50 protein-coding genes, 1 pseudogene and 1 riboswitch (2 of these 52 running past the window's edge) are annotated in these 57,210 nt (G+C 72.3%); of the genes and pseudogenes, 30 read left to right on the plus strand and 21 right to left on the minus strand.

Annotation, left to right across the window (positions count from 1 at the left end; all coding sequences use genetic code 11):
- Nucleotides 1-134: the end of a radical SAM family heme chaperone HemW gene (hemW, locus tag ACLQ2X_RS15665; protein WP_425681750.1), read on the plus strand. 1,090 nt of this gene lie to the left of the window's left edge; 134 of the gene's 1,224 nt are visible here — the last part of the coding sequence; its start codon lies off the left edge, out of view; it ends in the stop codon at nt 132-134.
- Between the two features lie 39 nt (nt 135-173).
- Here hemW and ACLQ2X_RS15670 read toward each other — a convergent pair whose 3' ends face one another.
- A complete protein-coding gene (locus tag ACLQ2X_RS15670) occupies nt 174-863 on the minus strand; it encodes a DUF4870 domain-containing protein (protein ID WP_425681751.1) in 690 nt (229 codons plus the stop codon).
- Between the two features lie 232 nt (nt 864-1,095).
- Between ACLQ2X_RS15670 and hrcA the strand changes: the two genes are divergently transcribed.
- The 3 genes from hrcA (at nt 1,096) to ACLQ2X_RS15685 (ending at nt 4,067) form a co-directional block, all read left to right on the plus strand.
- Nucleotides 1,096-2,118, plus strand: a complete 1,023-nt coding sequence (gene hrcA / locus ACLQ2X_RS15675) for a heat-inducible transcriptional repressor HrcA (RefSeq protein ID WP_425681752.1) — start codon at nt 1,096-1,098, stop codon at nt 2,116-2,118.
- 73 nt (nt 2,119-2,191) lie between these two features.
- Complete coding sequence (gene dnaJ / locus ACLQ2X_RS15680; protein ID WP_425681956.1) at nt 2,192-3,331, plus strand: molecular chaperone DnaJ; 1,140 nt, start codon at nt 2,192-2,194, stop codon at nt 3,329-3,331.
- 1 nt (nt 3,332) lies between these two features.
- On the plus strand, nt 3,333-4,067 hold the full coding sequence (locus ACLQ2X_RS15685; RefSeq protein WP_425681753.1) for a 16S rRNA (uracil(1498)-N(3))-methyltransferase: 735 nt from the start codon (nt 3,333-3,335) through the stop codon (nt 4,065-4,067).
- A 121-nt stretch (nt 4,068-4,188) separates the two neighbouring features.
- On the opposite strand, the gene ACLQ2X_RS15690 is transcribed toward ACLQ2X_RS15685, so the two are convergent.
- A complete protein-coding gene (locus ACLQ2X_RS15690) occupies nt 4,189-4,950 on the minus strand; it encodes an SDR family NAD(P)-dependent oxidoreductase (protein WP_425681754.1) in 762 nt (253 codons plus the stop codon).
- Between the two features lie 93 nt (nt 4,951-5,043).
- On the opposite strand from ACLQ2X_RS15690, the gene ACLQ2X_RS15695 reads away from it, so the two are divergent.
- The 8 genes from ACLQ2X_RS15695 (at nt 5,044) to ACLQ2X_RS15730 (ending at nt 12,458) form a co-directional block, all read left to right on the plus strand.
- Nucleotides 5,044-5,394 carry a histidine triad nucleotide-binding protein gene (locus ACLQ2X_RS15695; RefSeq protein WP_425681755.1) on the plus strand — a complete coding sequence of 117 codons (351 nt, stop codon included), beginning with the start codon at nt 5,044-5,046 and terminating at the stop codon, nt 5,392-5,394.
- A complete protein-coding gene (locus ACLQ2X_RS15700) occupies nt 5,391-6,767 on the plus strand; it encodes a serine hydrolase domain-containing protein (RefSeq protein WP_425681756.1) in 1,377 nt (458 codons plus the stop codon). Before ACLQ2X_RS15695 ends, ACLQ2X_RS15700 begins: the two co-directional genes overlap by 4 nt.
- A gap of 134 nt (nt 6,768-6,901) precedes the next feature.
- Nucleotides 6,902-7,960, plus strand: a complete 1,059-nt coding sequence (locus ACLQ2X_RS15705) for a PhoH family protein (RefSeq protein ID WP_425681757.1) — start codon at nt 6,902-6,904, stop codon at nt 7,958-7,960.
- A 38-nt stretch (nt 7,961-7,998) separates the two neighbouring features.
- A complete protein-coding gene (gene ybeY, locus ACLQ2X_RS15710; protein WP_425681758.1) occupies nt 7,999-8,472 on the plus strand; it encodes an rRNA maturation RNase YbeY in 474 nt (157 codons plus the stop codon).
- Entirely contained in the window at nt 8,448-9,857 is a 1,410-nt protein-coding gene (locus ACLQ2X_RS15715; RefSeq protein WP_425681957.1) for a hemolysin family protein, read from the plus strand. Before ybeY ends, ACLQ2X_RS15715 begins: the two co-directional genes overlap by 25 nt.
- The gene (locus tag ACLQ2X_RS15720) at nt 9,850-10,236 is read left to right on the plus strand and encodes a cytidine deaminase (RefSeq protein WP_425681759.1); all 387 of its coding nucleotides are present in this window, start codon (nt 9,850-9,852) and stop codon (nt 10,234-10,236) included. Before ACLQ2X_RS15715 ends, ACLQ2X_RS15720 begins: the two co-directional genes overlap by 8 nt.
- The gene (gene era, locus ACLQ2X_RS15725; RefSeq protein ID WP_425681760.1) at nt 10,233-11,129 is read left to right on the plus strand and encodes a GTPase Era; all 897 of its coding nucleotides are present in this window, start codon (nt 10,233-10,235) and stop codon (nt 11,127-11,129) included. Before ACLQ2X_RS15720 ends, era begins: the two co-directional genes overlap by 4 nt.
- Before the next feature lie 141 nt (nt 11,130-11,270).
- Nucleotides 11,271-12,458 (plus strand): acyltransferase family protein, encoded by a 1,188-nt coding sequence (locus tag ACLQ2X_RS15730; RefSeq protein ID WP_425681761.1) that lies wholly within the window; start codon nt 11,271-11,273, stop codon nt 12,456-12,458.
- Nucleotides 12,459-12,504: 46 nt separating this feature from the next.
- On the opposite strand, the gene ACLQ2X_RS15735 is transcribed toward ACLQ2X_RS15730, so the two are convergent.
- The gene (locus ACLQ2X_RS15735) at nt 12,505-13,302 is read right to left on the minus strand and encodes a DUF4097 family beta strand repeat-containing protein (RefSeq protein WP_425681762.1); all 798 of its coding nucleotides are present in this window, start codon (nt 13,300-13,302) and stop codon (nt 12,505-12,507) included.
- Between the two features lie 102 nt (nt 13,303-13,404).
- Between ACLQ2X_RS15735 and recO the strand changes: the two genes are divergently transcribed.
- The 3 genes from recO to ACLQ2X_RS15750 all read left to right on the plus strand — a co-directional run bounded on the left by recO (nt 13,405) and on the right by ACLQ2X_RS15750 (nt 15,344).
- The gene (gene recO, locus ACLQ2X_RS15740) at nt 13,405-14,280 is read left to right on the plus strand and encodes a DNA repair protein RecO (RefSeq protein ID WP_425681763.1); all 876 of its coding nucleotides are present in this window, start codon (nt 13,405-13,407) and stop codon (nt 14,278-14,280) included.
- A 32-nt stretch (nt 14,281-14,312) separates the two neighbouring features.
- Nucleotides 14,313-15,089 (plus strand): isoprenyl transferase, encoded by a 777-nt coding sequence (locus ACLQ2X_RS15745; protein ID WP_425681958.1) that lies wholly within the window; start codon nt 14,313-14,315, stop codon nt 15,087-15,089.
- 69 nt (nt 15,090-15,158) lie between these two features.
- The gene (locus ACLQ2X_RS15750) at nt 15,159-15,344 is read left to right on the plus strand and encodes a hypothetical protein (RefSeq protein WP_425681764.1); all 186 of its coding nucleotides are present in this window, start codon (nt 15,159-15,161) and stop codon (nt 15,342-15,344) included.
- A gap of 92 nt (nt 15,345-15,436) precedes the next feature.
- Here the strand turns inward: ACLQ2X_RS15750 and gndA are convergent, their stop codons facing one another.
- A complete protein-coding gene (gene gndA / locus ACLQ2X_RS15755; RefSeq protein ID WP_425681765.1) occupies nt 15,437-16,879 on the minus strand; it encodes an NADP-dependent phosphogluconate dehydrogenase in 1,443 nt (480 codons plus the stop codon).
- A gap of 361 nt (nt 16,880-17,240) precedes the next feature.
- Here gndA and ACLQ2X_RS15760 point away from each other — a divergent pair, with 361 nt between their 5' ends.
- Nucleotides 17,241-17,549, plus strand: a complete 309-nt coding sequence (locus ACLQ2X_RS15760; protein WP_425681766.1) for a hypothetical protein — start codon at nt 17,241-17,243, stop codon at nt 17,547-17,549.
- A gap of 107 nt (nt 17,550-17,656) precedes the next feature.
- Here ACLQ2X_RS15760 and ACLQ2X_RS15765 read toward each other — a convergent pair whose 3' ends face one another.
- The 8 genes from ACLQ2X_RS15765 to ACLQ2X_RS15800 all read right to left on the minus strand — a co-directional run bounded on the left by ACLQ2X_RS15765 (nt 17,657) and on the right by ACLQ2X_RS15800 (nt 24,585).
- Nucleotides 17,657-17,878: a hypothetical protein gene (locus ACLQ2X_RS15765; RefSeq protein ID WP_425681767.1), complete on the minus strand. Its 222-nt coding sequence runs from the start codon at nt 17,876-17,878 to the stop codon at nt 17,657-17,659.
- A gap of 71 nt (nt 17,879-17,949) precedes the next feature.
- Nucleotides 17,950-18,477, minus strand: coding sequence for a S26 family signal peptidase (locus tag ACLQ2X_RS15770; protein ID WP_425681768.1), 528 nt, complete (start codon nt 18,475-18,477; stop codon nt 17,950-17,952).
- Nucleotides 18,474-20,390 carry an ABC transporter ATP-binding protein gene (locus ACLQ2X_RS15775; RefSeq protein ID WP_425681769.1) on the minus strand — a complete coding sequence of 639 codons (1,917 nt, stop codon included), beginning with the start codon at nt 20,388-20,390 and terminating at the stop codon, nt 18,474-18,476. Before ACLQ2X_RS15775 ends, ACLQ2X_RS15770 begins: the two co-directional genes overlap by 4 nt.
- A complete protein-coding gene (locus ACLQ2X_RS15780) occupies nt 20,387-20,938 on the minus strand; it encodes a TlpA disulfide reductase family protein (RefSeq protein WP_425681770.1) in 552 nt (183 codons plus the stop codon). Before ACLQ2X_RS15780 ends, ACLQ2X_RS15775 begins: the two co-directional genes overlap by 4 nt.
- Before the next feature lie 35 nt (nt 20,939-20,973).
- Nucleotides 20,974-21,579 (minus strand): MauE/DoxX family redox-associated membrane protein, encoded by a 606-nt coding sequence (locus ACLQ2X_RS15785; protein ID WP_425681771.1) that lies wholly within the window; start codon nt 21,577-21,579, stop codon nt 20,974-20,976.
- A 76-nt stretch (nt 21,580-21,655) separates the two neighbouring features.
- Nucleotides 21,656-22,456, minus strand: a complete 801-nt coding sequence (locus ACLQ2X_RS15790; protein WP_425681772.1) for an energy-coupling factor transporter transmembrane component T family protein — start codon at nt 22,454-22,456, stop codon at nt 21,656-21,658.
- Nucleotides 22,453-23,886, minus strand: a complete 1,434-nt coding sequence (locus tag ACLQ2X_RS15795) for an ABC transporter ATP-binding protein (protein WP_425681773.1) — start codon at nt 23,884-23,886, stop codon at nt 22,453-22,455. The genes ACLQ2X_RS15790 and ACLQ2X_RS15795 overlap by 4 nt, the downstream gene beginning before the upstream one ends.
- 108 nt (nt 23,887-23,994) lie before the next feature.
- Nucleotides 23,995-24,585 carry an ECF transporter S component gene (locus ACLQ2X_RS15800; RefSeq protein ID WP_425681774.1) on the minus strand — a complete coding sequence of 197 codons (591 nt, stop codon included), beginning with the start codon at nt 24,583-24,585 and terminating at the stop codon, nt 23,995-23,997.
- A 73-nt stretch (nt 24,586-24,658) separates the two neighbouring features.
- Nucleotides 24,659-24,765, minus strand: a riboswitch (TPP riboswitch).
- Nucleotides 24,766-24,841: 76 nt separating this feature from the next.
- On the opposite strand from ACLQ2X_RS15800, the gene ACLQ2X_RS15805 reads away from it, so the two are divergent.
- From ACLQ2X_RS15805 to ACLQ2X_RS15820, 4 genes are all read left to right on the plus strand, one after another.
- Nucleotides 24,842-25,678: an alpha/beta fold hydrolase gene (locus tag ACLQ2X_RS15805; protein WP_425681775.1), complete on the plus strand. Its 837-nt coding sequence runs from the start codon at nt 24,842-24,844 to the stop codon at nt 25,676-25,678.
- Nucleotides 25,675-26,424, plus strand: a complete 750-nt coding sequence (locus ACLQ2X_RS15810; RefSeq protein ID WP_425681776.1) for a sugar isomerase domain-containing protein — start codon at nt 25,675-25,677, stop codon at nt 26,422-26,424. Before ACLQ2X_RS15805 ends, ACLQ2X_RS15810 begins: the two co-directional genes overlap by 4 nt.
- 89 nt (nt 26,425-26,513) lie before the next feature.
- Complete coding sequence (locus ACLQ2X_RS15815; protein ID WP_425681777.1) at nt 26,514-27,017, plus strand: DUF6328 family protein; 504 nt, start codon at nt 26,514-26,516, stop codon at nt 27,015-27,017.
- Between the two features lie 99 nt (nt 27,018-27,116).
- Entirely contained in the window at nt 27,117-29,090 is a 1,974-nt protein-coding gene (locus ACLQ2X_RS15820) for an acyl-CoA dehydrogenase family protein (RefSeq protein ID WP_425681778.1), read from the plus strand.
- Between the two features lie 63 nt (nt 29,091-29,153).
- Here ACLQ2X_RS15820 and ACLQ2X_RS15825 read toward each other — a convergent pair whose 3' ends face one another.
- From ACLQ2X_RS15825 to ACLQ2X_RS15850, 6 genes are all read right to left on the minus strand, one after another.
- Nucleotides 29,154-29,759, minus strand: coding sequence for a hypothetical protein (locus ACLQ2X_RS15825; RefSeq protein WP_425681779.1), 606 nt, complete (start codon nt 29,757-29,759; stop codon nt 29,154-29,156).
- Nucleotides 29,760-29,813: 54 nt separating this feature from the next.
- Nucleotides 29,814-30,116: an ArsR/SmtB family transcription factor gene (locus ACLQ2X_RS15830; RefSeq protein ID WP_425681780.1), complete on the minus strand. Its 303-nt coding sequence runs from the start codon at nt 30,114-30,116 to the stop codon at nt 29,814-29,816.
- A gap of 43 nt (nt 30,117-30,159) precedes the next feature.
- Complete coding sequence (locus ACLQ2X_RS15835; RefSeq protein WP_425681781.1) at nt 30,160-31,035, minus strand: metal ABC transporter permease; 876 nt, start codon at nt 31,033-31,035, stop codon at nt 30,160-30,162.
- Nucleotides 31,035-31,799, minus strand: a complete 765-nt coding sequence (locus tag ACLQ2X_RS15840; protein WP_425681782.1) for a metal ABC transporter ATP-binding protein — start codon at nt 31,797-31,799, stop codon at nt 31,035-31,037. Before ACLQ2X_RS15840 ends, ACLQ2X_RS15835 begins: the two co-directional genes overlap by 1 nt.
- Nucleotides 31,796-32,743: a metal ABC transporter substrate-binding protein gene (locus tag ACLQ2X_RS15845; protein ID WP_425681783.1), complete on the minus strand. Its 948-nt coding sequence runs from the start codon at nt 32,741-32,743 to the stop codon at nt 31,796-31,798. Before ACLQ2X_RS15845 ends, ACLQ2X_RS15840 begins: the two co-directional genes overlap by 4 nt.
- A 75-nt stretch (nt 32,744-32,818) precedes the next feature.
- A complete protein-coding gene (locus tag ACLQ2X_RS15850; protein ID WP_425681784.1) occupies nt 32,819-33,082 on the minus strand; it encodes a DUF6703 family protein in 264 nt (87 codons plus the stop codon).
- 27 nt (nt 33,083-33,109) lie between these two features.
- On the opposite strand from ACLQ2X_RS15850, the gene ACLQ2X_RS15855 reads away from it, so the two are divergent.
- The 3 genes from ACLQ2X_RS15855 (at nt 33,110) to ACLQ2X_RS15865 (ending at nt 35,515) form a co-directional block, all read left to right on the plus strand.
- Entirely contained in the window at nt 33,110-33,451 is a 342-nt protein-coding gene (locus ACLQ2X_RS15855; RefSeq protein ID WP_425681785.1) for an antibiotic biosynthesis monooxygenase, read from the plus strand.
- A 25-nt stretch (nt 33,452-33,476) separates the two neighbouring features.
- On the plus strand, nt 33,477-34,022 hold the full coding sequence (locus tag ACLQ2X_RS15860; RefSeq protein ID WP_425681786.1) for a hypothetical protein: 546 nt from the start codon (nt 33,477-33,479) through the stop codon (nt 34,020-34,022).
- A 113-nt stretch (nt 34,023-34,135) separates the two neighbouring features.
- Nucleotides 34,136-35,515, plus strand: a complete 1,380-nt coding sequence (locus tag ACLQ2X_RS15865) for a glycine--tRNA ligase (RefSeq protein WP_425681787.1) — start codon at nt 34,136-34,138, stop codon at nt 35,513-35,515.
- Nucleotides 35,516-36,439: 924 nt separating this feature from the next.
- Here ACLQ2X_RS15865 and ACLQ2X_RS15870 read toward each other — a convergent pair.
- A pseudogene (locus ACLQ2X_RS15870) lies at nt 36,440-36,538 on the minus strand (hypothetical protein); the annotation flags it as partial.
- Between the two features lie 179 nt (nt 36,539-36,717).
- Between ACLQ2X_RS15870 and dusB the strand changes: the two are divergent.
- From dusB to ACLQ2X_RS15890, 4 genes are all read left to right on the plus strand, one after another.
- The gene (dusB, locus tag ACLQ2X_RS15875; RefSeq protein ID WP_425681788.1) at nt 36,718-37,869 is read left to right on the plus strand and encodes a tRNA dihydrouridine synthase DusB; all 1,152 of its coding nucleotides are present in this window, start codon (nt 36,718-36,720) and stop codon (nt 37,867-37,869) included.
- Nucleotides 37,870-38,121: 252 nt separating this feature from the next.
- A complete protein-coding gene (locus tag ACLQ2X_RS15880) occupies nt 38,122-42,114 on the plus strand; it encodes a LamG-like jellyroll fold domain-containing protein (RefSeq protein WP_425681789.1) in 3,993 nt (1,330 codons plus the stop codon).
- A gap of 255 nt (nt 42,115-42,369) precedes the next feature.
- Nucleotides 42,370-48,882, plus strand: coding sequence for a polymorphic toxin-type HINT domain-containing protein (locus ACLQ2X_RS15885; protein WP_425681790.1), 6,513 nt, complete (start codon nt 42,370-42,372; stop codon nt 48,880-48,882).
- Between the two features lie 5 nt (nt 48,883-48,887).
- Complete coding sequence (locus ACLQ2X_RS15890) at nt 48,888-50,024, plus strand: Clp protease N-terminal domain-containing protein (RefSeq protein WP_425681791.1); 1,137 nt, start codon at nt 48,888-48,890, stop codon at nt 50,022-50,024.
- 55 nt (nt 50,025-50,079) lie between these two features.
- Here the strand turns inward: ACLQ2X_RS15890 and ACLQ2X_RS15895 are convergent, their stop codons facing one another.
- Together ACLQ2X_RS15895 and ACLQ2X_RS15900 are read right to left on the minus strand one after the other, a co-directional pair.
- A complete protein-coding gene (locus tag ACLQ2X_RS15895; RefSeq protein WP_425681792.1) occupies nt 50,080-50,730 on the minus strand; it encodes a C39 family peptidase in 651 nt (216 codons plus the stop codon).
- Nucleotides 50,731-51,127: 397 nt separating this feature from the next.
- Complete coding sequence (locus ACLQ2X_RS15900) at nt 51,128-52,963, minus strand: family 20 glycosylhydrolase (protein ID WP_425681793.1); 1,836 nt, start codon at nt 52,961-52,963, stop codon at nt 51,128-51,130.
- 309 nt (nt 52,964-53,272) lie between these two features.
- Here ACLQ2X_RS15900 and ppdK point away from each other — a divergent pair, with 309 nt between their 5' ends.
- The 3 genes from ppdK to ACLQ2X_RS15915 form a co-directional block, all read left to right on the plus strand.
- On the plus strand, nt 53,273-56,008 hold the full coding sequence (gene ppdK, locus ACLQ2X_RS15905; protein ID WP_425681794.1) for a pyruvate, phosphate dikinase: 2,736 nt from the start codon (nt 53,273-53,275) through the stop codon (nt 56,006-56,008).
- Nucleotides 56,009-56,128: 120 nt separating this feature from the next.
- Nucleotides 56,129-56,476, plus strand: coding sequence for a VOC family protein (locus ACLQ2X_RS15910; RefSeq protein ID WP_425681795.1), 348 nt, complete (start codon nt 56,129-56,131; stop codon nt 56,474-56,476).
- Nucleotides 56,466-57,210, plus strand: the 5' portion of a protein-coding gene (locus tag ACLQ2X_RS15915; protein ID WP_425681796.1) for a deoxyguanosinetriphosphate triphosphohydrolase. The gene runs 491 nt beyond the window's last position; 745 of the gene's 1,236 nt are visible here — the first part of the coding sequence; it begins with the start codon at nt 56,466-56,468; its stop codon lies off the right edge, out of view. Before ACLQ2X_RS15910 ends, ACLQ2X_RS15915 begins: the two co-directional genes overlap by 11 nt.

Consider the following 57,210-nt stretch of genomic DNA (forward strand, 5'->3'; position numbering starts at 1 on the left):
CGGGCCGGGCGGGTGCGGGCCGGGCCCTCGCCGGTGGGCTGCTCGATGCGGACGCGTACGCGTCCGGTCGGGTGGCGCTCACGTTGCGTGGCCGGCTGCTGGCCGACGCGGTCGTGCGTGACCTGTTGCCGTGACCGGCGACGGTCGGCCGACGGATCGGCCGACCGGCCGCGTCACTTCACCAGGTTCAGGCTCATCGGGTAGCGGTAGAGCACACCCTCGTTGGCCTTCACCCCGCCGACGATGCCGAAGATCAGCGGCACGAGCCAGATCAGCATCGGGATGAAGAACAGGATCCCGCAGGTGACAAGCGTGGCCACCCAGCCGATCGCGCCGGCGATGACCCAGGTGATCTGGAAGTTCAGCGCGGCGACGGCGTGCGCGCGCACCGTCGGTGACTGTTGCCCGCGGGTCATCATCGCGATCAGCGGTGCGACCCAGCCGAGCAGGCCGCCACCGATGACGATGCCGGCGGCCCCGCCGAAGTGCGCGATCAGGGCCCAGGTCTTCTCGTCGTTGTTGGCGTAACCGGCCGGTCCCGCGCCGGGGTAGCCGGCGCCGTAACCCGGCGGAGGGTAACCGCCCGGCGGAGGGTAGCCACCCGGCGGAGGGTAGCCGCCCGGCGGGGGGTAGCCGCCCGGCGGGGGATAGCCGCCCGGCGGCGGGTAGTCGCCCGCGGGAGGCTGTCCGCCCGGGGGCGGATAGGCGCCGGGCGGGGGATAGCCGCCCGCGTCCGCTGCACCGGACAGTGGTGCGGTGGGTGTCTCGTCGACGGGTGACGAGCCGTACGGCGCCGCCGGTGAGGTCGGGTCGGGCGCAGGGCCCGGGTCCCCCGCTCCGGGCGGACGAGGAGGTTCAGTCATGGACGCCACGGTAGGTCCACCGGGCAACCCGCACCAGAGCGACACAGACTGAGGAAGAGCAGTTGTCCGGCCAGGTGGTGGCCGGTCGTGCGGCGTACCGCCCGAGGGCCCCTCAGGCGATCATCGCGCTGGAGGGGGTGCCGACGTAGACTGGCACTCGTTACAGTCGAGTGCCAGGCACCCGGCAGACGTCACGCGCGGGCCGTCCAGGTGCGTCAGGGAGGTGGGGGAGATGGGTCTCGACGACCGCAAGCTCGCCGTGCTGCGCGCGATCGTCGAGGACTACGTCGCCACCCAGGAGCCGGTGGGGAGCAAGGCCCTCGTCGAGCGGCACCAGCTCGGTGTCTCACCGGCGACCGTGCGCAACGACATGGCGGTGCTGGAGGAGGAGGGCTACATCCGGCAGCCGCACACCAGCGCCGGCCGGGTGCCCACCGACCGGGGCTACCGGCTCTTCGTCGACCGGCTGTCCCGGGTCAAACCGCTCAGCCCGGCCGAACGCCGGGCGATCGAGCGTTTCCTGGTCGGCGCGGTCGACCTCGACGACGTGGTGCACCGCACCGTCCGGCTGCTGGCCCAGCTCACCCGCCAGGTGGCCGTGGTGCAATATCCGAGCCTGGCCCGATCCAAGGTGCGCCACCTGGAACTGGTGCCGATCTCCACCACCCGGCTGATGGTCGTCATGATCGCCGACACCGGCCGGGTCGAGCAGCGGCTCGTCGAGCTGCCCGCCCCGATCTCCGCCGAGGACGTGACCGACCTGCGCCGACTGGCCAACGAGAAGCTGGTGGGCAGCCAGCTCGCCGAGACCCCGCCGCTGGTGCAGGCACTTGTCGAAGAGTCGTCGGCACGACTGCGCCCGGCCATGACCACGCTGTCCACCGTGCTGCTGGAGACCCTGGTGGAACGGCACGAGGAACGCCTCGCGCTGGCCGGGCAGGCCAACCTCACCCGGGGTGGCCTGCTCGACTTCCAGGGTTCGCTGCGACCCATCCTGGAGGCCCTTGAGGAGGAGGTCGTGCTGCTCAAGCTGATCGGGGAGACCGAACCAAGCACCACCCGGGTGCTCATCGGCGACGAGAACGAGTTCGACAACCTGCGGGCCGCCTCGGTGGTCAGCACCGGCTACGGCCCGGGCAGCACGATCGTCGGCGGGCTCGGCGTGCTCGGGCCCACCCGGATGGACTACCCCGGCAACATCGCCACGGTCCGGGCCGTGGCACGCTACGTGGGCGAACTGCTGGCCCAGAACTGACCAGTCAGGGCCGCCGGCCGGCTGCGGCCGACGACCGGAGCGACGCGAGACGAACATGAGGACACCGAACGCAGTGGCCAGGGACTACTACGGCATTCTCGGCGTGAGCCGGGACGCCTCCGACGACGAGATCAAGCGCGCCTACCGCAAGCTGGCGCGGCAGTTCCACCCGGACGTCAATCCGGACCCGGAGGCCCAGGAGAAGTTCAAGGACATCAACGCCGCGTACGAGGTCCTCTCGGACGACCGGAAACGGCAGATCGTCGACCTGGGCGGGGATCCGTTGGCCCCGGGCGGCGGGGGCGGCCCCGGCGGTCCGGGTGGCGCCGGCCCGTTCGTCGGCTTCCAGGACATCATGGACGCGTTCTTCGGCGGCGCGGCGGGCGGCAGCCGGGGTCCCCGGCCCCGCACCCGGGCCGGCGCCGACGCGATCCTGCGCCTGGAACTCGACCTCCACGAGACCGCGTTCGGCGTCGAAGCCCCGATCACCGTCGACACGGCCGTGCTCTGCACCACCTGCTCCGGCGCCGGCACCGCCGCCGGTACCCACCTGGCCACCTGCGAGGCGTGCGGCGGGCGGGGCGAGGTCCAGTCGGTGCAGCGCACCTTCCTCGGCCAGGTGGTCTCCGCCCGACCCTGCACGGTCTGCCAGGGCTACGGCACCACCATTCCGCACCCCTGCCCGACCTGCGCCGGTGACGGCCGGGTGCGCACCCGGCGCTCGCTCACCGTCAAGATCCCGGCCGGGGTCGAGGACGGCATGCGGATCCGCCTGGCCCAGCAGGGCGAGGTGGGCCCGGGCGGCGGCACCGCCGGCGACCTCTACGTCGAGATCCACGAGCGGCCGCACGACGTCTACTCCCGCAAGGGCGACGACCTGCACTGCCGGGTCACCGTGCCGATGACCGCCGCCGCGCTCGGCACCCGGCTGACCATCAAGACGCTGGACAGCGAGGAGACCGTCGACGTGAAGGCCGGCACCCAGCCCGGCAGCACGCTGCGGCTGCGCGCCCGGGGGGTACCGCACCTGCGCGGCACCGGGCGCGGGGACCTCTACGTCCACCTGGACGTGCGTACCCCGACCAAGCTCGACGCCGATCAGGAGCGGATGCTGCGCGACTTCGCCAAGACCCGTGGCGAGGAGGTCGCCGAGCTGACCAAGCAGGGCGGCTTCTTCTCCCGGATGCGGGACGCCTTCAACGGGCACGCCTGAGGTGTCGGCGCCGCTGTTCCTGGTCGACGCGCTGCCCACCGGCGACACGCTGACGCTTGACGGCCCGGAGGGCCACCACGCGGCCACCGTGCAGCGGCTGCGCGTCGGCGAGGAGCTGCTGCTCGCCGACGGTCGGGGCGGCACCGCCACCGCGACGGTCACCGCCGTCGGCCGCGGCACGCTCGACCTGCGGGTCACCGCCCGGGGGTACGCCGACGCGCCGGTGCCCCGCCTGGTCGTGGTGCAGGGCATCGCCAAGGGCGACCGGGGTGAACTGGCCGTGCAGGCGATGACCGAGGTCGGCGTGGACGAGATCGTGCCGTGGGCGGCGTCCCGCTCGGTGGTGCAGTGGCGCGGCGACCGGGGCGTACGGGCCCGCCAGAAGTGGGTGGCGACGGCCCGGGAGGCCGCCAAGCAGGCCCGCCGGCCGTGGCTGCCGGTGGTGGCCGGCGCCCCGGCCGAGTCCACGGTCGACGTGGCCCGGCGGATCTCCGGCGCGGCCGGCGCGTTCGTGCTGCACGAGGGCGCGCGGGAACGGCTGACCACTGTCGAGCTGCCGTCGGTCGGCGAGATCGTCCTGGTGGTCGGCCCGGAGGGCGGCATCGCCGACGCCGAGCTGGCCGCCTTCGCCGAGGCCGGCGCCCGGACGGTCCGCCTCGGCCCCTCGGTGCTGCGCACCTCCACCGCGGGCGTGGCCGCCCTGACCGTCCTGGCCACCCGCCTGACCCATTGGTAACCCGCCCCACCCCACCCCGCGCTCCCCGCCGATCTTGCAGTTGGCGCCCCTTCACCGTCCCCTTTGCGCGATTTGCCGGGCCGGAACCTGCACGATCGACGAGGTGGGGGGTAGGCCGGGGTCAGGTGCGCAGATAGGAGGCGCCGTTGAGGTCGACGATCGTGCCGGAGGCCCACTCGGCCTCGGGACTGGCCAGCCAGTGCACCGCCGCCGCGATCTCCTCCGGCCGGGCCACCCGGTGGAACGGCGACTGGGCGCGTACCGCCTCGCCCCGCTCGCTCTTCAGGTGCTCGTTCGTCATGTCGGTCTCCACGAACCCGGGCGCCACGCACGCCACCCCGATCCGGTACGGCGCCAGGGCCACCGCCAGCGACTGCGCCATCGCGTTCATGCCGGCCTTGCTGGCCCCGTACGCCGGATTGCCCGGCTCGCCGCGGAACGCGCCCCGGGAGGAGACGTTGACGATGCGACCCCCACGCTGCCGCATGTGCTGCGCGGCGCACCAGGCGGCGTTCGCGGCACCGACCAGGTTGGTGTCCAGCACCGCCCGCCACTGGGCCCGCCACTGCTCGTAGCTGCTGTCGAAGACCGGGTGCGGCGGATCCGCCGGCCCGAACACGCCCGCGTTGTTGACAAGCACGTCCAGCCCGTCGAGCAGGCGGGCCGCCTCGTCCACCATGAGGCGTACCGCGTCCGGATCGGCCAGGTCGGCGCGGACCACCACGTGCCCCTGGCCGGGCAGTTCGGCGCGCAGCCCCTCGGCCAGCCCGGCCGAGTCCCGGTGGTGGATCGCCACCCGGTCACCGCCGGCCGCGAAGGCCCGCGCCACCGCCCGCCCGATGCCCCGCGAGGCCCCCGTCACCAGCACCGCCCGTCCCGTCATGCCGGCCATCCTGCCGCACCCTGCCGGGATGTTCAGAAGGGCCCCTTCCCATACTGGAGGCGTTAAGAAGGGGCCCCTCCTTACACTGCTGCGATGGGAGTCGACTGCTTGTTCTGCCGGATCGTCGCCGGGGAGATCCCGGCCACCATCGTCCGCGAAACCCCCACCACCCTGGCCTTCCGGGACATCGACCCGAAGGCGCCCACCCACATCCTGGTGATCCCCAAGGAGCACTACGTGGACGTGGCCACGTTGGCCCAGGGCACCCCCGAACTCGCCGGGGAGGTGCTGCAGACCGCCGCCCTGGTGGCCGAGGAGGAGGGTCTGACTGTGGACGGCTTCCGACTGATGTTCAACACCGGCCCGTACGGCGGCCAGGAGGTCTTCCACGTGCATGCCCACCTGCTCGGTGGCGCGCCGCTCGGCCCGATGCTGTGCCGGTGACCGAGGTCTCCGACCGGCTCGACCGGATGACGCGGCGGGCCCAGGCCACCGGGCGTGTCCCGGCGGTCTCGGCGGCCCTGCACCGGGCCGACCGGCCGCTCTGGACCTGTACGGTCGGCGACACCGGCACCGACACCCCGCTCGGGCCGGAGACGGTGTTCCGGATCGGGTCGGTCACCAAGACCTTCACCGCCGTCCTGGTGATGCAGTGCCGCGACGACGGTCTGCTCGACCTGGACGACCCGGTCGGCCGGCACCTCGACCTGCCCGCGCACGGTGAGCTGACCGTACGCCGGTTGCTGTCGCACACCGCCGGCCTGCAACGCGAGCCGCACGGCGACGTGTGGGACAGCCTGCGTGCCCCGGGCGTCGACGAGCTGCTGGCCGATTTGGCCCGGGTGGAGCGGGTGCTGCCCACCGGTCGTCGCTTCCACTACTCCAACCTGGGCATGGCGCTGCTCGGTGAGACCGTCGCCCGGCTGCGCGGCGGCACCTGGGCCGGTGTGCTGGCCGAGCGGGTGCTGGCCCCGCTCGGGCTGACCGCCACCGGCCCGCGCCCGGGGGAGCGTGCCGCCACCGGTTACCTGGTCGACGCGTACTCCGACGAGGCCCACCCGGAGCCGGCGGCGGACTTCGGCGCGGTGGCGCCGGCCGCCCAACTCTGGAGCACCGCCCCGGACATGGCCCGCTGGGCCGCGTTCCTGGCCGACCCGGCGGCGCTGGACCCGGACGGCGCGGTGCTCGCCCCGGCGACCGTGGAGGAGATGCGCTGGCCGCTGACCACCACCGACGAGTCGCTCTGGGCGGCCGGCTTCGGGCTCGGGCTGATCCTGGTGCCGCAGCCGGAGCGGGTGACCCACGTCGGGCACGACGGCGCGATGCCCGGCTTCCTGGCCGCCGTCTACGGCCGCCGCGGCGGGGAGGGCACCCCGCCGGCGATGGGCTGCGCGGTGCTCGGCTCCTCCGGCACCGGCGTGGAGGTCCTCGACCTGGCGCACCGGCTGCTCTCCGCGGCCGCCGAGCACGACCCGGCCGACGTCGCGCCGTGGCGTCCCGGCCCGCCGGCCCCGCCGCACCTGCGCGCCATGCTGGGCCGCTGGTGGGGCGAGGGCTTCGAGTCGGTCTTCTCCTGGCACGACGGGGCGCTGCGGGCCCGGGGCGCGGACGATCCGCCCGGGAAGCCGCCAGCGGTGTTCGCGCCGCTGCCGGACCGGCCGGACGTGTTCCGCACGGTGTCCGGCCGGGAGGTCGGCGAGCTGCTCCGGCTGACCCGGGACGCGGACGGCGTCGTGGTCCGGCTGCACTGGGCGACCTACCGCTTCACCCGCGGTCAGGAGACCTTCGACGGGTACGACTTCCGTGCCGGCGGCTGAGGGCGGGGCACCGGAAATGGGCGCGGTGCGGACCGGGTCGACCGGATACGATGGGCGGTAACCGTACGCCGCGCCAGCAGGGCCCGGCGCTGAGAAGCGGAGAGCAGGTGGCGCAGGGCCCGACGGCCCGACCTATGACCGGCACCCCACCTCCCGGCCCGCCCGGCGTGCAGACCAGGATCACGGTCCCCGACCAGAAGATCATGGTGAATCTGCTCGGCGCGGGCGACGAGATCCTGCGACTCGTCGAACGCTCGGTCAACAGCGACGTCCACGTGCGCGGCAACGAGATCACCATCACCGGCGCGCCCGCCGACAACGCCCGCGCCGAGCGACTCTTCAGTGAGCTGCTCGAACTGATCGAGAAAGGCGAGACCCTGACCACTGACGCCGTACGGCGTACCGTCGGCATGCTCGAGCAGGGCGGCGCCGAGCGGCCCGCCGAGGTCCTGACGCTCAACATCCTCTCCCGGCGCGGCCGCACCATCCGTCCCAAGACGCTCGGACAGAAGCGCTACGTGGACGCGATCGACGCGCACACCATCGTCTTCGGCATCGGTCCGGCCGGCACCGGCAAGACCTACCTGGCCATGGCGAAGGCCGTGCAGGCGCTCCAGGGCAAGCAGGTCAACCGGATCATCCTGACCCGGCCTGCGGTCGAGGCGGGGGAGCGGCTCGGCTTCCTGCCCGGCACCCTGAACGAGAAGATCGACCCTTACCTGCGCCCGCTCTACGACGCGCTGCACGACATGCTCGACCCGGAGACCATCCCCAAGCTGATGGCGGCCGGGACGATCGAGGTGGCGCCGCTGGCCTACATGCGGGGCCGTACGCTCAACGACGCGTTCATCATCCTGGACGAGGCGCAGAACACCACGCCCGAGCAGATGAAGATGTTCCTCACCCGGCTCGGCTTCGGCTCCAAGATCGTCGTTACCGGCGATGTCACCCAGGTGGACCTTCCCGGCGGGACGACCAGCGGCCTGCGGGTGGTCCGGGAGATCCTGGGCAACGTCGAGGACGTGCACTTCGCCCAGCTCTCCAGCTCCGACGTGGTCCGTCACAAGCTGGTGGGCGAGATCGTCGACGCGTACGCCCGTTGGGACGCCGAGCGGGAGAACGAGCAGGCGCAGAGCGTGCACGCCGTGCCGGGGCGCACCGCCCAGGGCGGCCGGTCCGGCCGACGCCGCTGACCCGCTGCGGAAGCCGTCACATCACCAGAGGAAGACAGTTGTCCATCGAGATCGCCAACGAGTCCGGTGTCGACGTCGACACCGACGCCGTGCTCGCCGTCGCGCGGCACGCCCTCGACGAGATGGGGGTCAACCCCCTCGCCGAGCTGTCCGTGCTGCTTGTCGACATCGAATACATGTCGGAGCTGAACCACCGCTGGATGGGTGGCGACGGTCCGACCGACGTGCTCGCGTTCCCCATGGACGAGGGCAGCGTCGACCACGGGCCGGGGGAGAGCGCCCCGGCCGGCGGTGAGCCGGCCCTGCTCGGTGACATCGTGCTCTGCCCGGAGGTGGCGGCCAAGCAGGCCAGCACGGCCGGGCACTCGTCCGCCGACGAACTGCACCTGCTCACCGTGCACGGCGTGTTGCACCTGCTCGGCTACGACCACGCCGAGCCCGAGGAGGAGCGGGAGATGTTCGGTCTCCAGGCCCGGCTGCTGGCCAGCTGGCGGTCGACCCGGTCGCGGTGATGGACATTCTGGCTGCGGTCGGCGCTCCCGCCGGCCTGCCCGATCTGCAACTGCTGGTCTTCGCCGCCGGGCTGGTGGTGTTGGCCGGTCTGATCGCGATGACCGAGGCCGCGCTGGCCGCGGTCTCCCCGGCCCGGGCTGCGGAGTTGGTCCGGGACGGGGCGCGCGGCGCGCGGGCCCTCCAGGCGGTCGCCGGTGACGTGGTCCGCCACCTCAACCTGCTGCTCCTGTTGCGCCTGCTGGCCGAGTTGACCGCCACCACGCTTGTCGCCCTGGTGGCGGTGGACACGTTCGGCGCGGGGTGGCGGGCGGCCCTGGTCACCGCCGGCGCGATGACCGTGGTGAGCTTCGTGGTGGTTGGCGTGGGGCCACGCACGCTGGGCCGGCAGCACGCGTACGCGGTGGGCCGGGTGGTCGCGCCGCTGGTGCGGTGGCTGGGCCGGGCGCTCAACCCGTTGGCGTCGCTGCTGATCCTGATCGGCAACGCGGTCACCCCGGGCAAGGGTTTCCGGGAGGGGCCGTTCGCCACCCAGGTGGAGCTGCGTGAACTGGTCGACCTGGCCGAGCAGCGCGGGGTGGTGGAACACGGCGAGCGTCAGATGATCCATTCGGTGTTCGCCCTCGGTGACACGATCGCCCGGGAGGTGATGGTGCCGCGTACCGAGATGGTGTGGATCGAGGAGCGCAAGACGCTCGCGCAGGCGTTGGCGCTCTTCCTGCGGTCCGGGTTCTCCCGCATCCCGGTGATCGGCGAGAACGTCGACGACGTGCTCGGTCTGCTCTACCTCAAGGACCTGATCCGGCGGGTGCAGGGCGACGCGGGGGCGCGGCAGATGCCGGTGGCGGAGCTGATGCGTCCGGCCACCTTCGTGCCGGAGTCCAAGCCGGTGGACGATCTGCTCTCCGAGATGCAGGCGGCCCGCAACCACCTGGTCATCGTGGTCGACGAGTACGGCGGCACCGGTGGGCTGGTCACCATCGAGGACATCCTGGAGGAGATCGTCGGGGAGATCAACGACGAGTACGATGTCGAACGTCCGCCGGTCGAGCACCTGCCGGACGGGGCGGTGCGGGTGACCGCGCGGCTGCCGGTGGAGAATCTGGGCGAGTTGTTCGCCACCGCACTGCCCACCGACGAGGTGGAGACGGTCGGTGGTCTGCTCGCCCAGGCGCTCGGCCGGGTGCCCATTCCGGGTGCCGAGGCCGAGGTGTCGGGCCTGCGGCTGGTCGCCGAGGGCACCACCGGCCGGCGCAACCGGATCGACACGGTTCTGGTGAGCCGGGTCGATCCGGGCGGTTCGCCGGACAGCACGGGCCGGGGTGACCCGAACGAGTCCCGTGGCAATCACCACCGTTCCGAGGAGAGGCAACCCGCCGATGCCTGAGTCACCCGCTGTGCCCGCCGCCCTGCCCACCCCCGCCGATCCGACCGAGCTGAGCGCCGAGGATGCCAAGCTCGTGGTCCTGGCCCGGGGTGCGCGTGGCCGGGTGGGGGCCGTGGAGGGCGCGGCGGTCCGTGACCAGGACGGCCGGACGTACGCGGCGGCGAGCGTGGCGCTGCCGTCACTGACCCTTACCGCGTTGCAGTTGGCGGTGGCGTCGGCGGCAGCGGCCGGCGCGAGCCGGTTGGAGGCCGCGGTGGTGGTGACGGAGGCGTCGACGCTCGACAGGGCGGGGCACGCAGCGGTCCGGGATCTGTCCGCCGACGCGCCGATCCACGTGGCCGCGCCGGACGGCGTCGTCCTCGGCACGGTGGTCGAGTGACCGCGTCGGAGAAGCGCCCCTACCGGGCCGGTTTCGCCTGTTTCGTCGGCCGGCCGAACGCGGGCAAGTCGACGTTGACAAACGCCATCGTCGGCACGAAGATCGCGATCACGTCGAGCAAGCCGCAGACCACCCGGCACATCATCCGGGCGGTGCTGCACCGGCCGGACTCGCAGCTCGTGCTCGTCGACACCCCGGGCCTGCACCGCCCCCGTACGCTGCTCGGCGAGCGGCTCAACGACCTGGTCCGGGAGACGTGGAGCGAGGTCGACGTGATCGGTCTCTGCGTCCCGGCGAACGAGCCGGTCGGTCGGGGCGACCGGTTCATCACCGGCGAGCTGGCCAGCCTGAAGGCGACGGTGCTGGCGGTGGTCACCAAGACCGACCTGGTGGACAAGAAGCGGCTGGCGGAGCAGTTGCTCGCGGTGAGCGAGCTGGGTGAGTTCGCGGCCGTGGTGCCGGTGAGCGCGGTCTCCGGCCACCAGGTGGACACGCTCGTCGACGTGATGACCGACTATCTGCCGGAGTCACCGCAGCTCTATCCGGACGACATGCTCACCGACGACCCGCAGCAGGTGCTCGTCGCGGAGCTGGTCCGCGAGGCGGCGCTGGAGGGGGTACGCGACGAGCTGCCGCACTCGATCGCCGTGGTGGTCGAGGAGATGATCGCGGAGGGCAACCTCACCAAGATCTACGCCGATGTGTATGTGGAGCGGTCCAGCCAGAAGGCCATCGTCATCGGCCATCGCGGCAGTCGGCTCAAGCACGTCGGCAGCACCGCCCGCCGGCAGATCGAGGAGTTGCTGGGTACCCGGGTCTACCTGGATCTGCACGTCCGGGTGGCGAAGGACTGGCAGCGGGATCCGAAGCAGTTGCGCAAGCTCGGCTTCTGAGGTCGGGTCGGCGCGACCGCCGAGGACCGGGTCGGCCGGACCTATGGAACATCTCACGTTCCATCGGCGTTCCTGGTTGGTTCGCCGCTCCCGGGGGCAGGGTAGGAGATTGCCTCTGCCCCCGGACCCTGTCGCGAGCTGATGCGAAACCGCTATCTCGACCTGCTTCGCTTCCTGGCCATCCTGCGCGTCGTCACCTACCACGTCACCGGCTACGCCACGCTGACGCTTGTGTTTCCCGCGATGTCGGTGATGTTCGCCCTGGCCGGGTCGTTGATGGCCGCGTCGCTGGGTCGCAGCGGGATCGGCGCGATCGGGCGCCGGCTGCGTCGTCTGCTGCCCTCGCTGTGGGTGCTCGCCGCCGTGTTCGTGCCGGCCATGCTGCTCACCGGCCTGGCATTCAGCCCGGAGGTGCTGCTCTGGCTCTTCCCGATCGACGACCCGCCGGCCAACTACTGGGGTGGGCTGGCGCTGAGCCCGATCTGGTACCTGCGTGACTACCTCTGGTTCGTGCTCGCCTCGCCGGCGGCGCTCTGGCTGTTCCGCCGGGCACCGCTGCCCACCCTGGCCGCCCCGTACGCGCTGCTGGTCGCCATCGAGGCGGGGGTGCTGGCGAACCCGCCGACCGTGCTGCGCGAGTTCGGCCTCTACTTCGGCGCCTGGTTGCTCGGCTTCGCCCACCACGACGGGCTGTTGCGCCGGATGCGCAACCGGGTGCTGCTGCCGGTGGCCGCCGTGCTCGGCGTCGCCGGGCTGGCCTGGCTGTTCACCCACACCGGGCCGCGGGGATACGACATCAACGACATTCCGCTGGGCAACGCGCTCTGGTCGGCCGCGTTCATCCTGGTGGCCATCGGCCGGGCGCCCGACTCCGCGGCCTGGGTGGACCGGCTGCCGGCGTTCGGCCGGGCGGTGACTGTGGTGAACCGCCGGGCGCTGACCGTCTACCTCTGGCACATGCCGTTCGTCGTGGCGCTCACCCCGCTCGTCGGACTTGTCGGCTGGTCGCCGCGCGACCCGGTCGGCCTGTGGCTGCGTGTCGGGTTGGTCCTCGCCCTGGTCGGGGTGGTCACCCTGCTGGTCGGCTGGGTGGAGGACGTGGCCGCCCGACGGCGGCCGGAACTGCTTCCCGGTGGTCCCCGCCGGACCGTGGCGGATCGGGCGGCGCTCGCCCCGGCCAGCCCGGCGCCCGCCGGGGCTGCCGGCCCGCTGGTCGGTGCCGGTGCCCGGGTGCCGGGACCACGCCGGGCGGCCGACCGCCCTGCGGAACCGGGGCGGGTCGCCGGGGCCGACCGGCCGTCCCGCCGGGACGTCTCCGTCGGCGACTGAACGACCGCCGGGCGAGGCGGTGGTGGGGGCGCCGGGCCGGTGCCGGTCAGCGGCTGGACACGGTGACGTTGCCGCTGGTGGCGGAGACGTCGAGCAGCACCGACGCGCCCGGGTCGTCGTTCACGGTCACGTCGGTGTCGCCGGAGGTCGCGTCAGCCCGCACCCGGTAGCGGCCCACCGGCACGGACAGGCCCACGTTTCCGCTTGTGGCGTGCAGCCGGACCGGGGCGGGCCGGTCCAGCTCGACGAGGATGTTGCCGGAGGTGGCCTCCGCGTCCACGGCGGCGGCGAGGCGGCGGGCCTCGATGTCACCGGAGCGGGCGCGCAGCCGCACCGGGCCGGCTGCCTCGACCACCTGGATGTTGCCCGACGTGGTCGAGGCGCGGACCCCACCGGCCGCGCCCCGGACGGTCAGGTTGCCGGAGCTGAGCGTGAACTCGACCGCCCCGACCTCGCTGAGGTCGACGTTGCCCGAACCGGTGCTGCCGCGTACCGCCACCCCGGGCGGTGCGGTCACCTCCCAGGAGATGCTGCACCGGTGCCCGCAGTCGGTGGGCAGGACGAGTTCGTCGCCCTTGATCTCGTAGCGGCTGCTCGGCTCGTCGCCCTGGTAGCGGACCACGCGCTTGATCCGCACCTGGTCCGTGCTGCCGTTGGCCCGCAGCACCACGTCCCCGGCCCCCTCGTCGGCCACCGTGACCGTGGTGATCTTCACCCGCTCGGTGTGGTCGTAGTCGAGTCGCCGGAACGCGAGCGTGTCACACCCGGCGAGCACGATGAGGACGGTGGCGGCGGTGGCGGCGACCGCCGTACGCGGCCGGAGAGCCGTTCGGAGCGAAGCCATGGTCAGCACCCTAGAACCGGGTGGACGGCCGACACATCGGGGTTCGCCCGACGGTCGACCCCGAGCCGACCCTGAGATCGCCCTCGGAGGGAGAATGACCTGATGGCCGGTTACCGCCGACAGCTCTACCGCGACGACGCGGTGGTGCTGCGTGTGCAGAAGCTGGGCGAGTCCGACCGGATCATCACGCTGTTCACCCGCCGGCACGGCCGGCTGCGCGCGGTGGCCCGGGGCGTCCGGCGCACCACAAGCCGCTTCGGGGCCCGGCTGGAGCCGTTCGGCCACGTCGACCTCCAACTCGCCGGTGACCCGAAGGGCAACCAGGGCAGCTCGCTGCACTCCGTCAGCCAGGTCGAGGCGATCGAGTTGTACGGCAAGCGGCTGGTCGGCGACTATCCCCGTTACACCGCGGCCAGCGCGATCGCCGAGACCGCCGAGCGACTGACCCCGATCGAGCGGGAGCCCTCCCTGCGACTGTTCCAACTCACCCTCGGCGCGATGAAGTCCCTGGCCCGGGGCGAGCATGCCACCACGCTGGTGCTCGACGCCTACCTGCTGCGTGGGATGGCGTACGCCGGGTGGGCGCCGGCGCTCGTCGCCTGCGCGGTCTGCGGCGAGCCGGGGCAGCACCGGGCGTTCTCGGTGCCGGCCGGTGGCGCGGTGTGCCCGGACTGCCGGCCCCCGGGCGCTGCCCACCCCGCACCCGCCACGCTGGCCCTGATGTCCGCGCTGACCAGCGGCGACTGGGGCTACGCCGACGCCGCCGACAACGGGGTGCGCCGGGAGTGCAGTGGGCTGGTCGCGGCGCACCTCCAGTGGCATCTGGAACGCGCGCTACGCTCGCTGCCGCTGGTCGACCGGGGCGCCCCGGCGTCCGGCGCGGTCCCGCCGCCCGGCGACGCGGGGCCGGGTGTGGTGCCGCCGCGCGCCGGCGCCGGGCCCACCGCCGCCGGTGTGAACAGGGAGATGACCGAGTGATCCGATCCAGCAGGGCGGCCCGCCGCGAGCCGGTGCCGCCGACCCCGCACCCGTCCGGCGCCCGCCCGCCTGCGCTGCCGGCCGCCGCGTTGCCCCAGCACGTCGCCATCGTGATGGACGGCAACGGCCGCTGGGCCAAGGAGCGCGGGCTGCCCCGCACCAAGGGGCACGAGCAGGGCGAGCACAGCCTCTTCGACACCATCGAAGGCGCGATCGAGATGGGCATCCCCTACCTGTCGGCGTACGCGTTCTCCACGGAGAACTGGCGTCGCTCGCCGGAGGAGGTCCGCTTCCTGATGGGCTTCAACCGGGACGTCATCAGGCGGCGCCGCGACCAGCTCGTCGACCTGGGCGTACGGGTGGTCTGGTCGGGGCGGGCCGGGCGGCTGTGGAAGAGCGTCATCTCCGAGTTGCAGACCGCCGAGGAGATGTCCCGGGGCAACTCGACGCTGACGTTGCAGTTCTGCGTGAACTACGGCGGGCAGGCGGAGATCGCCGACGCCGCCGCGGGGATCGCCCGGGACGTGGCCGCCGGCCGGCTAGACCCGGACAAGGTGAACGAGAAGACGGTGGCGCGCTACCTCTACCACCCCGAGGTGCCCGAGGTCGACCTGTTCCTGCGCCCCTCCGGTGAGCAGCGCATCTCCAACTTCCTGCTCTGGCAGACCGCGTACGCCGAGCTGGTCTACCTGGACACGCTCTGGCCGGACTTCGACCGCCGGCACCTGTGGTACGCCTGCGAGCTGTACGCCCGACGCGACCGCCGGTTCGGCGGGGCGCTGCCCAACCCGGTGGCCCCGGGGGCCTGACCAGGCTTACCGACGCGCCGCGCTGGGTACCGGTACGGCAGACAGACAGCGAACGCGGAGGTGAACCACATGATTCAGAAGCGGATCGCGCAGTGGGCGGTCATGGCGGTCGCCGTGCCGCTGGCGGCGGCCGGCGCACGTCGGCTCAGCCACACCATGGAGGCCCGCCGTGGCCCGACCGGGGTGAGCCGCCTGCTGACCAAGGGCGCCGACCTGGTCCGGCCGCAGAAGGCCAAGCGGCGTCGGTTCTTCTGACCTCGGTGGCCGGGTCACACCGGTCACCCGCGCAACGCTCCGCATCCGGCCCCCGGGCCGGACCGCGGGGCGTTGCGCTTCGCCCGGGTGGGTCAGCCCTGCACCTCGGCGCGGTCGCCCGCCCACCGGGTGTGGAACGATCCGTCCCGGTCCACCCGGTGGTAGGTGTGCGCGCCGAAGTTGTCCCGCAACCCCTGGATCAGCGCGGCCGGCAGCCGCCGCGCGCGCAGCGCGTCGAAGTAGGCGAGCGACGAGCCGAAGGCCGGGGCCGGCACGCCCGCCCGGGCCGCGTCGGCCACCACCCGACGCCACGCCGGCACCCCGGCGCCGACCTGGTCGGCGAACCACGGGGCGACCAGCAGCGTCGCCAGGTCCGGCTCGGCGTCGTACGCCTGGCGGATCCGGTCCAGGAAGCGGGCCCGGATGATGCAGCCGCCCCGCCAGATGGTTGCCGTGCCGCCCAGGTCGATGTCCCAGTCGTACTCCCGGCTGCCGGCGCGGATGTGGTCGAAGCCCTGCGCGTACGCGACGATCTTGCTGGCGAGCAGCGCGCGGCGCACGTCCTCGACGAACGCGTCCCGGTCGTCGACCTGCCACTTGTCGCCCGCGTCGGCGAACACCCGGCGGGCGGCCTCGCGCTGGTCGGCGTGGCCGGACAGCGAGCGGGCGAACGTGGCCTCGGCGATGCCGGTGATCGGGATGCCCAGGTCCAGCGCGCTCTGCACGGTCCAGCGGCCGGTGCCCTTCTGCTCGGCCTGGTCGAGCACGACGTCCACGAACGGCTGGCCGGTGGCCGCGTCGGTGTGCCCGAGCACGTCGGCGGTGATCTCGATGAGGAACGACTCCAACTCGCCGCCGTTCCACCCCCGGAAGATCTCCGCGATCTCCGCCGGGCTCGCCGACAGCCCGGCCCGCAACAGGTCGTACGCCTCGGCGATGAGCTGCATGTCCGCGTACTCGATGCCGTTGTGCACCATCTTGACGAAGTGGCCGGCACCGTCCGGCCCGACGTGCCGGCAGCACGCCTCACCCTCCACGTGCGCGGCGATCTTCTCGAAGATCGGGCCGAGCGTGCGGTAGGACTCCGCCGAGCCGCCCGGCATGATGCTCGGGCCGCGCAGCGCGCCCTCCTCGCCGCCGGACACGCCGGTGCCGACGAAGTGCAGCCCGTGCGCGCGCAGCGCCTCCTCCCGGCGGCGGGTGTCGGCGAAGTGCGCGTTGCCGCAGTCGACGACGATGTCGCCCTCGTCGAGCAGCGGGACCAGTTCGTCGATCACCGCGTCGGTGGGCACGCCGGCCTTCACCATCACGATCACCGCGCGCGGGCGCTCCAGCGAGGCGACGAAGTCCGCCAGCGACTCCGACGCCACGAACGTGCCCTCGTCGCCGTGCTCGGCGACCAGGCTGCGGGTGCGCTCCGGCGAGCGGTTGTGCACCGCCACGGCGAATCCGTTGCGGGCCAGGTTCCGGGCCAGGTTGCGGCCCATCACCGCCAGACCGGTGACCCCGATCTGTGCCGTCGCCTGCTCTGCCATGCGTACCGCCGCCTCTCGCCCTCGCCGTGGTGCGGCTCCCCCGGTGCCGTGCTGCGACCGTATCGCGGTCGCCGGGGGAGCGGGCGGGGACGTCGACAGGGCGTGACGGGGAGATGGCGCCGCGTCGGTCCGGTAAATCGGGTGCGACGGTGCCGGTGGCGGGATAGCGTGACGGCATGCGTAACTGACGCCCCACCTCCGAGCCGGTCCACCGCCGCCAGTGCCGTGGACCCGTCCTGCTCCGGGCGTCCGCATCCTTTCCCCGCTGCCGTCGGTCGCGGTGTCTGTCCTGATCGGAACGCGCCGGAGCCCTCGCTCGGCGCGTCCCGTGTGGCGCGCCCGTACGACAGGAGGCCCGCGAATGCCCGCGAAGCGCAAACCGAAGAAGTCCCGCACGTCCTCGCCGCACGTGACCGCGCCGGACCTTGACGCGCTCACCGTGACACCGGCCGCGTCGGTGCCGTCGACGGAGTCGATGCCGTCCACGGTGTCGCCGGAGGCGGTGTCCCCGGAGGCGGTGTCCCGTCCGGCTTCCCCGGAGATCCCGGACCCGTCCGGTGCCTCCTTCACGCCGCCCGGGTCCGGCCCCCCTGCCCGGCGGCAGGACCGGCTGACGGGCCGCAGCCAGCGCGCCGGCCAGACCCGGTTCTACGCCTTCCGCCGCAGCTGATCGCCACGTGCCGGTCTCACCTGCGGGTCGACGACCGGGCTCACGGCGGTGAAAGGAGTGAGCCCGCCCTGCCGGGGACGGCGGGGCGGGCTCACGGGGAGGCAGGATCAGTTGCGGCAGGTGCCGAGCCCGGAGCGGGGCTGGCAGGTGCAGCTGCGGACGCCGTTCACGCAACGGCACCACTTGTAGTAGGGCAAGTACGAGCCCGTCTTCGGGCAGGAGCAGTACGCACCCCAGCCTTGCGTGCAGGCCGCTGCGGCGGTGGCCGTGGTCTTCGGGACGACCAGGCTGAGCACCCGGTCGCCCAGTGATTCGATAAGGCGGATCATCTGATTCCTCCTTTGCCGAGGTTCGCTCCGTCAGCAGACGTAACTTCGATGATCATGCATGTATATGACACTCAATGGCCTGTCGAGGCGACCTTGCGTTTCACCACGCCGAGCACATCCGCGTGGGCAAAGTAGCCGACCTGCCGCGAATCGTGACTTGCCGCCCGGTTGTCGCCGAGCAGCACGAGCCGGCCCGGCGGCACCGTCGCCGCCGGAACCCCCTCGCCCGCCGCGCTCCCGCTCAACCGGCCGACCTGCCACCCGCCCGAGGCGGGCAGGTCCGGTGGCACCGGATCGCCCGGCAGGGCCGCGATCCTCTTGATCAACCAGCCTTCGTCCGGGACCGGCCTGCCGATGCGGGGCCGCCGCGACGGCACCTGCCGCTCGCCCGGCCATCCGGCGACCACGATCTGCCCGGTGCGCAGGGCCGAGGCCGGCACCCGCCGCACCAGCACCCGGTCCCCGGGGCGGTACGTCGGCAGCATGCTCTCACCCTGGACGGTGACCAGCACGTACCGCCCACGCAGCCACCACGCCACCGCCACCGGCACCGCCACGGCGGTGACGAGCGCGGCGGCCACGGTGACCGGCCTGCTCACCGCGCCTCCTCCGGCAACGGGTCGAGCTGGTAGCCGTCGGCCTGACGACGGAACAGCTCGGCGTACGCGCCACCGGCCGCCAGCAGCTCGGCGTGCGTCCCCTGCTCGACCACCCGTCCCTCGGCGAGCACCACGATCCGGTCGGCGTCGCGCAGCGAACCGAGCCGGTGCGAGACCAGGACACTGGTGCGACCGGCCCGGTGGGCACGCAGCGCGCGGTGCACCTCGTACTCGGCGTCCGGGTCGAGGCCGGCGCTGGGCTCGTCGAGGATCATCAGGTCGTGCTCGTCCCGCAGGTAGGCGCGGGCCAGGGCGATCCGCTGCCACTGCCCGCCGGACAGGCGCACCCCGGTCAGTAGGTCGCCCTGGTCCGACTCACTGAAGAAGAGCCGCGTGAGCAGCGTGTCGTAGCCGTGCGGCAGCGCCTCGACCACCGTGTGCACGCCGGCTTTGCGGGCCGCGTGGACCAGCCGGTCCCGGTCGTCAGACGCCGGGAGGTTGCCGACCCCGATGTTCTCCGCCGCGCTCAGGTCGTAGGCCATGTAGTCCTGGAAGACCGCGCCGACGCGGCGGCGCAGTTCGGTCACGTCGAGGTCGCGCAGGTCGACGCCGTCCCAGAGGATCGCCCCCCGCGTCGGATCGTAGAACCGGCAGAGCAGCTTGACGATGGTGCTCTTGCCCGCACCGTTGAGCCCGACCAGCCCCATCGCCTGCCCCGCCGGCAGGTGCAGGTCGACGCCGCGCAGCACCCAGGGCAGCTCGTCGCTGTAGCGGAACCAGACGTCCCGCAGCTCGACGCCCTGTCGCAGTGGCGGCACCGGAGCCGGATCGACGGCGAGCGGCAGATCCACCGGCCCGGTGGCGATCATCGCGAAGTGGTCGAAGAGCAGCAGTTGCTCGTGTCCGTTGGCGACGGTGCGTACCAGCTCGTTGAGTCCGGCCTGCACACCCGCGAGTGCGGCGATCACGATCGAGACGTCGCCGACGGTCAGCTGGCCCGCGTACGCCGCCCGGACCGCCCAGAGTAGACCGGCCCCGCCGACCATCGCCGCGACGAACCCCAGCCCGCCCTGGACGAACAGCTCCCGCCGGTCGACCCGACGCAACGCCTGGTTGGCCCGGCGTCGCTCACGCAACATCCGCCCGCGCAGGAAGCCTGCCAGGCCGAACAGCCGGATCTCCTTGGCCGCCTGCACGTCCTGGAGCAGGCTCCGGTAGATGATCTCGGCGCGTTCCCACGGGCCGACCTGCCACTGCACCCGGGCCCGGCGTCGGGCCAGGGCCAGCTCCGCCAGGAACACGGGCACGGCGGCCAACAGGACCAGCCCGGTGAGGGTTGGACTGAGCAGGGCGAGCGATCCGATGAAGCCGACGACCAGCAGCACCCCGCGTACCAGGCCGAAGGCCGCCTCCACCAGTTGGACAGGCATGGCCGCGGCGTCCTGGGCCAACCGCAGCCGGTCCAGGTAGACCGGGTCCTCCAGCCGGGCCAACCCGACCTGGCGTCCCACCGAGCGGTAGAGCTCGTCGTCGGCGACGAGGGCGACGTTCCGGCTGATCTCCCCGGTCAGGTAGGCCCCGAGGTGCGGCAGCAGGGCGGTGCCGAGCCCGGCGACGGCCAACCCGGCACCGGCCTCGAGCACGGTGGCCCAGTCCTTCCCGCTGCCGACCGCGTCGAGGACGACCTTGAGCAGCCAGGCGGTGACGACCGGCAGGATCCCGCCCGCCAACGCGACCAGGCCGTACGCGATCGTGGGCAGAGGTGCCCCGCGCCGCACGAGGCGGGCACCCATGGCGGCGGCGGCCAGCAGGGGCCAGCGCCGGCCACCGGTCGGGTGCGGTGATCCGTCCGGTGGCTGCGCGGACGATTCGGCCGTCGGGCCGTCGGTGCCGGCATCGAGCGGTGGACTCATCCGGCGACGGGTGCCGAGAGGTCTTCGATCAGGGAACCACTGGCGACGACGACACCGGACTCGTCGATCAGGCTGATCGCCGGGAAGCCCTGCACCCCGAAGGCGGTGTAGAGCGGCCCTCCGTCGGGCTCGACGACGACCCGGGCGACCGGGGCCAGCGCGGCGACGTACTCGTCGGCGTCCTCCCGGCTGCCGCTCGCCACGATCCCGACGACCTGGTCCCGGCCGCCGGGGTGCTCGGCCGCGTATCGGACGAACTGCGGCATCCGTTCCCGGCAGGGGGCGCAGCCCGGCGAGAAGAAGCCGACGAGGGTGGGGCCGGTCAGCCCGTCCCGGCTGACGGTGGCGCCGTCCTCGGCGAGGGCCTGGAACGGCTGAACGGTGTTGCCGGCTCCGAGCATGATCTCGTCGCCGTGCCCATGCCCGGCCTCGACAGCGGTGAGTCGTAGGGTGTGCTCACGGAGCCGCCTGATCACCCCGAAGGTGAGGATCAGGTTCAGCAGGCCGATGATGCCGACGACGGTGACGGCAGCGGCGAGATATGGCATGGGGGTTGCTCCTTCGTGCTTGTCGGAGTTCTCGACTACCTCGGGGTCGGCGATCCGCCGGCACCTCGCCGGTCGGGTCCACCGCGGCGACCGGCGGGGACCTTCGGGCCGGGCGGAGCCGGCGCGGCGACGAAGAGGTCGGTGATGTCGTCGAACCGCACGAAGAGCAGCCCGCCGACCGCACCGGCCACCGCGGCCACGGCGATTCCCGCGGCGGCGACGTCACCGGTGGCGCCGGCGGCGACCGCTCCCACCAGCGCGGCGGTGATCAACAGGCCGTTGCGGACCAGGTGCCGCGGCCCGAGCGGTGCACCCGTGGCACCGAAGCAGCGGCAGGCCACCCGTTGCCGGCGGGCCAGCGTGACGACGATCCCGCTGCTGAAGGCGAGAAGGAGCAGGGCCGCGAGCACGTGGCCGAGCCGACGGGTCGGCGGCACCAGCAGCAGGACCGGGACGGCGGCCTCGGCCAGGCCGACCAGAGCCGCGACGGCGGGGACGAGCCGGGTCGGCACCACCCGCATGGCGGCGAGTGAGGCGACGAACTCGCGCCAGGAGGCGCGACTGCGGACCTTGCCGAAGGTCGCGGCCAGGAAGACCACTCCGATCAGGCAACGTAGCGCGATGTCCAGGTGCTCAAGCACCGGGCCAGGCTAGCAACATTGACCACGATCATGGAAGGAGATCGTCGATCTTCCGATCGGCGGGGCGGGAGAGGGGTCAGCCGATCAGCGGCCGGAAGGTGCCGAGCAGCACGCTGACCGTCAGCGCCGCGCCGGCCGCCAGCGCCGCCCCCGTGATCAACAACCCGTCGGCGAGGACGAACCGCTGCGGGCGGGCGACCGTACGCGGGGTGCCCGCGTCGAAGCCCCGGGCGTCCATCGCCACCGCCAGCCGGGTGCCCCGCCGGATCGCCCCGACGAGCAACGTGAACGCGGTGGACCCGAACAGCCGCAGCCTGGCCACCGGGTTGCGGCCGCCGTCCACGCCCCGCGCCCGCCGGGCCATGCTGATCATCCGCCATTCCTGTTCGAGCAGCGGCACCATCCGGAACGCGGCGAGCGCCCCGAGGGCGAACCGGGCCGGCGCCCTCGCGTTCTGGATCAGCGCGTCGGCCAGCTCGGTCGGGTCGGTGGTGGTGAAGACGATGATGCCCGGCAGTGCCACCGCGAGCATCCGCAGCACCAGCCCGAGCGCGGTGACCAGGACCCCCTGGGTGACCAACACCGGACCGGCGTCGAGCAACACCGGACCGGAACGGTCGGCGGCGAAGAGCACCAACGCGACCAGGATGCCGACGGCGCTGGCCAGCAGCGGCCAGGCCCGCCGGGCGAGCACCCGGTAGCGCAGGCCGAACAACGGCAGCACCGCCAGTTCGACAGCGATCGCGATGGCCGGCGCGACCGGGTCCAGCGTCGCCACCAGCACCAGCGTGAACACCAACGCGGCGGCCACCTTCGCCACCGGGTTACGCCGGGCCAGCACGGCACCGGGCACGGCGACCGGTTCGAGGTCGATCACCGGACCACCCCGTCGAGAGGCCGGTCCAGGGTGAGCGTCCGGTCGGCCAGCGCGGCGACGAAATCCTCGTCATGGGTCACGGTGACCACGCCGTGCCCGGCGTCGCGCAGCTCGGCGAACAGGTCGACGAGCTCCGACCAGGTGCGCCGGTCCTGCCCGAACGTGGGCTCGTCGCAGATCAGCAACCGGGGCGCGGTGGCCAGCGCCGTCGCCACGCTCAGCCGCCGCGCCTCACCACCGGAGAGGGTGTACGGGTTGGCGCCGGCCAGCCGGTCCAGCCGCAGCCGGTGCAGCAGCGCGTCCACGGTGGCGGTCACCGCCGCCTCGGGCTGGCCGGTGCGGCGCGGCCCCAACGCCAACTCGTCACGGACGGTGCCGGTGACGAACTGGTGCTCCGGGTCCTGGAACACCGAGCCGATCCGGCGTACCAGCGCCGGTGCGCGCCAACGGTGCGGGGGAGTGCGCGCGTCCGGACCGGCCAGGTCGGCGGACGCGGTGACGGTGCCCGTGCCGGGGCGCAGCAGCCCACCGAGCAGCAGCGCCAGCGTGGACTTGCCGACGCCGTTCGGACCCAGGACGGCGAGCGCCTCGCCGGCGCGTACCCGCAGGGCGGTGGGGTCCAGCCGAGGCGGCAGGCCGAGCCGGTCGGCGGTGATCAGCACCTCGCCGGGGGCCGTGGTGGCGTGCCGGGGCGGCACGGCGTGCCCGGGCACCCAGACCCCCTCGGCGGCCAGCGTGTCCCCGTGCGCGGCGAACACCTCCTCGGGTGGCCCGTCGGCGCGCACCCCGCCGCCGGGTTCCAGCACCACCACCCGATCGACGAGCGGCAGCGCCTCGGCGACCCGGTGCTCGACCAGGATCAGTGTGGTGTCCGGGTCCAGCGCGTCGGCGACCGCCCGGCGGATCAGCGCGGCCCCGACCGGGTCGAGGTTGGCGGTGGGCTCGTCCAGCAGCAGCAGCCCGGGGCGCAGGGCGAGCGCGCCCGCCAGGGCGAGGCGTTGCTGTTCGCCGCCGCTGAGCGCGGCGGTCGGGCGGTCCCGCGGGTACGGGAAGCCGACCCGGCGCAGCGCCTCGTCCACCCGGGGCCAGATCTCCCCGGCGGGCACGCCCCGATTCTCCAACCCGAACGCGACGTCGTCGCCGGAGCGGGCCATCACGAGCTGGGTCTGCGGGTCCTGGAAGACGATGCCGACGCGCTCGCGCGCCTTGTGCGGGTCCAGCCCGTCGATCTCGACGCTGCCCTCCCGCTCGCCGGAGTCCTCGGGCAGCAGCCCGGCCAGCGCGGCCAGCAGCGTGCTCTTGCCGGCTCCCGACGCGCCGAGCAGCAGCACCCGCTCCCCGCGCTGAACCCGCAGGTCCACCCCCCGAAGCGCCCACCGCCGACGCCCTCCGTGCCGCCACCCGAACCCGCGCAGCACCACCCCGCTCACCGCGTCCCCCTCTCCCGTCCCCCAGCCTGCGTGAGCAAGGAGTTCGCGTCCGGGAAACCGGGCCCGGCCGACGCGAACTCCTCGATCAACGGGGCGGGGAACAGCCGGTCAGACCAGGGCTCGGTCACGGCCGGCGGGGAACCGGTCCAGGACGCCGGTGTTGGCCAGCGCGCGGGTGAGGACGTGCGCGCCGAAACCGGCCACGACCGTGGCGCTGACGATCGTGATCAGCGCGTACGGGAGGCGGTAGGAGGCCACGTCGTAGGCCTTGTTCCAGTAGACGAAGTCGAAGATCGCCGCGCCGAGGCCGGTCATCGCGCCGGCCAGCACCGCCACCGGCAGCTTGAACGAGCGGTACCGGAACGCGGCGAACGCCAACTCGGCGCCGATGCCCTGCATCAGGCCCTGGAGGATCACGATGCTCGCCCACTGGCTGCCCAGCAGGGCGGACACGATCGCGGCGACGGTCTCGCAGTAGAGTGCGGCTCCCGGCTTGCGGATGATCAGGCCGGCGAGCACCGCCGGGACCAGCCACACGCCGTAGAGCACCGCCTGCGCCGGTGGGAAGAACGCGAACGCCGCGTCGGTGGCGCCCCAGAGCAGGCCCCAGGCCCAGAACACGACGCCGAAGGCGACGGCGATGACCGAGGCGACGACGATGTCGACGGTACGCCAGCGGTTGCTGTCGTTGTGGTTCACGGTGTGCTCCCAGTTCGTCGAGATGAACCAGGAGAAGACGCACGCCGCGCCCGGGAAGCCGGACGGCGGCGCGGCTGGAGGTCGACCGAACTCCCTGCGCTGGCATTACCCAGATCAGGTTCGAGGGTCTGCGGGCACCGGCCCGCACTCTCAGCGCTGTGCGCTCCCCTGTCGGATATGAAGTTGTCTCGTCGCAGACGCTAGCACCGACCGCCGCCCCCGGCCTAGCACGACCACTGTCGGTAAGGTGGCGATCATGCAGGTGGATGCGCGGGGACTGACGTTCGAGGTACGCGTCGACGGCCCCGAGGACGGCGATCCCGTCCTGCTGCTGCACGGCTTCCCGCAACACTCCGGCGAGTGGGACGTGGTCACGCCCGCGCTGCACGCCGCCGGGCTGCGCACCTACGCGCTGGACCAGCGCGGCTACTCGCCCGGCGCGCGTCCGGTCGCCGTCGAGGCGTACCGGATTCCGGAGTTGGTGGCCGACGCGGCCGCCGTGCTGGACGCGCTCGGGGTGACCCGCGCCCACGTGGCCGGCCACGACTGGGGTTCGATAGTGGCGTGGGGCCTGGCGGCGGCACACCCGGACCGGGTGCGGACGTTGACCGCGGTGTCCGTGCCGCACCCGGCCGCGATGGGTCACGCGCTCGCCACCGACCCGAAGCAGAAGGTCAAGTCCGCCTACATCACGTTGTTCCGCAAGCCGGGCACCGCGGAGAAGGTGCTGCTCGCGTGGCACGGCGCCACGCTGCGCCGGCTGCTCAGGGGCGTGGGCGACGCCGAGGCGGTGGCGCGCTATGCCGAGCCGATGCGCGAGCCGGGCGCGCTGACCGCCGCGCTCAACTGGTACCGCGCGATGACCGGGGCGGACATGAAGGCCGTCGCCCCGGTGGCGGTGCCGACCACGTTCGTCTGGAGCGACAAGGACGTGGCGATCGGTCGGACCGCCGCGCGGGCGTGCGCCGCGCACGTCACCGGCGACTACCGGTTCGTGGTGCTGCCCGGCGTCAGTCACTGGATCGCCGACGAGGCTCCCGGCCCGCTGGCCGAGGCGATCCTCGCCCGGTGCCGGGGGACGGAGGAGACATGACGGTGAGCGCCGAGGCGTACCTGGCGGTGGTGACCGAGACGATCGGCCGGGTGGCCGCCGCGCAGCGGACGAACGTGGCCGCCGCGGCCGACCTGATCGCCGCGTCGGTACGCGCCGACGGCGTGGTGCACGCGTTCGGCACCGGCCACTCCGAGGCGCTCGCCATGGAGATCGCCGGACGGGCCGGCGGCCTGGTGCCCACCAACCGGATCGCGCTGCGTGACCTGGTGTTGATCGGCGGCGAACCGGCCGATGTGCTCGGTCCGAGACTGGAGCGCGAGCCGGCGGTGGCGCACCGCCTCTACGAGCTGGCGCCGGTCCGGCCGCCGGACGTGTTCGTGCTGGCCTCGAACTCCGGCGTGAACGGGGCGATGGTCGAGTTCGCGTCCATCGTGAAGGAACGCGGGCACGGGCTGGTGGCGATCACCTCGGCGCAGCACTCGGCCCGGATGACCTCGCGGCACCCGTCCGGGCGTAAGCTCGCCGACTTCGCCGACGTGGTGCTGGACAACGGCGCCCCGTACGGCGACGCGACCCTGCCGCTGCCCGGCGGTGGCGCGGTCGGCGCGGTCTCCTCGATCACCGCGGCGTTGCTGGCCCAGCAGATCGTGGTCGAGGTGGTGGCGCGGCTGGTGGCGGCGGGACAGCAGCCGCCGGTCTACCTGTCGGCGAACATCACCGGCGGCGACGAGCACAACGCCGAACTGGAGGCCCGGTACGCGGGACGGATCCGCCGGGGGTCCTGAGCCGGTTTCGCGACCAGTGGTTCCGGGCACAGGCGGTCCTGCCGGTGGCGTTCACCCGTCGGCTGTGCGTCTTCCCCGGAGGTTCACGAGTGTCAAAGGAATCCGAGAAGCAGCGCTGGCAGCGCAACTTCGCCGACCTGCTCCAGGAGCTGCGCGTGGCGCAGACCGGCGTGCAGATCCTCTTCGCCTTCCTGTTGACGTTGCCGTTCAGCAACGGGTTCACCCGGACCACCGACTTCCAGCGCGACGTCTACATCGTGGCGCTGCTGGCCGCCGCGGCGGCCACCGCCATGATCATTTCTCCGGTGGCGTTCCACCGGGCGCTGTTCCGGCAGGGACGCAAGCCGGAACTGGTCCGCTTCTCCCACCGGATGGCCACCGGCGGCCTGTTCTTCATGCTCGTCGCCATGGTCAGCGCGGTCCTGCTGATCACCGACTTCGTGCTGGACCGGCCGATCGCGTTCCTGCTCAGCGCGATCACCGGGGCCTGGTTCCTGACCTTCTGGGCGATCCTGCCGTTCGGCCGCCGCAACTGGGGCGAGGACGACGTCGACGACGAGGACGACGACCCGGAGGCGCTCGGCCGCGACTGACCTGTCGCCAAATCGGACGTGCACACAGCGCTACCCCTGGGTAACACCCGGGGGTAGCGTCGTTTTCGTCGAGTGCGCCGGACCGACCAGGAGGCAGCCGTGACCACCACGCAGAACAGCCGGCCCGAGTCCCCCGACGGCGCGGGGCCGCTGCCCACGGAGGCCGGCCAGGTCTCGGAGAAGGAGGCCCGTCAGGTCGCCGAGGCGGCCCGCGAGTCGGCCTGGGACCGGCCCAGCTTCGGCAAGGAGCTGTTCCTCGGCCGGTTCCGGCTCGACCTGATCGACCCGTGGCCCCGGCCCGATCCGGCCGATGTGGCCCGCGCCGACGAGTTCCTCGGCGCGTTCGGGGCATACCTCAGGTCCGACGTGGACGGTTCGGCGATCGAACGCGACGCACGCATCCCCGACGAGGTGTTCCACGGCATGGCCGGCCTCGGCGCCTTCGGCATGAAGATCGACAAACGGTACGGCGGGCTGGGGCTGAGCAACCTGCACTACTGCCGGGCGCTGATGCTCGCCGGCTCGATCAGCCCGGCCATCGGCGCGCTGCTCTCCGCGCACCAGTCCATAGGTGTGCCGCAGCCGCTGAAGATGTTCGGCACGGCCGAGCAGAAGGAGCGGTTCCTGCCCCGCCTGGCCGCCGGCGAGGTGTCCGCGTTCCTGCTCACCGAGCCGGACGTCGGGTCCGACCCGGCCCGGCTCGCCACCACCGCCGAGCCGACCGAGGACGGCACCGGCTACCGGCTCAACGGCGTGAAGTTGTGGGCCACCAACGGCACCGTCGCCACCCTGCTGGTGGTGATGGCCCGGGTCCCGGCCGCCGAGGGCCGGCGCGGCGGCATCACCGCGTTCGTCGTGGAGGGTGACAGCGAGGGCATCACGGTGGAGCGGCGCAACGAGTTCGTCGGGCTGCGGGGCCTGGAGAACAGCCTCACCCGGTTCCACGACGTGTTCGTGCCCCGCGAGAACATGATCGGCGGCGAGGGCAAAGGGCTGAAGATCGCCCTGACCACGTTGAACACCGGCCGGCTCTCGCTGCCGGCGATGTGCGTGGGCGCGGGCAAGTGGGCGCTCAACGTGGCCCGCGAGTGGTCGGCCGACCGGGTCCAGTGGGGTCGCCCGGTGGGCGAGCACGAGGCGGTGGCGAAGAAGCTCGCGTTCATCGCCGCCACCACGTACGGCATGGAGTCCATGCTCGACCTGTCCTGCCTGCTCGCCGACGACGACCGCAACGACATCCGGATCGAGGCGGCGCTGGTCAAGCTCTACGCCAGCGAGATGGCCTGGCGTATCGCCGACGAGCTGATCCAGATCCGGGGTGGGCGTGGCTTCGAGACGGCCGACTCGCTGGCCGCCCGTGGCGAACGGCCGGCCGCCGTCGAACAACTCCTGCGCGACCTGCGGATCAACCGGATCTTCGAGGGCTCGACCGAGATCATGCACCTGCTGATCGCCCGCGAGGCGGTCGACGCGCACCTGTCGGTCGCCGGTGACATCATCGACCCCGACGCCGGGTTGGGCCGTAAGGCCAAGGCGGGCGCGCGGGCCGGCGCCTTCTACGCCAAATGGCTGCCCACGCTGGCCGTCGGCAGGGGGCAGACGCCCGGGGCCTACCAGGAGTTCGGGCCGCTGGCCGGGCACCTGCGCCACGTCGAGCGGGCCTCCCGCAAGCTGGCCCGCTCCACGTTCTACGCGATGTCCCGCTGGCAGGGAAAGATGGAGCGCAAGCAGGCGTTCCTCGGCCGGGTGGTGGACATCGGCGCGGAGCTGTTCGCGATGTCCGCGGTCTGCGTACGGGCATACGCCGAGCGGGCGGAGCACCCGGAGAACGTGGAACTGGCCGACCTGTTCTGTCGGCAGGCCACCTTGCGCGTGGACGAGTTGTTCACCGGCCTGTGGTCGAACACCGACTCGGTCGACGTGGCGGCCGCGAAACGCATCGTCGCCGGCCGGTACGCCGCGCTGGAGGACGGCGTGATCACCCCGCCCGCCGAGCTGCCCTGGGTGGCCCGCTGGGAGCCCGGCCCGTCGACCGAGGAGGACGTCCGGCGCCGCATCCCACCCGTCGGCTGACCCGCCGTCCCGCCGGGCTCCGCACGGGACGGCGCCGGCGCGCGGGCCGACCCGCTGCCCGCGCTACCGGCCGCTGCGCAGTCCCAGCCCACGCAGCTCCAGCGCGGCGAGCGCGTCGACGGTGGCGTCGTCGCCGCGCCGCCACGACTCGGCCACGTCCGGCCCGATCCGGGTGAGCTTCGACAGTGGCTGACCGGCGAGCGCGCGCAACGCCAGCAGGTCCCGGCCAGCCGGTACGGCGGCCATGGCCTTCGCCGCACCGGCCCGGCGCATCCACCGCACCCGCAGCGGCAGCCAGCCGAAGAGCACCAGGCCGAGCGGGAACACCAGCACCGCGACGGCCAGCGCGAGCGCCAACTGCCCGACCAACTCCTGCTGGTCCCGCCCCGCCTCGGCGACCGACCGGGCGGCGTCGGCGGCCCGGTTGAACGGCGCGGTCAGCTCGTCGCCGACCAACGGCACCCGGCCGACCTTGCCGCCGGCCTCGGCCAGGTTGTCGGCGAGCCCGCCGCCGGCACCCTCCAACTTCCGCCCCGGTACGGCGAGCTTCTCCACCAGGTCGTGCACCCAGAGCGCGAAGCGGACCGCCGCGTACACCCAGACGACGACGAGCAGGTCGGTGAGGAACTGGCGGACGACGCTCGGGAAACGGTCGGCGTAAATCTTCACGCCGGACAGCGTGTCACGGCGGGGCGCGTCGGCACAGGGGCGGACCCCCGGGACTCAGCGCGCTCCTTCGCCGGCGTGGCTGACCGCGTCCGCCACGATGTGCGCGACATGGTCGTCGACCAGGGCGTACGCGATCTCCCGGCCGCGCCGCGACCCACGCACCACCCCGGCGCCGCGCAGCACCCGAAGGTGCTGGGACACCAGCGGCTGCGGGGCGCCGAGCTTCTCGACCAGCTCGTGCACGCAGCGCTCGCCCGCGGCCAGTTCGCTCACGATCGCGAGCCGGATCGGGGCCGAGAGGGCGCGCAGCAGGTCACCCGCACCCTCGAAGGCGTCGTACCCGTTTGCGCCGGTCACCCCGTAACGGTAACCAATCTCGGCCGCGGAGCGCGGTAGGGCGTCATCCGAGCAGCACCTCGTGCTCGGCCGGCTCGGCCGGCGGCGCGTCCCGCCCCGCCCGCGCCCGTCGCCGCAGCGCCCGTAGGCCGGCCGCCACCAGCGCCACCAGCAGGAACGAACCGATCGCCACCAGCACCACCGAGGCACCCGGCGCGGTGTCGGCGGTGGCCGCCACCCACACCCCGGCACCCGCGGAGAACAGGCCCAGCGCCATGGCCGCCGTCATGGTCGACCGGAAACCCCGGGTCACCTGCTGTGCCGCGGCCACCGGCACCACCATCAGCGCGCTGATCAACAGCACCCCCACCGCGCGCATGGCGATGGTCACGGTCACCGCGGTGCCCACCGCGATGAGCAGGTTCAGCGCCCGCACCGGCAGGCCGGACACCCGCGCGTACTCCTCGTCGTGGCACACCGCGAACAGCGCCGGGCGCAACACCAGCATGGTCACCAGCAGCACCGCGCCGAGCACGCCGATGGTGATCAGGTCGGACTGCAGGGTGGTGGTCAGCGACCCGAACAGGTACGCGTTGAGCGACCCGCTGCTGGCGTCGGAAAGCCCGACGAGCATCACGCCACCGGCGATGCCGCCGTAGAACAGCAGCGCCAACGCCAGGTCGCCGGAGGTACGCCCGCGCGCGCGGACCAGCTCGATGACGACCGCGCCGAGCGTCGCGGCGAGCACCGCCACCAGCACGGGGGAGCGGTTGAACAGCAGCCCCGCGCCGACGCCGGTAAGCGCCACGTGCCCCAGCCCGTCGCCGATCAGCGCGAGCCGGCGCTGCACCAGATAGATGCCGAGGGCCGGGGCGGCCAGGCCGATGATCAGCGCGCCGGTCAGGGCGCGCAGCATGAAGTCGTACTGGAAGAGATCCATCAGATGCCTGTCCAGAGCCGGGTGGGCTCCTCGTCGCAGTGCGGGTGCACGTGCTCGTGATCCGGGTCGGCGTGGTGACCGGCGGGTTCCGGCACCGCACCGTCGTGGGCGATCCCGCCCCGGTGCACCACGACGGCCCGGCTGATCAGCGGGCGCAGCGGGCCCAGTTCGTGGGCGACGAGCAGCACCGTGCCGCCGCCGTCGCGGAACGACCGCAGCGCGCCGGCGAACGCCTCCTGACTGGCCGCGTCCACGCCGGCGGTCGGCTCGTCGAGGACCAGCAGTTCCGGCTGCCCGGCCAGCGCCCGGGCGATCAGGACCCGCTGCTGCTGGCCGCCGGAGAGGGTGGCCACCGGGTCGCCGGCGCGGCCGGCCAGCCCGACCGCGTCCAGCGCCGCCGCCACCGCCGCCCGGTCCGCCCGCCCGGCGGGCCGCAGCACACCCCGGCGGGCCAGCCGCCCCGACGCCACCACCTCGGTCACGGTGGCGGGCACCCCGCCGCCCGCGCCCAGCCGCTGCGGGACGTACCCGATGCGGTACCACTGCCGGAAGCGGCGCTGCGGCGTGCCGAAAAGGGTGACCGACCCGGCGCCCAGCGGCACCAGGCCCAGCGCGGCGCGGACCAGGGTCGACTTGCCGGAGCCGTTGGCGCCGAGGACGGCGACCACCTCGCCGGTGGTCACGGTCAGGGAGACGTCGCGCAGCACCGCCCGGCCGTCGTACCCGACGGTGGCGTTCGCGATCTCGATCACGGATGCGGTCATGAACAGTCCAGGGCGGTACGCAGGGTCTGCAGGTTGGCGCGCATGGCGGACAGGTAGTCGCCGTCGGCGGGCGGGCCCTCCAACGGATCCAGGACCGCCGTCTTCGCGCCCACCTCACGGGCGATGGTCTCGGCGACCTTCGGGCTGACGAACGTCTCGAAGAAGATCGTGCCCGCCCCGTGCTCCCGAGCCTCCTTGGCGACCCGGGCGAGCCGCTGCGGGGACGGCTCGGACTCCGGAGTCAGCCCGCTGACGCCGATCTGCTCCAGCTTGTAGCGCTCGGTCAGGTAGCCGAAGGCGGCGTGGCTGGTCACCACCTCCCGGCGCTGGCAGGTGCGCAGCCCGTCGGCGTACTCGGTGTCGAGCTTCGTCAGTTCGGCGCGCAGCGCGCCGGCCCGGGCGGTGTAGTCGGCGGCGTGCTCCGGGTCCGCCCGGCCGAGCCGCGCGGCGAGCTTGTCGCCGACGGTGGCCAGCCGGGTCGGGTCGAGCCAGAGGTGCGGGTCCTTGCCGCCGCCCTCGTCGTGGTGTTCGGCCTCGCCCTCGTGCTCGTGGTCGTGGCCCCCGGCGGCCGCGTCGCGCAGCGGCGTCACACCGGCCACGTCGAAGGCGCGGTCGCCGCCGTTCTGCTCCACCGCCTCGTCGACCGCCGGCTGGAAGCCGGTGAGGTAGACGATCAGGTCGGCGTCGACGATCTGGCCGACCTGCCGCGGGTTGAGTTCCAGGTCGTGCGGCTCCGCGCCGGGCTTGGTGAGGTTACTGACCTCGACCGTGTCGCCGCCGACCCGCTCGGCCAGGAACTGGAGCGGGTAGAACGCGGCCACCACGTCGACCCGGCCGGACCGGTTCTCCGCGCCCTCCGCGTCCGTGCAGGCGGTGAGACCACCCGCGGCGAGCAGCGCGGCGACGGCGGCGGCCAGGGTGCGGGAACGTGCGCGGACGGTCATGACCCAACTGTCCGCGACAACGAAAACTATTGTCAAAAACGCATGATTGCATGTCAGCGCAGGTCAGCTCCGCGATCACCCCACCACGAGCTTCACCAGCGCCGCCGCGACCAGCAGCGTGAGCATCACCAACCGGAGCATCCGGGTCGCCGGCGCCTGCACCGGCCAGGTGACCGACATCAGCCAGACCAACCCGCCGGCCAGCACCAGCAGCAGCACGCCGCCCGCGGGGCCGGGCGCGAACAGGCCGACAAGCACCAGGAACAGCGTGGCCAGGAACACCGCCGTCGGGTTGAGCCGCGCCAGACGGGACAGGACGGGACTCTGCGTAGGCTGCATGCCACAAACTCTACGAGGAGGAGCACCGTGCTGGTCACCAACCGCTTCGTGGTGGAAGCCGAAACGGTGGACGAGTTCACCCGGGAGGCGCACACCGCGCTGACCGCGCTCGCCGCCCGACCCGGCTACCTGCGCGGCGAACTGCTGCGGGCCCTCGATGACCCGGACCACTGGTGCCTGCTCACCGAGTGGGAGTCGGTCGGGGCGTACCGACGGGCGCTGGGCGGATTCGACGTCAAGGTCAGCGCCGTGCCGCTGCTCGCCCGATCGGTGGACGAACCCTCGGCGTACGAGACGCTCGCCAGCGCCGCGCCCGACGGCGAGATCGTCGTCGCCGCCAGCGATCGTGCCGCAGGCCAGTACCGCTGAGACCCGGGGCACTACCCTGGCCGGTATGACCGCTCCCGGACCGGCCGCGCCACCCCCGCCACCCGTGCCGCCCGGCACGCCACCGGTGGGCCCGGGAACGCCCACGCCGCCGCCCGGCCCCGGCGTCGCCCCGCCGTTCGCCGCCCCGCCCACCGAGGGCAGGCGGTCCCGGCTCTGGCTCGGCCTCGGCGCGGGCGCGCTCGCCGTACTGATCTGCTGCGGCGGCGGAGGGGCCGCCGTGGTCGGCCTGGCGGTCAGCAACGTGCAGGCCCTCGGCGAACAGGGCCGCGCCGTCACCAACGACTACTACCAGGCGCTGGTCGCCCGCCAGTGGTCCAAGGCGTACGCGAAGCTCTGCGACGACGCCCGGCGGCGCGAGTCCCGGCCGCAGTTCGAACGCCGGGTGGCCACCGAACCGCCGATCTCCGGCTACCGGGTCGGCGAGGTCGACACCACGGCGCTGACCGTGCCGGTCGACGTCACCCTGGCCGGCGGGCGGCAGGAGGCGCAGACCGTCACGCTCGCGCCGGACCGGCAGACGGGCGCCCTGGAGGTCTGCGGGGTGCGCTGACCGGCCCCCGGTATTCTGCTGGGCTCGGGACGGACACGGTCGTACCGTTGTCCCGAACAGCCCGGTTCCATCCATCTCGACCGCGCCGACCGCCAGCCGGCGTAGGAGGAAACATGCCAGCCGACCGTATCGACGCCGTCACCAGCCTCGCCAAGCGCCGAGGCTTCGTCTTCCCCTCCAGCGAGATCTACGGGGGCACCCGGTCGGCGTGGGACTACGGCCCGCTCGGCGTCGAACTGAAGGAGAACGTCCGCCGGCAGTGGTGGCGGACCATGGTGCAGCAGCGCGACGACGTCGTCGGCCTCGACTCCGCGGTCATCCTGGCCCGCAAGGTCTGGGAGGCCAGCGGCCACATCGCCGAGTTCGTCGACCCGCTGACCGAGTGCCAGTCCTGCCACAAGCGGTTCCGGGCCGACCACCTGGAAGAGGCGTACGAGGCCAAGCACGGCAAGCCGCTGACCTCGCTGACCGAGCTGAACTGCCCCAACTGCGGCAACAAGGGCACCTTCACCGAGCCGAAGATGTTCAACGGCCTGATGAAGACCTACCTGGGCCCGGTGGAGAGCGACGAGGGCATGCACTACCTGCGCCCGGAGACCGCCCAGGGCATCTTCGTCAACTACAAGAACGTGGAGACGGTCGCCCGCAAGAAGCCGCCGTTCGGCATCGCGCAGACCGGCAAGTCGTTCCGCAACGAGATCACCCCGGGCAACTTCATCTTCCGGACCCGCGAGTTCGAGCAGATGGAGATGGAGTTCTTCGTCGAGCCCGGCACCGACGAGCAGTGGCACGAGTACTGGCTCTCCGAGCGCTGGAACTGGTACCTCGACCTGGGCCTGTCCGAGGCGAACCTGCGCTTCTACGAGCACCCCAAGGAGAAGCTCTCCCACTACTCCAAGCGCACCGTCGACATCGAGTACCGGTTCCAGTTCGGCGGCACCGACTTCGCCGAGCTGGAGGGCATCGCCAACCGCACCGACTTCGACCTGTCCACGCACAGCAAGCACTCCGGCGTCGACCTGTCGTACTTCGACCAGGGCAAGAGCGAACGCTGGATCCCGTACGTGATCGAGCCGGCCGCCGGCCTCACCCGCGCGGTGCTGGCGTTCCTGCTGGAGGCGTACGACGAGGACGAGGCCCCGAACACCAAGGGCGGGGTGGACAAGCGCACGGTGATGCGCTTCGACCCCCGGCTGGCCCCGGTCAAGGTGGCGGTGCTGCCGTTGTCCCGCAACGAGGCGCTCTCGCCGAAGGCCAAGCAGCTCGCCACCGACCTGCGCAAGCGCTGGGTGGTCGAGTTCGACGACTCGCAGGCGATCGGTCGCCGCTACCGGCGCCAGGACGAGATCGGCACCCCGTTCTGCGTCACGGTCGACTTCGACACGCTCGACGACAACGCGGTGACCGTCCGGAACCGGGACACCATGGCCCAGGAGCGCGTCGCCCTGGACCAGGTGGAGCGCTACCTGATCGAGCGCCTCCCCGGCTGCTGACGGTGTAAGGAAGGGCCCCTTCTTAACGCCTGGCGTAGAGGAGGGGCCCCTTCTTGACACGGCATCCCGGGTGGGCCCTCCGAGATCGACTCCGCCCGTACCCCGGTCGTGGCGCCCAGCCCGCGACGGGCCGCGACCGCATCCTCCACCGTTCGCCGCACCCGGCCCGGCTCGCGCCGGATCTGCGCCGGCGTGAAGTGCAGAATGAGCAGCCCGTGCCGGCTCAGCTCGTTGTGCCGGTCCAGCGTCCGCGCCCAGTCGTCCGGGCTGACCTCTTGGCGCGGGCAGCCCCCCGCCGCCCCCCCCCGCGGTCGCGAGGTCCGGGGGCGGGGGGCGGCCGCGGGCGCGCGCCGGCCGCCGACAGTCGCGGGTTCCACAGGATCGCGCCGCTGCCGGCCAGGCACTCCCGCAGCTCGGTCTCCGGCGCCGAGCGGACCCCGTCGTGATCTCCGCGAACGCCTTCCGGATCAGGGCGGTGCGGCTGCGCCTGGCCCGGCGGATCTCCGCGTCCAGGCCGGCGAGGTCGGTGAAGCCCCGCTGCACGGCTTCGGCCACGGTGGCCCGTACCGGCCGCAGGTGGCGCAGGTCGCGGGCGGCGTCCACCACCGCGCGTGCCGGCGAGCACACCGGATACAGCGCGGTCCGTCGGGCCCGTGGATCAAGCTCCAGGGCGCGCGCGATCACCGCGTGACCGGCCGAGCGGCGCCGCACGTGGTGCGGCAGGACCAGGTGTACGTCGGCGGTGCGCGGGCTGTGCCGGAAGCCGTACCAGGTCAGGGCCGCCAGGCCGGTGAGCTGCGCGTCGGCGCCCGCGTAGAGCGCCGCCGAGATGCGTCGCTGCTCGTCGGTGAGGGTGCCGGTGACAAGCGCGTACGTCGCCGGCAGGACGCGCTGCCACAGGCCGCGCCGGGTCTGTCGGTACAGGTACATGTCGTCGAATCCGACGCCGAGGAGCTGGGTCCGGGTGACGATCTGCTGCTGGCGCTCCGCCAGGTCGGTGAGTTCGGGTGGGTGTTCGGGCATGCGGCGTAGCCTGCAGGACCCGGCGCTGCTTTTCCTCCCCGTGCGCCCCGACCTGTGGACAGCCGACGTCGTTGTGGAGAACCGCCTCGCGGTGGGTCGGCTGTGATATGGGCCCTGTTAAGAAGGGGCCCCTGCTCTACCGGAGACGTTAATAGGGGGCCCTTCCTTACACTTGGGCGGTGAATGTTGCGCTGGGGATCGGGCCGCACCGGGTGTGGCCGCCGGTGGTGCTCGCGCCGATGGCCGGGATCACCAACGTCGGGTTCCGCCAGCTCTGCCGAGAGCAGGGCGGCGGCATCTACGTCTGCGAGATGATCACGACGGTCGCGTTGGTCGAGCGCAACCCCAAGACGCTGCGGATGATCGCCTTCGGGGCGGACGAGCGCCCGCGCAGCCTTCAGCTCTACGGCACCGACCCGGAGATCACCGCCGCGGCGGTGCGGATCGTCGTCGAACGGGACCTCGCCGACCACATCGACCTCAACTTCGGCTGCCCGGTCCCCAAGGTCACCCGTAGGGGCGGCGGTGCGGCCTTGCCGTGGCGCCGCCGGCTCTTCGCCCGCCTGGTGAAAGCCGCGGTGGACGCCGCGTCACCGGCCGGGGTGCCGGTCACCGTGAAGATGCGTAAGGGCATCGACGACGACCATCTGACGTACGTCGAGGCGGGGCTCGCGGCCCAGGACGCGGGTGTCGCGGCGGTCGCCCTGCACGGGCGTACGGCGGCGCAGCGCTACTCCGGCACCGCCGACTGGGACGCCATCGCCACCCTCAAGGCGGCGCTCGACGTGCCGGTGCTCGGCAACGGCGACATCTGGGAGGCCGACGACGCGTTGCGGATGGTCGCCCACACCGGCGTGGACGGGGTGGTGATCGGCCGCGGCTGCCTCGGCCGGCCGTGGCTGTTCGCCGACCTGGAGGCCGCGTTCAACGGTTCGCCGCAACGGCGGTTGCCGACGTTGGGCGAGGTCGCCACGACGATGCGCCGGCATGCGGAGCTGCTGGTCGAGCAGTTCACCGCAGGTGCCCGCAGCCCGGGGCGGGGCGAGCGGGACGGCTGCACCGACTTCCGCAAGCACGTCGCCTGGTATCTGAAGGGCTTCCCGGTCGGCAGCGAGCTGCGTCGGTCGCTTGCGATGATCGAGAGCCTGGCCCAGCTGGACGACCTGCTCGGCAAGCTCGACCCGGCGGTGCCGTTCCCGGTGGAGACCCTCGGTCAACCGCGTGGGCGGACCAACTCGCCGGGCAAGGTCTTCCTGCCCGACGGCTGGCTGGCCAGCCGCGACGACGACACCGTTCCCGAGGGTGCGGAGCTGGCCGACTCCGGCGGCTGACGCCGGTCGGGCGACCGCCGTGGGGGACGTGGGATGACGGGCGCGTCCCGGACAGGGGCGCCCACGGTTCACTTTGTTCCTTCCACGTCGCTTTGACGCGTCTCGTCACGTCGGCCAAGACGGAAATTTGTTCGCGTCTCTGGCTTGTTCGGCGCTGCCTCGGTACGGTGTGCCGCAAGATCGGATGCTTCACGGGGGTGTAATGTGTCCATACTTCGTCGTGCCCATTTACCGTCCATAATGGCCTTAGCCGTGCTTGCGGCCTCGGCGTCGGCCTTCCTGCCAGCAGCCGAAGTCGGTGCCCGCGCCGTCGACGCCTGTTCCCCGGCAATCGCGACAAGCGGCGCCGCGACCGCGTCGACAGAGAAGGAAGCCCAGTCACTCGCGGACGCGTGTGACGTTCCCGTCGAGGTCCTGGCGCAGGCGTCGGAGACCACGAAGGTGTTCGCCCAACCCTCCGGCGACTTCGAGTTCGAGTCGTGGTCGGAGCCGCGATGGACCAAGCGCAACGGCACCTGGAGGGACATCGACACGACGCTCGTCGTCGGTGACGACGGCCTGGTCCGCCCGGTCGCCGCAACGGTGGACGTGGCTTTCTCCCGGGGCGGAACCGGCCCGTTCGCCAGGATGGCAGGTGCGGGGGCGGACTTCTCGCTGGGCTGGCCGACCGCGCTGCCCACTGGCGTCATCAACGGGGACAGCATCACCTACCCGAACGTGTACCCGGGCGTCGATCTGGTCGTACGCGCCGAAAGCGGCGGCTTCTCCCACCTGCTCGTCGTCCACGACGCCGCCGCCGCGCAGCTTCCCGCGGTGCGGGAGACGCGCTACGTGCTGGGTGGTTCCGCTGAGGTCACCGAGGCAGACGGGGGTGTCACGATCACCGGGCCGGAAGGGCTGCTCGCCGCCGCCCCGCCGGCGAAGGCGTGGGATTCCGAGCAGCCATCCGACGGCGGGCGCGGTGACGGGCAACCCGGCACCCCCGAAGCACCCGCCGACCCGACCGGCTCCACGGATCGGGGACCCGGTGACTCAGCGACGGTGACTCCGGTCGAAGTGGACGTCAACGGCAGTTCGCTCACGGTCAGCGCGGCGGCGGAAGTCCTGGAGAGTCCGCACTTTCCGATCTTCATCGACCCCACCTACGACAAGAGGTGGGCCCGCTGGGCTCCGGTGAACGACTCCCGGGCGAACACCCAGTGGACCTCCGGCACCTCGTGGCCCCGGGAGGTGGCCCGGGTGGGGTCGAACTGGGACGACTACGGCGACATCTGGCGCTCGCACTTCTACTTCGACACGTCGGCGCTGGCCGGGCGACGGCTCACCGGCACGACGAGCGTGGACGCCTACCTGGTGCACACCGGGTGGTGCGCCGGCGAGTCGATCGGCATCTGGCAGACCAACTCGGTGGCCAGCAATACCCCGACCTGGAACGGGATGAAGGACAAGTGGCTGCACGGCGGGGCGCTGCAGACCAAGGTCGGCAAGGCCAACTCGGGGTGCACCGGCCAGAAACCCAACTGGCTGAGTTTCAACGCCTCCGGGGTTGGTCGTCACGTGCAGCGGCACGCGGACGAGAACGTCGAGTCGATCACGTTCGGGCTGCGGATGGCGACCGAGAGCGGCGGGCACTGGGCCAAGTTCGACCCGGCCAACGTCAAGCTGAAGGCCACGTACGCGTACCGACCGACCTTCCCGGTGGCGATCCGCACCGCACCGGGCGGCAACTGTGACCCGAAGTCGCCCGGGCCGTGGATCAACCAGCGCAACCCGACGCTCTACGGCAAGGCCATCGACGGCGACGGCTCGGTGAAGATCGAGTTCGACCTCAACGGACCGACGAGTCCCGCCCAGCACACGTCGGCCTGGACGACCTCCCGCCAGGAGCGGGGGTGGACGGCCCCTACCCTGACCGAGGGCAACTACAACTGGCGGGTCCGCGGGACCGACACCGTCGACACGACCGGGTGGACGGCCAACTGCTACTTCAGCCTCGACCACACCCCGCCGACGGCGCCGGTGGTGACCCGGACGTCGGGCGCCCCGGTGATCGGCCAGCCGGTGACACTCGTCGTCACCTCATCCGACGCCCGTTCCGGGATGAAGCAGTTCGCGTACGGGATCGGGGTCGACGCCAAGCAGAGCTTCACGGCCTCCACGGGCACGACGACGATCACGTTTACGCCGACCGAGGCGGAGCGCAACACCGTATTCGTGTGGGCGCAGGACAAGGCCGGCAACTACTCCACCCGTACCAACTTCAATTTCTACACCGGGCGCATCACGGAGGCGCAGCCCCAGGGTGTCTGGCGTCTCGACGGGACCGGTCATGACGACACGGGCCAGGGCCGTAGCCTCACGGTGCCCACCGGACTCGGCTACGGACCCGACCGGGACGGCCGGGCCGGGGCCGCGTTGACCTTCGACGGGGCCGCCTGCGCGGCGGCGCCGCCGGTGGCCCGGACCGACGACGAGTACACCGTCGCCGGTTGGGTGAAGGTGACCGACAAGTCCGTCAACCGGGTCCTCGCCGCCCAGGTGGGCTCGTCCCAGGCCGCGTTCCAGCTCCAGCACAACGGCGCCAAGGACGCGTGGGAACTGGTGTTGAGCGGTGGCGACGTTTCGACGCCCGCCTTCGCGACGATCGCCGCTCCCACGTCCACCCCGCTCGGCCTCTGGCAACACGTCGCGGCGACGGTGGACCCGATCGGCAAGTTGATGCGGCTGTACCTCGACGGCCGGTTGGTCGCCGAGGCGCCGATCCCCTTCCCGCTGTGGAAGGCGGAGAGCCGGTTCCTGCTGGGTTGCACGGGAGATGCCACCACTGCCGCGCACCCGATGCACGGCTCCATCGACCACGTCGGTGTCTGGCAAGGGCTGCTGTCGAGCCAGCTCATCGCCCGAGCGGCCACCGAGCTGCCGGCAGGGCTGGCCGGAAGGTGGCTGCTGCACGGCGACGGGGCCGAGGACACCGAGCGTTCCCCCGGGCTGGTGATGCCAGAGGGAGTGTCCTGGATCGACGACCAGTACGGCCGGCAGAACTCGGCGGCGACGTTCGACGGCACCCGGTGCGCGGCGACGCAGACGGGGCCGGTGCTGCGGACGGACAAGTCGTTCAGCGTGGCGGCCTGGGTCAAGCTGAACGCCGCCGGCCCCGGTAACCAGTCCGTCCTCGGCCAGGACGGGACCCGGGTCAGCGGCTGGTACCTGGGGACCCGCCACTCCGGCACCACCCCGTACTGGTCGCTGATGACGAAGGGCTCGGACGACGAGGGTTCGACGTCGCACTGGGTCGGGTCGCCGACGGCGATCACCGCCGATGTCGGCAGATGGACCCACCTGACCGGCGTCTACGACGCCAGTGCGCAGACGATGAAGCTGTACGTCAACGGCGACCTGGGACGGTCGGTGACTCGAACCGACCCGCCGTGGCACGCCGGCGGCGCGATGACCGTTGGCTGCGCGCTTTTCGCCGGCACGCGCGGCGACCACCTGAACGGCGCCGTCTCCGATGTCCGGGTCTGGCACGGTGCGCTCACCGACGCCGAGGTCGGTGACGTGCACGGGGGCAACCCGCCGGTCAAGGCGGAGGCGCTCTGGCCGCTCGACGGCCCGGAGAGCGACACCCCCACCTACCTGACGGATGTTTCCGGCAACCGCCGTGACCTCGCCATCCAGGGTCCGTACTCCTGGACCCGGGACCGGGGTTTCGGGCGTGACGGGGCGCTCGGCCTGGAGCTGACCGACGGTTCCTGCGCGGAGACCACCGGCCCGACGGTACGCACGGATGCCTCGTTCACCGTGACGGCGTGGGTGGTCCTGGACGACCCGACCGGCCGGCACGCGGTGCTGACGCAGGCCTCCTCCGGCCCGAATCCGGGTTTCTTCCTCGGCTACGACCCAGGCGTGAACCGCTGGCGGTTCGAGATGGCGACGGCACCCGACAGCACCGCCGCACCGAGCGCCGTGGCGTCCAAGGACGCCCCGGAACCTGGTGCGTGGACCCATCTGGCGGGTGTCTACGACATGGGCTCCGGGCAGATCCGCCTCTATGTCGGCGGGCAGTTGCAGGCTGAGGAGAAGGCCCCGTCATCGCCGTGGATGGCCGGCGGCCCGACGCTCGTGGGCTGTGGCGGCAGCATGAACGGGACGCGGAACTCCCGGCTGGGAGGCGTTGTCGACGATGTCCGGCTCTGGACCTCCACCCTCAGCCCTGACCGCATCTCGGCTCTGGCCGCCGGCTAGTCCGACCGCCGGCCGGCGCGGTGGCGCCGGCCGGCACTCTCGCCGCTACCCATGACGGGCCGGCTTCCTTCACCGGACCGGCCTGGCGTCGGCTGCCCGCCGTCGGCGCTTCCGGCTGCCGGGGCGTGACACCCCATCACGCTCCGGCCCAGGCTCCCAGTACTTCTCGACTCTTTCCGTAGAAGGTGCGTCATGTCCTTATCTCGTGGCATTCGTGGGCGTTTGAGGCGCTCAATAGCCGCCAGCACAATTGTCGTGTTCGCGGCAGCGAGCTTCGTCGCGGTTCCGCCGGCGCAGGCGGCACCGAAGCCGACCGGCGACCGTCCGGTCAAGGTCACCAACGCGAAGCCGGCCGTTCGCGTGCCGGTCGACCGGACACCACTGCCGGATGACGGCGGCCGGTGGACCAGACCCGCCGGGTCGGCGTGGCCGAAGGCCGGTGAGGCCCGATTCCCCCGCGACGGCAGCCAGGCACGCCGCGCCGCCGCGAAAGCCGGTGGCCTGCCCGTCACGGTGTCCACCCCGGACGGCGCCGCCGCGCCCGAGCAGACCCGGGTGCGGGTGCTCGACGAGGAACACTCCCGCCGGTTGGGGGTGAGCGGCCCGGTCGTCGTCGTCGACGGTGACCGCGGCACCGTCGAGACGGCCTTCGACTACACCGGCCTACGGCACCTGTACGGCGGGAACTGGGGCGAGCGGCTGACGCTTCGGCGCCTGCCTGCCTGTGCGGCCACCACGCCGCAGCGTTCGGAGTGCCAGCGGGCCGAACCGGTCGACACGACAAACGACCGGGTGAACAAGACCCTGTCCACCAAGGTGGCCGTCTCCGACACACAGGCGTCGGTGTTCACCATCACCGCCGAGGAGTCCTCGGCCGAGGGCGACTACAAGGCCACCGACCTGCAGGCGTCGGGCTCGTGGACGGCTGGCGACCCCTCGGGCGCCTTCACCTATGCCAACCCGGTCCGGCTGCCTCCGGCGGAGGGGCCGCTGCCCCAGGTGGCGTTGCAGTACTCGTCGCAGGTGGTGGACGGGCGGATGGCTGGTGCCAACAACCAGTCGTCGTGGATCGGCGACGGCTGGGAGTACGCACCCGGCTTCATCGAGCGGACCTACGTGCCCTGCACCGACGACCGCGGTGCGGCCGACGGCAAGGACCCGAACAACAAGGACAAGAAGACCTACGACCACTGCTGGAAGGGTGACTCGCCGAACGTCACCCTGTCCCTGAACGGTGTCAACGCGACCCTGGTCAAGGACGACGAGACGGGGGCGTGGCGCGTCCAGAGCGACAGCAACTGGCGGGTCGAGCGGATCGGTGACCCGGCGACACGCAGCGCCACCACGACCGAGCGGTGGACGGTCACCACACCCGACGGCACCCGGTACTTCTTCGCCAGCGAGGTGGCGTCCTCGGGCTCCCGATGGACCATCCCGGTATTCGGCAACCACCCCGGTGAGGGCTGCCACGTCACCGACTTCAAGGGCTCGTCGTGCGAGCAGGCCTGGCGGTGGATGCTGGACAAGGCCGTCGACGTGCACGGCAACATGGTCCGCTATCACTACGCGACCGAGGACGGTCACTACGGGGCGGCCGGTGACAAGGACAACCGGGTCTCGTTCACCCGCGGCGGTCACCTGACCCGGATCGAGTACGGACTGCACACCGCCCACCCCAGCGTCAGCGCCGCCGCCCGCGTGCTGTTCAGCACCGCCAACCGGTGCCTGGTGACGGAGTGCTATCAGGACGGCAAGCCGGTCAAGGGGAGCTGGCCGGACGTTCCGTGGGACCGGGAGTGCGCCACCGCTCCCTGCACGGACAAGTTGGCCCCGGCCTTCTTCTCCAGCAAGCGACTCACGAAGATCATGACCCAGGTGCGTAGCGGCACCTCGTTCGACGACGTCGAGTCGTGGAGCCTCAGCCACGAGTTCAAGGCCGCGAAGACGCCGGGATCGGCGTCGCTGTGGCTGGACACGATCACCCATGCCGGGCACGTCGGCGGTACGGTCACCGAGCCGTCGGTCCGGTTCGCCGGAGTCGAGCTGGCAAACCGGGCCAACGTGCTGCCCGGCGCTCCGATCTTCTCTCGGTGGCGCATCCAGCAGATCCGCACCGAGTCGGGTGCCGACATCGAGGTCACCTACTCCCAACCCGACTGTGACCTGGGAAACCTGCCGGCGAAGCCAGAAGCGAACGCCAAGCTCTGCTATCCCGTCTACTGGACGCCGGACGGCTACGACGAGCCGGTGCGGGACTGGTTCCACAAGTACGTGGTCACCGAGATCTCCGAGACCGACCGCACCGCTGACCAGCCGGCGGTCACCAGCCGGTACCAGTACACGACCGACGGCGGTGGAACGGCCGTCCTGTGGGGCTACGACGACAGCGAGTTCACCAAGAAGAAGCACCGCACGTACGGCCAGTGGCGGGGCTACTCGCAGGTCACCACGCTTGTCGGTACGCCCGGACAGGGTGTTCCGTCGGCCACTCGCAAGCGGTTCCACAGGGGTCTGGACGACCAGCCGATGCCGGACGGCACGCGGCGCAGCGTCAAGGTCAGTGACTCCGAGGGCAAGGCGTACCCGGACCACCCGGCGCTGGCCGGGTCCCCGCTGGAGGAGGCGAAGCTCGACGGCTCCACCGTCGAGGAGGCGTCGACCACGCAGTACTGGGTGCGGCAGACCGCCTCGCGCCGCCACACCGGGGGCGCCGACCGCGCGTACCTCACCGGTCCGTCGGTGCAGCAGAGCCGCAAGCGCCTGACGCCGACGGTGTGGGCGCGTACGGAGACCCGCACCAGCTACAACTCCGAGGGGCAACCGGAGGCGGTGTCCGCCCTCGGCGACGCCGCCAAGCCGGGTGACGAGACCTGCACCCGCACCACCTACACCGGTAACCACGAGAAGTGGTTGCGGGCAGTGGTGGCACGGGTGGAAACGGTCGCCAAGGCCTGCGGGGAGACGCCGTCGCGTCCTGCCGACGTGGTCTCCGACGTCAAGACCTACCACGACGGTTCGGACGTCCACGGCGCCGCGCCGAGCCGGGGTCTGGTGACACGTGAGGACACGCTGGACAGTTGGCAGGGCTCGCCCAGCTATCGCACCACCAAGCGTGCCTCGTACGACGCGCTCGGTCGGCTGGCCAGCGAAACGGACGCCCGCGGTGGCGTGACCGCGACCGACTACACCCCGACCGGACCGGGGCCGGTCACCCAGACGGTCACCACCAACCCGCTGCTGCACAAGGTGACCACCTACCAGCACCCGGCCTGGGCAGAGCCGACGGCGATCGTCGACGCCAACAACAAGCGCACCGACCTGGCGCACGATCCGCTGGGCCGTCTCGCCAAGGTGTGGCTTCCCGGTCGGGCCAAGGCGACCCAGTCGGCGAGCCTCCAGTTCAGCTATCTCGTCCGCAACAACGGACCGCTGGCCGTCACCACCAAGCGGCTCGGGCCGAACGGCACCTACATCACCAAGGTGGGTCTGTTCGACTCGCTCTACCGGTCGGTGCAGACCCAGGAGGACTCCCTGGGTGGGCACCGTCTGATCGAGACGACCGGCTACAACGACCGTGGGCTGAAGGCGTTCAGCGCGGGCTCGGACTACCGACAGGGTGCACCGGCCACCGAGTTGCTGGAGAGCACCCCCGGTGGGGACCGGGTCCGGACGGTGTTCAGCTATGACGCGTTGGGCCGGGTGGTCAACGAGGGGACCTGGTCGGCCAACGGCCAGTTGTGGGCGACGATCACCAGCTACGGCGGCGACACCGAGGGCTGGCAGGTCGCCGTCACCCCGCCGCACGGGGAAACCCCCACGGTGCGGATCAGTGACGTCCACGACCGGACGGTCGAGCTGCGTCAGTACAAGGGCAGGACGCCCACCGGCGAGCACGACACGACGAAGTACACCTACACCCCCCGCGATGACCTGGCGACCGTCACCAGTTCTCTCGGCAAGGTCTGGCGTTACGAGTACGACCTGCGTGGACGGGAGGTGCGCACCGTCGACCCGGACAAGGGCGAGACGGTCCTCACCTATGACAACCACGACGACGTGACCTCGTCGAGAAACGCTCTCGGCGAGGTGGTCTCCACCGAGTACGACGCGCTGGGACGGCAGAAGAAGCGGCTCGTCAACGGCCAGGTCGCCGCCGAGTGGACCTACGACAGCGTGGCCAGGGGCCACCTGTCCGGGCAGGTCTCGTTCGTCAACGGGCACCAGTTCAGCCGGAAGATCCTCGCGTACAGCAACGCGTACCAGGTCGCCGACGAGGAGTCGGTCATCCCGGCGATGCCCGGTCTGGAGGCGGCGGCGGGCAGGTACGTCTCCACGTACACCTTCCGGGTCGACGGTTCGCCGGAACGGATGAACCTGCCCAAGATCGGTGCGCTGGAACGCGAGACGCTGACCCACACGTACGACGACCTGGGGCACGTGACGCGACTGGTCGGTACGTCCTACCCGTCGGGCACGAACTCGGTGTACGTGGACACCGCGTCGTACTCGCCGCACGGCGAGGTGTTGAAACGCAAGCTCGGCATGAAGGAGCAGCCGCAGGGCCACCACACGTACGAGTACGACGACGTCACCCGCCGGCTGACGGACTTCTACTTCGATCGGGACGCCTCGGTCCCCAACGTGGCCGCGCTGAACTACCGCTACGACCAGGCCGGCAACGTCCTGTCGGTGGCCAACCGGCCGCTGGACGGGGACGGGAACCCCCGGCCCGGGGTCAGCGACGTGCAGTGCTTCCAGTACGACCACCTGCGCCGGCTGACCCAGGCCTGGACCCAGTCCAGCAACGGCTGCGCCGCGGACCCGGCGGCGGCCGATGTCGGTGGCGTGTCGGCCTACTGGAAGGCGTACGCCTACCACGCGGACGGCTCCCGCAAGTCGGTGACGGACCGCCGTTCGGGTGTCGCCTCCGTCTACGGGTACGCCGCGGCGGGTTCCGCCCAGCCGCACGCGGTACGTACGGTCACCACAGGTGAGCGGGTCGACCACTACGACTGGGACGCCACCGGCAATCTCACCTACCGTCGGATCGACGGGGTCGCCGAGAACCTGCAGTGGGACCCCCAGGGCAAGCTGGAGAAGATCACCGGCCCGGGTGGCGCGACCCGGATGCTGTACGACGTCGACGGCAACCGGATCGCCCGGATCGATCCGGGCGGTCAGGCGAGTGTCTTCGTCGCCGGACACGAGTTGAGCATCAGCGGCCAGGATACGACCGCGACCCGCTACTACGAGCACGCAGGCGACACCGTCGCGTCCCGCTCGGCGTCCACCGCCACCGGGGCCGGGGACGTGATGTGGCTGGGCGCGGACCAGCACGACTCGACGCACTGGGCGGTCAACTCCGTCACCCGTGTGGAGACGATCCGGTACTCCGATCCCTTCGGCAGCCCGCGAGCCGGGGGCACCGGTGGGACGTGGCCGGGGCAGCGCGGCTTCGTCGACGGCGTCGCGGACCCGACGGGTCTGTCCCTGCTCGGTGCCCGGTTCTACGACGCGGCACTGGGCGCGTTCATCTCGGTCGACCCGCAGACCGACGAGTACGACCCGCAGCGGATGCATCCGTACGCGTACGCCAACAGCAACCCCGCCACGTTCGCCGATGCCGACGGCCTCTTCTGGGGCAAGGTCAAGAGCGTCGCGAGCCGGGCCGGCAACGCGGTGGCCAGTGCCGCCCAGTCGGCGGTCACGACCGTGGTGAACAACGCCGGCACAATCGCATCGGTCGCCGGCACGGTGGCGCTGGTCGCCGCGGTGCTGCCGCCGCCCGCCCAGGTGGTCGCGGCCGCAGCCGGCGCGGTCGCTGCGGTTGCCGGAGCCATCGACACGGTCAAGACCTGCGCGGGCGGGGACAAGCTGGGTTGCGCGATGGGTGTGGCCGGGATGATCCCCGGCGTCCGGCAGGCCAAGACGGCTGCCCGTGGTGTCGGGGCGGCGAAGAAGGCGGTGAAGGGGGGCAAGTGCACGACGCCGAACAGCTTCACGCCGGGCACCGCTGTCCTGATGGCCGACGGCAGCCTCAAGCCGATCGAGGAGGTGGCCCTCGACGACGTGGTCCACGCGGTCGACCCGGAGACCGGTGAAGCGGGCGCACGCCCGGTGACCGACGTGATCAGCGGCGACGGTGAGAAGCGGCTGATCGACATCGGCGTCGATACGGACGGCGACGGCAGGGCCGACGACACCCTGACTGCGACCGACGGGCACCCGTTCTGGGTGGACGGGAGGAAGGACTGGGTCGCCGCGCAACGCCTGAGGGCCGGTGACCACCTGCTGACCCCCGACGGCGCCCGGGTGACGGTGGTGGCGATCGTCGCCTACGGTGCCGTCGCGACCGTGCACAACCTGACCGTCGACGGCATCCACACCTTCTTCGTGATCGCCGACACCACCCCGGTCCTTGTCCACAACTGCGGGGGGTACCAGGGCAAGCACCGGTCCGAGGAGCCGGAAGGGTACGTCGGGCGGCACCGGGCCGAGCACCAGCCGCAACACGACTCGTCGATGATCAAGAGCCACAAGAAGATCAACCTGCTCGACAGGTGGTCCTACCGGATGAAGGAGACGGCCCGCAAGGCTCAGCCCGGCGTGGAGAAGGGCAACGGCCAGTGGGGCGACAACGGTCAGAAGTACGGCGGGATGGCCGGCAAGATGATCGGCGGTGACAAGGGAGAGCTGATCGGGAGGATCCTTGGTGGGCTTTTCGGCTGGGCGCTGGCAATCTGGCGCAAGTGGGCGAAGGACTGGTGAGAGACGTGCTTGTTCAGGGGGGTCGCGAGTTCGTCTGGACGCTGTCCGACGCGGCGGCAACCGCGTGGCGGTCGGGGCGCGGCACGGTCGGGACGCTGGACGTGCTGGTCGAACTGGCGTCGCGGTTGCCATCGCTCAACCGCCTGCTCGGCCAGCGCGTGGGGAAGCTGAAGGAGGCCGCCGGCGTCTCCGGGGCCGAGCAGCCGCCCGACGGGGAACTGCCGGTCGCGCCCTCCGCGATCGAGCAGGAGGCGCAGGCTGTCCTCCGCGAGGCCACCTGGGTCGCCCGGCGACACCTGCGCAAGGAGGTCACCGACACGGCGCCGCGTTGGAGTCCGGCCAGTCACGCGGCGGTCCGGGACGCCTTGGCCCTGGCCCAGGCACACCGGCTGCGGCACGCCCACGGGATGCACCTGTTTCAGGCGCTGCTCGAAGCGTCGGCCGGCCGGGCGGCGCAGACGTTGGCAGACCTCGGCATCGGCCTGAAGGAGGTCGCGCGGCGGATGCCCGTCGACTCCTCGGTGGTGGAGGAGGGGACCCCGATGGCGGATGCCGCCTTGTCCCTGTCCGCCGTCGGGGTGCTGGATTCCGGTGGCGCCCTCTCGCGGCGCCTCCGGGTCACCGCCGGTCGCCTCGTACTGCGGTCCCGGGCCGGCGTCGTCCTGCCGTTCGTCGAACAGGAGGCGATCCGTCAGACCGTCCGCCGGGGTGCCGTCGAGGTGGACAGCGTCGCGTCGCTGGCTGCGGTGCTCGCCCTGGACGAACAGTTGACGGCGGTGGGGCGGACGCTCGCACCGCCCTGGGCGGCGGCCAATGCCGGCGGTGAGGTGCTGCGCGTCAAGGGCATCGACGTGTCGACGGTGCTGTCCCGGGCCGGGGCGTTGCCGGCTTCGTCCACCCCCGACCGCGCATACCGGTGGCGCAGCCTGCGCGGCGACCCGCCGTTCGGGCCGGACGCGGCGTCGGTGAGTGCCCGCGCCCACGATCTCGCCGACGGGTCCGACGTGGGCACCAGCCACCTCGTGCTGGCGATGCTGGCCGTGGACGACTGTGCCGCGCACCGGCTGCTGCGGGGCCTGCTCAACCTGCGGGATGTCCGGGAGGAGGTCACAGCCCGGCTGGGGTGCCCCCGAGCCTCCTGAGGCGGCATATGCCGAAGGGCCCGACCCCAGCGGGGTCGGGCCCTTCGGACATCGGTCAGGAGCTGTAGCCGCGGCTGGCGATCCAGTGCGCCAGGGCGTCCACGTCCATGCGGTACGAGGCCTGGTTCGGGTTGGCCGAGTCGGCGATCGTCACGACCTTCCCGCCGTCGCGGTAACCCACCACGCTGACGTAGTGGCCGCCCTCGAAGGAGTGGGCGTTGCCGTCGGTGTCGGTGGCGGTGCCGGCGATGTTGGCGACCACGGCCCGGCCGTCGTCCACCGCGCGCACCACGTCGGCGCGCAGCTTCTCCACCCGGTCACGGTCGCGGGCCTTGTCCACGGGGATCTCGGTGGACTTGTAGACGTCCTTGCCGGTCTGCTTGTTCAGCACCGGGGTGATGTCGTTGATGGAGTTGGTGCCGGCCTCGGTGGTGCCCATCTCCTTGGCCATGGCGTGCACGTCGATGTCCTTGCCCTGCACGCTCAGCGCGTTGCGGGCCGCGGCGGGGCCGCAGAAGTAGAAGTTGGGCTGCGCCTCGTAGCGCACGTCCAGCTCCCGCTCGCCGTGCTTGCGGTCGGCGGCGACCTGGACGGCGCGCTCGGCGGGAGCGGCCTGGGCGGCGATGGCGGGGCCGGCGATGCCACCGGCGGTGGCGGCGATACCGGCGACGGTCAGAGCGGTCTTGCGCAGCAGAGTGGTAGCCATGATCAGTTGCCTCTCTGTCGGGGGTACGCGGCGATGGGGGATGCCGCGGAAGTCGAACGGGCCCTTGCGTGCTTCGGGCCGGTGGCCTGCGCGGGCGGCCAGGGGATGGCCTGCTCCGGCGGCTCGGGGGATGTGACGACCGGCTGCCCGGGGTCATTCCCTGCCCGCCGGCGAGCGGGGCGGGGAGGTCGGCGGGTGCGGCGCGGTCTGCCATGTACAACGCCCCGCACCCCGCCCGGATTCCGCCGCAGCCGTGGCGCCCACCACCGGCGAACCGGACACCTCACCACAGACCTCCGGAGAGCCGAATCAACGGGACGGGTAGGAGATCTTGGTGAGTTCGTGCCCCCTGGAGGGCCGTTTCGTACCACGATCTCGGGCGGCCGTCCGGCCGGGATCACCGGGGGTGGTCGGCGGCTGCCTCGGGCTGGCTGGTGGAGGGGAAGGTGGGAGCGGTGTGGGCGGTGGGCTGGGCGGGGATCGGCGGGGCGGTGGGTGGCCAGGGGATCTCGGGGGAGCGGTGGAAGGTGATGCCGGCGGCCGCCCAGCGCGGGGCGTGGCCGGACAGCCGTTCGCGGAACCGGGACCAGTCGTGGGTCGCGCGGGGCGACCAGCCCAGCTCGGCGAGGGCGGGCAGGCGCGGGAACAGCATGTACTCGACCTCGGCCGGCGTCGTGATCGTCTCGGTCCAGAGCGGCGCCTCCACGCCCAGCACCGCCTCGGCTGGTACGTCGTGCAGGTGCGCGGCCGGGTCCCACTCGTACGCCCTGCGCACGTCGACGTGTCCGGCCCAGTCGAGGCCGAGCGGGCTGTCCGGGGCGTACTTCATGTCCAGGTACGCGTGGTTGGCGGGGGAGAGGATCAGGCGGGCGCCCCGACGTACCGCGTCGGCGGTCTGCGGGTCGTCGCCGTCGGTGCCCCACCACTGGAGGACCCGGCCGTCGACGTGTCCGGCCGGGGCGAGCTGGTGCCATCCGACGACGGTCTTGCCGTTGGCCGCGACCACCGCCTGGGCCCGCTCGACGAAGGCTCGGTATTGCTCGGCGGGCACCTTGAACGCCTCGTCGCCGCCGAGGTGCAGCCACGGCCCGGGGGTCAGCGCGGCGACCTCGCCGAGCACGTCGGCGACGAAGGCGTACGTCCGTTCGTCGGTCGGGTCGACGTAGCTGAACCCGACCTCGGTGCCGGTGTACGGCGGCGCCGCGACCTTGCCGGGCGCCAGTTCGGGGTAGGCGACGAGCGCGGCGTTGGTGTGGCCCGGCAGGTCGATCTCGGGCACCACGGTCACGTGCCGGCGGGCGGCGTACGCGACGATGCGCCGGTAGTCGTCCCTGGTGTACCAGCCGCCGGGGCCGCCGCCGACCTGGGTGGCGCCGCCGACCTCGGCGAGCCGGGGCCAGGAGTCGACGGCGATCCGCCAGCCCTGGTCGTCGGTGAGGTGCAGGTGCAGGTGGTTGAGCTTGTAGCGGGCCAGGTGGTCGACCACGCGCAGCACGTCCTCGACGGCGAAGAAGTGCCGGGCGACGTCGAGCATGGCGCCCCGGTAGGGGAAGCGCGGCCGGTCGACGATGGTGCCGCCGGGCACGACCCAGTGCGCGGTGACCGGCGTGGCGCTCTCGATGGCGGCGGGTAGGAGCTGACGTAGCGTCTGCGCGCCGTGGAACAGCCCTGCGGCGGTGGCGGCGGTGATCCGCACGCCGCCGGTGGTGACGTCGAGGCGGTAACCCTCCGGCCCGGCCACGGTGCCGTCCGAGCCGTTCCCGCCGGCCGGGCTGCTACCGGCCGGGCTGCTACCGGCCGGTTCGCTGCGGTCCGGGCTGCTACCGGCAGGGTCGCTGCCGGCCGGGCCTGCCGTCCGAGCGCTGGCGCCGGCCGGCGCCAGCGTGAGCGTCAGGACGTCGTCCTCGCTGCCGGGGCCGTCGGTGACCGGCAGCGGGAGGCCGGTGGCCGGGCGCAGCCAGCCGGCGAGCTGTTCGGCCACGTCCCGCCCGGCAGGGCTGACCCGCAGCGTCGTGTCCGCGTCCAGCGTGAAGTCCGCCGCCGGGTCCGGGAGCGCCTGCGCGGGGGCCGGCACCACGTCGCCGAGCCCGACCGGCGCCGGCCCGGCGAGCACCGCGGCGGCCCGGCCGGCGGCGACGCGGGCCAGCTCGGCGGCGGGTGTCGGCGTACCCGGTAGGACGCCGGGCGGGGTCGGCTCCGGCCCGGCTTCGGGGGCGACGGGGGTGATCGGCACGGCGACGCTCCAAGGGGTGTATTCGCGCGCGATATGGCAAAGGTCAGGTTCGACGAATCGTCGTGACGTCAAGGGTACGAGGAGCGGGGAGGTGCGTGATCGTGCTCGTGGAAGCGTTCCCAGAAAACGGTACGAACGCGGATAGTGGTGACCGTTGTGCCGAAAGTCACCGAACGCTCCCAGGTTTCCGGAAGTTCGCCTAGCCTTCGGCCACCGACGCTGACGAGCCGGGATTACCGGTGGTCGCCCCCGGGGTATGTCCGAACTGAACCTTCGTTAAGTGTCAATGGCGCGCGTGGGAGGCTCCAGGTGGCAGCGCAGGAAACGGTCGAGCACAAGTACGTCTACGACTTCGCCGAGGGCAACAGGGAACTCAAGGACCTGCTCGGTGGCAAGGGGGCCAACCTGGCCGAGATGACAAACCTCGGCCTGCCGGTTCCGCCCGGCTTCACGATCACCACCAAGGCCTGCCGGGCTTACCTGACGACCGGACGGGAGCCGGACGGCCTCGCCGCGCAGATCGAGGCGCACCTGGAGTCGCTGGAACGCGGGATGGGGCGGCGGCTCGGCGATCCGGACGACCCGCTGCTGGTGTCCGTACGCTCCGGCGCCAAGTTCTCCATGCCCGGCATGATGGAGACCGTCCTCAACGTCGGCCTCAACGACCGCAGCGTGGTGGGACTCGCCCGCCAGGCCGGCGGCAGCGCCGACCGGGCCGCCTCCGGCGACGCGGACAGGTTCGCCTGGGACTCCTACCGGCGGCTGATCCAGATGTTCGGCAAGACCGTCTGCGAGGTGCCGGGCGAGGAGTTCGAGCACGCGTTGGACGAGGCGAAACGCGCCAAGGGCACGAGCGACGACCTCGACCTGGACGCCGACGACCTGCGTGGGCTTGTCGACGCGTACAAGAAGATCTTCGCCAAGCACACCGGCCGGGAGTTCCCGCAGGAGCCGCGCGAGCAGCTCGACCTGGCCATCCGGGCGGTCTTCGAGTCGTGGAACGCCGAGCGGGCGGTGCTCTACCGCCGGCAGGAGCGCATCCCGGCCGACCTGGGCACCGCGGTCAACGTGGTGGCGATGGTCTTCGGCAACCTCGGGGCCGACTCCGGCACCGGCGTCGCGTTCACCCGCGACCCGGGCAGCGGCGCGCAGGGCATCTACGGCGACTACCTGGTCAACGCGCAGGGCGAGGACGTGGTGGCCGGCATCCGCAACACCGTGCCGTTGCAGGAGCTGGAGCGGCTCGACAAGACCTCCTACGACCAGCTGCTCGGCATCATGGCCCGGCTGGAGGAGCACTACCGGGACCTGTGCGACATCGAGTTCACCATCGAGCGCGGCAAGCTGTGGATGCTCCAGACCCGGGTCGGCAAGCGCACCGCCGCCGCCGCGTTCGTCATCGCCGGGCAGCTCGTCGACGAAGGGCTGATCGACCTGGACGAGGCGCTGCACCGGGTCAACGGCGCGCAGCTGGCCCAGCTCATGTTCCCGCGCTTCCAGGTCGACCACGAGTTCCAGCCGGTGGCCAGGGGCATCGGCGCGTCCCCGGGCGCGGCGTCCGGCACGGTCGTCTTCGCCTCGGCGCGCGCGGTCGAGCTGGCCGCCCAGGGCAGGTCGGTGATCCTGGTGCGCCGGGAGACCAACCCGGACGACCTCAACGGCATGATCGCCGCGCAGGGCATCCTCACCTCGCGCGGCGGCAAGACCAGCCACGCCGCCGTGGTGGCCCGCGGCATGGGCAAGACCTGCGTCTCCGGCGCCGACGCGCTGGAGGTGAACGTGCCGGCCAAGCGGTTCACCGTCGGCGACCGGGTGGTCAACGAGGGCGACATGGTGTCGATCGACGGCACCACAGGTCAGGTCTACCTCGGCGAGGTGCCGGTCATGCCGTCCGAGGTGGTGCAGTACTTCGAGGGCGAGATCGACCCGGAGACCACCGAGGACCCGCTGGTCCGCGCCGTACACCGGATCATGACGCACGCGGACGCGGCGCGGCGGCTGCGCGTGCGCACGAACGCCGACACCGGCGCGGACTCGGCCCGCGCCCGGCGGTTCGGCGCCGAGGGCATCGGCCTGTGCCGTACCGAGCACATGTTCCTCGGCGACCGCCGGGAACTGGTCGAGCGGCTCATCCTGGCCGAAGGTGGGCGGGAGCGGGAGGAGTCGCTGGCCGCGCTGCTGCCGTTGCAGCGGGCCGACTTCGTGCAGATCTTCCGGGAGATGGACGGCCTGCCGGTCACGGTGCGGCTGATCGACCCGCCGCTGCACGAGTTCCTGCCCCCGTTGGAGCAGCTCGCGGTCAACGTGGCGGTGGCGCAGGAACGCGGCGAGGACGTGGCCAAGGAGGAGGCGCTGCTCGCCGCCGTCCGGCGGATGCACGAGGAGAACCCGATGCTGGGCCTGCGCGGGGTCCGGCTCGGCCTGGTCATCCCGGGCCTGTTCGCCATGCAGGTGCGCGCGATCGCGGAGGCCGCCGTCGAGGTCGCCCGCAACGGCGGCACGGCCTGCCCGGAGATCATGGTGCCGCTGGTCGGCGCGGTCCAGGAGCTGGAGACGGTACGCGCCGAGGCCGAGCGGATCATCGCCGAGGTGGTCGGGGACAGCGGCGTCGAGGTGCTGATCGGCACGATGATCGAGGTGCCCCGGGCGGCGCTGACCGCCGGGCAGATCGCCGAGGCGGCGGAGTTCTTCTCCTTCGGCACCAACGACCTGACCCAGATGGCGTGGGGTTTCTCCCGCGACGACGTGGAGGGCGCGTTCTTCTGGCGCTACCTGGAGCTGGGCATCTTCGGCATTTCGCCGTTCGAGTCGATCGACGCCGACGGGGTCGGGCGGCTCATCCGCATCGCCGCCGAGGAGGGCCGGGCGGCCCGCCCCGGGCTGAAGCTGGGCATCTGCGGTGAGCACGGCGGCGACCCGGACTCGGTGCACTTCTTCCACTCCGTCGGGCTGGACTACGTCTCCTGCTCGCCGTTCCGGGTGCCGGTGGCCCGGCTGGAGGCCGGCCGCGCGGCGATCACCACCGCCGGTTCCGACTCCCGCTGATCGTGGCCGTGCGGGGCCGTCGGCGCAGGCCGGCGGCCCCGCGTACGGCCCGGCGCGCCGTTGCGCCCGCCCCGGCGTAACCTGAGCTTCCGCCACGTGTCGATCAGGAGGGGTGGGCGCATGACCGCCGTCTGGGAGAACCTGACCATCGACGCCCGGGATCCGTCCCGGCTCGCCCGCTGGTGGGCGGAGGCGCTGGGCTATCAGGTGATCTCCGACAAGCCGGACGAGGTGGAGATCCGCCGGACCCCCGACACGATGCCCGGTCTCGTCTTCGTCCCGGTCCCCGGGCTGAAGGAGGGGAAGAACCGGCTGCACATCGACCTGCGTCCGACCGACCTGGAGGCCGAGGTGGAGCGCCTGGTCGACATGGGCGCCCGGCACGTCGACATCGGCCAGGGGGACGTGGGGTGGACGGTGCTCGCCGACCCGGAGGGCAACGAGTTCTGCGTGTTGCATGCCCGCTGACGACGCGGCCCGGTTGGTCGCGGAGCCCCCGAAGGACACCGGGCACGGGCGGTCGCCGTTCGAGCGGGACCGGGCGCGGGTGCTGCACTCGGCGGCGTTCCGCCGGCTCGCCGCGAAGACCCAGGTGCACGTCGCCGGCACCGACGACTTCCTGCGTACCCGGCTGACCCACTCGCTGGAGGTGGCGCAGATCGCCCGGGAGATGGGTGCCCGGCTCGGCTGCGACCCGGACGTGGTGGACACCGCCGGGCTGGCCCACGACCTGGGCCACCCGCCGTTCGGGCACAACGGCGAGGCCGCGTTGGACGAGCTGGCCGCCGGCTGCGGCGGTTTCGAGGGCAACGCGCAGACCCTGCGGGTGCTCACCCGGCTGGAGGCCAAGGTGCTCACCGACGACGGGCGCTCGGCCGGGCTGAACCTGACCCGGGCCGCGCTCGACGCGGTCAGCAAGTATCCGTGGCCGCGCCGACCCGGCGAGCGCAAGTTCGGCGTGTACGCCGACGACCGCCCGGTCTTCGACTGGCTGCGCGCCGGCGCTCCGTCCGGTTCCCGGCGCTGCCTGGAGGCCCAGGTGATGGACTGGGCCGACGACGTGGCGTACTCGGTGCACGATGTCGAGGACGGCATCCACGGCGGGTACGTCGACTTGGGCCCGCTGTTGGCCGACCCGGACGAGCGGCGGGCGCTGTGCGCCGACGTGGCCACCACCTACTCCGGCGAGGAGCCGGCGGACC

Origin of the sequence: Micromonospora sp. DT31, assembly GCF_049841795.1 — a bacterium.
Taxonomy (GTDB): domain Bacteria; phylum Actinomycetota; class Actinomycetes; order Mycobacteriales; family Micromonosporaceae; genus Micromonospora.

What these genes read in the sequence shown, in the direction of transcription:
- recO (WP_425681763.1), top strand. Translation starts at nt 13,405, where the DNA reads ATGGCCGGTTACCGCCGACAGCTCTACCGCGACGACGCGGTGGTGCTG.
- ACLQ2X_RS15705 (WP_425681757.1), top strand. Translation starts at nt 6,902, where the DNA reads ATGACCGGCACCCCACCTCCCGGCCCGCCCGGCGTGCAGACCAGGATC.
- ACLQ2X_RS15670 (WP_425681751.1), bottom strand. Translation starts at nt 863, where the DNA reads ATGACTGAACCTCCTCGTCCGCCCGGAGCGGGGGACCCGGGCCCTGCG.
- ACLQ2X_RS15765 (WP_425681767.1), bottom strand. Translation starts at nt 17,878, where the DNA reads ATGATCCGCCTTATCGAATCACTGGGCGACCGGGTGCTCAGCCTGGTC.
- ACLQ2X_RS15840 (WP_425681782.1), bottom strand. Translation starts at nt 31,799, where the DNA reads ATGACCGCATCCGTGATCGAGATCGCGAACGCCACCGTCGGGTACGAC.
- ACLQ2X_RS15730 (WP_425681761.1), top strand. Translation starts at nt 11,271, where the DNA reads ATGCGAAACCGCTATCTCGACCTGCTTCGCTTCCTGGCCATCCTGCGC.
- ACLQ2X_RS15780 (WP_425681770.1), bottom strand. Translation starts at nt 20,938, where the DNA reads ATGCCATATCTCGCCGCTGCCGTCACCGTCGTCGGCATCATCGGCCTG.
- ACLQ2X_RS15895 (WP_425681792.1), bottom strand. Translation starts at nt 50,730, where the DNA reads ATGGCTACCACTCTGCTGCGCAAGACCGCTCTGACCGTCGCCGGTATC.
- hrcA (WP_425681752.1), top strand. Translation starts at nt 1,096, where the DNA reads ATGGGTCTCGACGACCGCAAGCTCGCCGTGCTGCGCGCGATCGTCGAG.
- ACLQ2X_RS15835 (WP_425681781.1), bottom strand. Translation starts at nt 31,035, where the DNA reads ATGGATCTCTTCCAGTACGACTTCATGCTGCGCGCCCTGACCGGCGCG.
- ACLQ2X_RS15805 (WP_425681775.1), top strand. Translation starts at nt 24,842, where the DNA reads ATGCAGGTGGATGCGCGGGGACTGACGTTCGAGGTACGCGTCGACGGC.
- ACLQ2X_RS15775 (WP_425681769.1), bottom strand. Translation starts at nt 20,390, where the DNA reads ATGAGTCCACCGCTCGATGCCGGCACCGACGGCCCGACGGCCGAATCG.
- gndA (WP_425681765.1), bottom strand. Translation starts at nt 16,879, where the DNA reads ATGGCAGAGCAGGCGACGGCACAGATCGGGGTCACCGGTCTGGCGGTG.
- ACLQ2X_RS15810 (WP_425681776.1), top strand. Translation starts at nt 25,675, where the DNA reads ATGACGGTGAGCGCCGAGGCGTACCTGGCGGTGGTGACCGAGACGATC.
- ACLQ2X_RS15850 (WP_425681784.1), bottom strand. Translation starts at nt 33,082, where the DNA reads ATGCAGCCTACGCAGAGTCCCGTCCTGTCCCGTCTGGCGCGGCTCAAC.
- ACLQ2X_RS15750 (WP_425681764.1), top strand. Translation starts at nt 15,159, where the DNA reads ATGATTCAGAAGCGGATCGCGCAGTGGGCGGTCATGGCGGTCGCCGTG.
- ACLQ2X_RS15760 (WP_425681766.1), top strand. Translation starts at nt 17,241, where the DNA reads ATGCCCGCGAAGCGCAAACCGAAGAAGTCCCGCACGTCCTCGCCGCAC.
- ACLQ2X_RS15735 (WP_425681762.1), bottom strand. Translation starts at nt 13,302, where the DNA reads ATGGCTTCGCTCCGAACGGCTCTCCGGCCGCGTACGGCGGTCGCCGCC.
- ACLQ2X_RS15690 (WP_425681754.1), bottom strand. Translation starts at nt 4,950, where the DNA reads ATGACGGGACGGGCGGTGCTGGTGACGGGGGCCTCGCGGGGCATCGGG.
- ACLQ2X_RS15845 (WP_425681783.1), bottom strand. Translation starts at nt 32,743, where the DNA reads ATGACCGTCCGCGCACGTTCCCGCACCCTGGCCGCCGCCGTCGCCGCG.
- ACLQ2X_RS15695 (WP_425681755.1), top strand. Translation starts at nt 5,044, where the DNA reads ATGGGAGTCGACTGCTTGTTCTGCCGGATCGTCGCCGGGGAGATCCCG.
- ACLQ2X_RS15910 (WP_425681795.1), top strand. Translation starts at nt 56,129, where the DNA reads ATGACCGCCGTCTGGGAGAACCTGACCATCGACGCCCGGGATCCGTCC.
- ACLQ2X_RS15860 (WP_425681786.1), top strand. Translation starts at nt 33,477, where the DNA reads ATGACCGCTCCCGGACCGGCCGCGCCACCCCCGCCACCCGTGCCGCCC.
- ACLQ2X_RS15720 (WP_425681759.1), top strand. Translation starts at nt 9,850, where the DNA reads ATGCCTGAGTCACCCGCTGTGCCCGCCGCCCTGCCCACCCCCGCCGAT.
- ACLQ2X_RS15865 (WP_425681787.1), top strand. Translation starts at nt 34,136, where the DNA reads ATGCCAGCCGACCGTATCGACGCCGTCACCAGCCTCGCCAAGCGCCGA.